The sequence below is a fragment of the Campylobacter sp. 110 genome, assembly GCF_002383965.1.
GTDB classification, from domain to species: domain Bacteria; phylum Campylobacterota; class Campylobacteria; order Campylobacterales; family Campylobacteraceae; genus Campylobacter_D; species Campylobacter_D coli.
In genome coordinates this window covers 115344-169587 of the sequence record NZ_NXBD01000052.1, presented here as the reverse complement: position 1 = coordinate 169587, position 54244 = coordinate 115344, and the positions used below count along the sequence as shown (strand labels likewise).

Below are 54244 nucleotides of genomic sequence, written 5' to 3'. Positions count from 1 at the left end.
CTAACCAACTCAAACAAACCAATGAATATAACCTAACTGATTAAATTAAATAAATTAATAAACTAATCAAGCAACGACTGATAAAGTGTTTAACTAAACCAACAAAAGCATAAATCAATTAAACTAATGATTGAATATAAAAATAATAAGTTGTAGATAAGTAAAAGCATTATACAAAGCATTCTAAGCTGATTAAATACAATTAGAACTAAAGCATAAATCAATCCAAGCCAATTAAACATAAACATAAAAGAACAATGAATACAAAAACATATTTAATTAGCATAAAAACAAATTCAATCAATAAAAAAATAATTAATACAATAATAGATTTAATAAACATAAAAAAATAATTAAATATAAAAACAACGATTGACATATAAAAACTAAGATTTTAAATCTATAAGAATAAGATAAAGAAGAATTAACAAGTCCGCAATGAGCTACTTTCCCCCTGCCAGTAAGGCGTAGTATCATCACCCACGATGTGCTTAGCTTCTTGGTTCGGGATGGAGCAAGGCGTTTCCACATCTGTATAATCACGGACATTGTTATTTAAATATTCTTTGAAAGATTTAACTTAAGAATAAAGCTTTTATTTTTTATTCTATTGTTTTATTTTTTTGCTTTTCTTCTATTCTTTTTTATTTTTCTTTTTTTGTTTTTTAATTTTTACTTTTATCTTTTAAATCTTATCTTTCATCTTGTCAATGAATCAAATCTTTACTCTCTTTGATAAGTTTTTATATAGAATACTTAAAAAACAATGTTAAGAGCAAGTTCTAATATAAACCCTACTTGAAAGATTTCTATATCACTTTAAATCAATATTACTATTTAAAGCTTTAGTAAAAACCTTAACAAGGAAGTGATGCTTTATTAAAGATAAGCCAAACGCTCTATTAGTACTGGTCAGCTAAAGGACTTTCATCCATTACACACCCAGCCTATCAAACTAGTAGTCTTCTAGAGAGCTTAGAGAAGATTCATCTTAGAGTTGGCTTCACGCTTAGATGCTTTCAGCGTTTATCCTTTCCAAACTTAGCTACGCTGCGATGCTCTTGGCAGAACAACAGCTACACCAGTGGTTTGTTCAACCCGGTCCTCTCGTACTAGGGTCAAATCTCTTCAATCTTCTTACGCCCACGGCAGATAGGGACCGAACTGTCTCACGACGTTCTGAACCCAGCTCGCGTACCGCTTTAAATGGCGAACAGCCATACCCTTGGGACCTGCTCCAGCCCCAGGATGCGATGAGCCGACATCGAGGTGCCAAACCTCCCCGTCGATGTGAGCTCTTGGGGGAGATCAGCCTGTTATCCCCGGGGTACCTTTTATCCTTTGAGCGATGGCCCTTCCACACAGAACCACCGGATCACTAAGACCGACTTTCGTCTCTGCTTGACTTGTATGTCTTGCAGTTAAGCTGGCTTATACCTTTATACTCTACGAACGATTTCCAACCGTTCTGAGCCAACCTTTGTAAGCCTCCGTTATTATTTGGGAGGCGACCGCCCCAGTCAAACTACCCACCAGACATTGTCCCACTTGAGGATAACTCAAGCTGGTTAGCTACCCAAATAAGAAAGAGTGGTATCTCAACAATGGCTCATATACAACTGGCGTCATATACTCAAAGCCTCCCACCTATCCTGCACATTCTTATCCAAGTAGCAGTGTCAAGCTGTAGTAAAGGTCCACGGGGTCTTTCCGTCTTGCCGCGGGTAGGAGGAATTTTCACCTCCACTACAATTTCACTGGATCCCTCTTTGAGACAGCTCCCATCTCGTTACGCCATTCATGCAGGTCGGTATTTAACCGACAAGGAATTTCGCTACCTTAGGACCGTTATAGTTACGGCCGCCGTTTACTCGGGCTTCGATCAAGAGCTTCGCTAATGCTAACCCCATCAATTAACCTTCGAGCACCGGGCAGGCGTCACACCCTATACATCCTCTTACGAGTTAGCAGAGTGCTGTGTTTTTGGTAAACAGTCGGGAGGGACTCTTTGTTGTAAGTTTCCTTGCTTTCGGAGTAAATCCTAATACAAAGCTAACCACACCTTATACCGAAGATACGGTGCTATTTTGCAGAGTTCCTTAAAGAGAGTTCTTCCACGCGCCTTAGAATACTCATCCCACCCACCTGTGTCGGTTTACGGTACGGGCAACATTAGCTAAACTTAGAAACTTTTCTTGGCTCGACGGCATCAGGGGTTCTTCTATCCATCCGAAGACTTCAAAAAGCCTTTCAGTTCTCGGAGTATTGTTATACGGATTTGCCTGTATAACCTCCTACGACCTTAGACTAGCACTTCCATCCGCTAGCCCCCTTAGCCCTAAGCGTCCTTCCATCGCACACTAATGTTGGTATTGGAATATTAACCAATTTGCCATCGTCTACCCCTTTCGGACTCGACTTAGGACCCGACTAACCCTACGATGACGAGCATCGCGTAGGAAACCTTGGGTTTACGGCGTTAATGATTCTCACATTAATTATCGCTACTCATGCCTGCATGCTCACTTCTATTCGCTCCAGCACTCCTTACCGGTATACCTTCGACGCAAATAGAACGCTCTCCTACCACTTAGTAAACTAAGTCTACAGCTTCGGTACTTACTTTAGCCCCGTTATATTTTCCGCGCAAAATCACTAGACCAGTGAGCTATTACGCTTTCTTTAAAGGATGGCTGCTTCTAAGCCAACCTCCTGGTTGTTTAAGTAACTTCACATCGTTTTCCACTTAAGTAAGATTTAGGGACCTTAGCTGGTAGTCTGGGTTGTTTCCCTCTTGACGACGGATTTTATCACTCGCCGCCTGACTGCTGTGATTACATATAAGGTATTCGGAGTTTGATAGGGTTTGGTACATTGGTGTATGCCCTAGCCCATTCAGTGCTCTACCCCCTTATATTACGACACAACGCTATACCTAAATATATTTCGGAGAGAACCAGCTATCACGAAGTTTGATTGGCCTTTCACCCCTATCCACAAGTCATCCCGGGGCTTTTCAACGCCTATGGGTTCAGTCCTCCACTAGTTCTTACACTAGCTTCAACTTGCTCATGGATAGATCACTTCGTTTCGGGTCTGCAGCATCTGACTAAGCGCCCTATTCAGACTCGCTTTCGCTACGGCTTCGCGTTTGCTTAACCTTGCCAGACACCACAACTCGCAGGCTCATTATGCAAAAGGCAGTCCATCACCCTGTATTGCTACATAGGGCTCTGAATGATTGTAAGCAAATGGTTTCAGGTTCTATTTCACTCTGATCACCTCAGTTCTTTTCACCTTTCCCTCACGGTACTTGTGCACTATCGATCTGGTATTAGTATTTAGGGTTGGATCGTGGTCGACCCAGATTCAGACAGGATTCCTCGTGTCCCGCCCTACTCAGGATACTGCTGGCTAAGGTTTGTTTTTCGCATACGGGACTATCACCCTCTATGGTTATACTTTCCAGAATGTTCTGCTAAACTTACCTCTTGCACATTGCAGTCCTACAACCCCCAGTGCAAGCACTGGGTTTGCCCTCTTGCGCTTTCGCTCGCCGCTACTGACGCAATCTCTATTGATTTCTTTTCCTGAGGGTACTAAGATGTTTCAATTCCCCTCGTTCGCTCCTATATAGGTAATGTATATCTCTATACATTGGGTTGCCCCATTCGGAAATCTACGGATCAAAGCTTCTTGACAGCTCCCCGTAGCTTATCGCAGTCTAGTACGTCCTTCATCGCCTTTACCAGTCAAGGCATCCACCATTCGCTCTTAGTAGCTTACCTTTTTTACCTTCTTTAGCGTCAAGGCAAAGCCTTGACTAAGAAGCAAGCTAAAGGCCTACCCCGCCAACCTAAAAGATATTAGGCTGATAAAGTAAGTTAAAGACTAATAGTCTTTCTTGCTTCTTCTGCTAAGAATATGCATAAAAGTTAGATATAATCTAACTTCTACCTTTTTTATTGATTCTAAAACGCATCACTTCCTTGTTAAAGTTTTTATGATAAGACTTCATTATCTTAAGACGGAAAGCATTCAAACACTTAATATAAAACTAAATGATTTAGTCTCAACTAAGCAGTGAGTTTGAAACTTGTCTTTAATTTATAATCCTTAAATCTAATATTCTCTTTATTATAAAAAATAAAGATAGTTAAAAGATATAAATAAAACCAAAGAAAAGATAATTGAGTTTTATCCTTTAACAAGTCCTGTAAAATTGTTTTTATTAAAACTTGCTTGTGACTCTTAACAATGATAATTATAAAGAACATTTAGGTTTAAAACCTAAAGGAAGTATATATATTAACATAATCATTATAAATATAAATGCATAATGTATATGCTACTTATATCTATTAAAGTATATTCTTTTATAGTTAAAGATAAAAATAAATCTAAGTATAGAGTTTATATTTAATCTATTTTATATACTTGCTTTAGATTTTAAAGCTTCTTTATTCAAATCTTTTTTATGGTGGGCCTAACAAGACTTGAACTTGTGACCTCACCCTTATCAGGGGTGCACTCTAACCAGCTGAGCTATAGGCCCTTAATAAATGGTGGAGAATAGCGGGATCGAACCGCTGACCTCCTGCGTGCAAAGCAGGCGCTCTCCCAGCTGAGCTAATTCCCCATAAATAATTAGCTTTATCATCAATCTTTGAAATCTAAACAAGAATCAATTGAGTTTATATATTGAAGTAATAGTTGTGAGACTTATTACTCTGTACTCTAGAAAGGAGGTGATCCAACCGCAGGTTCTCCTACGGTTACCTTGTTACGACTTCACCCCAGTCGCTGATTCCACTGTGGACGGTAACTAGTTTAGTATTCCGGCTTCGAGTGAAATCAACTCCCATGGTGTGACGGGCGGTGAGTACAAGACCCGGGAACGTATTCACCGTAGCATGGCTGATCTACGATTACTAGCGATTCCGGCTTCATGCTCTCGAGTTGCAGAGAACAATCCGAACTGGGACATATTTTATAGATTTGCTCCACCTCGCGGTATTGCGTCTCATTGTATATGCCATTGTAGCACGTGTGTCGCCCTGGGCATAAGGGCCATGATGACTTGACGTCGTCCACACCTTCCTCCTCCTTACGAAGGCAGTCTATTTAGAGTGCTCGGCCGAACCGTTAGCAACTAAATACGTGGGTTGCGCTCGTTGCGGGACTTAACCCAACATCTCACGACACGAGCTGACGACAGCCGTGCAGCACCTGTCTCTAAGTTCTAGCAAGCTAGCACCCTCTTATCTCTAAAAGGTTCTTAGGATATCAAGCCCAGGTAAGGTTCTTCGCGTATCTTCGAATTAAACCACATGCTCCACCGCTTGTGCGGGTCCCCGTCTATTCCTTTGAGTTTTAATCTTGCGACCGTACTCCCCAGGCGGTACACTTAATGCGTTAGCTGCATTACTGAGATGACTAGCACCCCAACAACTAGTGTACATCGTTTAGGGCGTGGACTACCAGGGTATCTAATCCTGTTTGCTCCCCACGCTTTCGCGCCTTAGCGTCAGTTGAGTTCCAGCAGATCGCCTTCGCAATGGGTATTCTTGGTGATATCTACGGATTTTACCCCTACACCACCAATTCCATCTGCCTCTCCCTCACTCTAGACTATCAGTTTCCCAAGCAGTTTAATGGTTAAGCCATTAGATTTCACAAGAGACTTGATAATCCGCCTACGCGCCCTTTACGCCCAGTGATTCCGAGTAACGCTTGCACCCTCCGTATTACCGCGGCTGCTGGCACGGAGTTAGCCGGTGCTTATTCCTTAGGTACCGTCAGAATTCTTCCCTAAGAAAAGGAGTTTACGCTCCGAAAAGTGTCATCCTCCACGCGGCGTTGCTGCGTCAGGGTTTCCCCCATTGCGCAATATTCCCTACTGCTGCCTCCCGTAGGAGTCTGGACCGTGTCTCAGTTCCAGTGTGACTGATCATCCTCTCAGACCAGTTAAGCGTCATAGCCTTGGTAAGCCATTACCTTACCAACTAGCTGATACTATATAGTCTCATCCTACACCGAAAAACTTTCCCTACTCAACTTGTGTTAAGCAGGAGTATAGAGTATTAGCAGTCGTTTCCAACTGTTGTCCTCTTGTGTAGGGCAGATTAACTATACCTTACTCACCCGTGCGCCACTAATCCACTTCTAGCAAGCTAGAAGCTTCATCGTTCGACTTGCATGTATTAGGCACGCCGCCAGCGTTCACTCTGAGCCAGGATCAAACTCTCCATAAAAATTATAGATAGTTTAATCTTTTTCTTCAAAGAAAAAGTTATGAAAGATTAAAAGAAAAACTTTTAATCTTTTTAATTATTAGATTGAATAGATTTTACATAATTACTTATGCCTAAATCTTTCTGGCTCAATCGATCACTTATTTAGATTTCAAAGATTGACTAATAAGATTTGAATAACAATACTAAGTTAAAAGAACAAAACAAAAAATCATTTATTATATGTAAATAAAGTTTAGTAATAATAAAGTTTTATAAACTTAAATTGCTTTAACTAGGATTAAAGATTAATTTAAAACTAGAAACATAGTGTTTATAAAATCTTAATTTAACTTTAGTTAACTTTAGACTATAATTTAAAGATCTTAAGTCCTTTTCTGAAAAAGGAAATGAAAGTATAACCAATTAAGCTTAAAGGAGGATTAAATAAGGCTAGAAATTTAGCCTTATTTTTGGGTGGTTGGGGGTTATAGGTGCTTAGAGCTTGAAAATAGCTATTTCAGCTTGAAGATTATCCGAAATATTTTTTAGTTCTGTCATTGCATTTTTATTTTCACTAACCGCTTGTTGAGTTTTAGAAGAAATATCTGCCACTGTTATAATTTTTTCTTCAATTTCTTCCATTAATTTTACTTGGGCGGCTACCTCTTGATTTACCTCTTGTGCTTTAAAAAGACTGTCATTAGCTTGTTTGTAGATTAAATCCACGCTATCTCTTACCTCTTCACTTAAACTTTTACCTTGAGAAATCAATGGTATAGACTCTTCTATAACGCCTACTGTTGCTATCGTTTCTTCTTGAATTTGTTTGTTAATTATAGCAATTTGATCTGTTGCCCCGCCTGTTTTTTCAGCCAATTTACGAATTTCATCAGCAACGACAGCAAAACCTCTACCTACATCTCCTGCTCTAGCAGCTTCTATGGCCGCGTTTAGAGCAAGTAAATTAGTTTGATCTGTAATCTCGCTAATAAGTTCTGTACTTGTTCCTATATTCTTAGCATGTTCGCTAAGCAAGGCAATTTGCTGAGAAACTCTAGAAGAATTGCTTGCGATATATTCCATTTGAGAAGCTGTATCCTCGGCATATTTTTTATTATTCTGACAAACTTGAGTGGTATTTTTTGAATTTTCTTCTGTTTCTAGAGCCATTTTGGAAACATTTTGTGTTTTTTGACTGATTTCTCGAATTTTAAGAGCAGATTCTCTAGAAGTTTCACCTTGAAAAATCACTGCCTTTTCAGTTTCACTTATGCGATCTACCACCAAATCAGCTTTGTGGTTTAACTCATTAGAAATAGTAATCATTTTTTGAACTATATTTCGTAATTGATTTTGCATTCTAGCAATAGAATAAAGTATACTTTGTTTATATTCTGTATGAATTGGCTGTGTTAGATTTCCATTAGCAACTTCGGTGATAATTCTATTTACATCTCTTGGTTCACCACCTACAGATTTTTTAATATATCTCACTATCAAATAAGCAATAACTATAGAAATAATTAAAGCAATTATAATGATACTCATCATGATAAATTGAAAGGATTTGCTTTCTAAAAGTGCTATTTGAGTTAATTCTTGATTGGCTGACTCTTCATAATCAATCAATTTATTTGTTTGAGCCAACCATAAAATAAATTCTGGTCTAGCAGAATCTAAAACCATTTTAGTTGCTGATTGAATATCATTTTTCTTCACCACTGTGTCAATAATCTTTTGATAAATTTGCACGGTATTTTTCTTAGTTTTTGCAATATCCTCTATCATAGAGCGCACATTTGAATCACCACCACTCTTAGCTACAATATCATTTAAAATAAGCTCAGCTTCTTCATAGTCTTTTTCTAATTTTTGTATTTGAGCTAAAGTTTTTCTTAAGTCTTCTTGATCTTGCGCTAAAACGACATCACGAATTAAAATCGATCTATCATGAATACTTCCCCTAAAATTAATCGCTTGACGAGAAATCAAAGCGTTTTCCTCTGTTGCTGTTGTAAGTGTTTTATTTAAAAAATTCACTTTAGCTATCGAAAAAATAGCTATAAACAGCATAATAAAAATAATCAAAGAAAAACTTAAATACAATCTTGCTGAAATTCCTAAGCGGTTCATTATTTTGTCCTTTTATTTAATATTTACATTCAAATTATAGCAAATTTATATTAAAAATTAAAGTATTCTAAATTTTAGAACATTGAGTTGCACCGTTTATCATTATCATTTGCTTGTTGAAATCTTGAAATTTAGGTATATAAGCAAAACCACTAAGCGGATTGACTATAATACAAATTTGATTTGCCTGTATTGAGCTTAAGCGTATGATACAGTCTTGATTAGTTTTAGCTAAATTTTTATCATAAACACCTTGAGAAGTTCGCAAAGGAGAATATAATCTTCCTCTTTCATCAAAAACTATCCTTGTAGAACCCCTACACGAACCTTTAAATTCTACTTTTTTTATACCAAATTTTTTAAAAATATTAAATCTTTGAGTAGTCTTACTATCGCTCTTATCAATAACTCCACTTTGTCCTGAATTCATTAATTTTTTGGGGTTTATAATATCTACAGCAATTTCACGATCAATATTGATTTCAGTTTTTCCTAAATTAGCGTTTCCATCACCATTTTTATCTAAAAATATCGTATAAGTTTGCTCATAATTTGTTGCTGCTGAATTGATAAAATATAATTGCCATCTACTTTTATACCACTCTCTTTTTGCCACTGCTAATTCCAAATCCCTAAAACTCTCTTGAGTCATTGCTAAAGTTCTTACATAGCGTATGTCATTAAGAATTTGCTTTGCACCTTGCATGAGTCTATCTTGTTTTAGATTGATTTGTGCTATGGAAATCACAAGGCCTAAGATTAAAACAACTAAAACTAGCTCAAAAAGCGTAAAAGCATCACTAGTATCTTTGGATTTGATAAATTTTTTCAAATTTTCCTAGCTTTATTGTAATATTTTTTTTATTTTTATCAAGCTGGTCTTTATTTTTAATACTTTTTAGATAAAAAGTATTACTATCTTCAATACCATAGAATTTCAATCTTGGCTGCAAAGATGTGCCAACTCTTAATTTAAAAATTTCTTGTTTTTTAAGCTCTTTGCTTAATTCTTTAGCAAAGTGATAGTTATTAGCAAAATTATATTTTGGATCAGAAACAAAATAATATAAAATTTGATTTCCTATGATAACAAAATAACAAAATAGTAAAAAAATGATAGAGCATTCTATAAAAATTTTATATCTTAATCTAAATTGCGGTAAACGCACCCTATAACTTGCCATCAAGGTTTTAATAAGTAGCGGAGTGCAAATCACACAAAATGGCAAAAAATCCTCCAAATAAAGCTTTTGCCTCAAAGAAAGCAAGGAACAAAAAATAAAGGTTACGCTCATTAAAAACCATAGTAAACTTTTTTGCTCTTTAAAAGTTAAACGATAAACTACATAAAAAAAATAAATAAAAACAAGCGGCGAAAAACAAGCGGCGAAAATTCCCAAAGTATCCAAAAAATATCCTCTTGGACGCCCACCTGTATCAAAACCATAAAAGCTTATGCTCAAACCAAAAAGTACAAGGGCCAAAGTCAATAAAAAAGAATTTCTTTTATAAATTCCAAAAAAGAAAAAGGTTAAAAATAAAATATTAAAAGACTTATCTACAAATAAAGCTAAAATCAAAAGCGGATAAAAAATCCATTTTTTTTCATATTCATACACACAAATTATAGCTAGCGTTAAAAAAATCACTATAGAGGCTTCATTTACCAACAAAGCACTTGCAACCGTTCCTGGCAACAATACAAAAAGCAAAAGAGATAAGAAGCTATCAAAATGAGTTTTTGTATATTTTAAAGCCAAAATATAAAGTAAAATACAACTTAAAAAATGAAAAAATAAAATAGGAATTCTTAAACCAAAGTCATTTTGTCCAAAAACAAAAGTTCCAAAATGTGTGAGATAATAAAGCAAACTATGATTAAAAAAAAGAAAACTTCCTTTTTCTTCAAAATAAATTTTAGCCTCATCAACACTAATGCTAAGGGTTGAAATTCCATAAAGCAAAGCAAGTAAATCAAAAGCAAGTAAAAGAATAATAAGCTTATAATTTTTGATTTTTTCCATAAATTTGATTTTACAAAATTAAACTTAAAATATCAACTGATGTAAATTTCAAAAAATAATCCCATGCCTAATGTATAAAATAAAAATATTTTTATAAAAAGCCAATCTTGTAACACCCCATTTTATTTCTTTTATAACTTTTGAATGAATTCATAAATTTTTGACTTGTTTTTGACATTTCTTTCCTTAATTTTTGTAAAATTATAGTATATTTTTAAAAATTTTATTAATACATTATATTTTACCTTATTTAATCATAATACCAAATAAAAAGGCGAAAATGCAAACAATTGATCAAATTTTTCAAGCACAAATTGAAATTAAAAAATCTACTTTTTTATCCTATCTTTGCCCTTTTAAAGATTTTAAAAATTTGCTTGTAAATTTAAAAAAAGAACACCCCAAAGCCGTTCATTTTGTTTATGCTTATCGAACTTTAAATGAATACAATCAAATCATAGAAGATAAAAGTGATGATGGCGAGCCTAAGGGCACTTCAGGCATACCTTCTTTAAATGTTTTAAGAGGGTATGATCTTGTCAACACTGCAGTCATCACTGTAAGATATTTTGGTGGCACCAAACTTGGGACAGGAGGACTTGTAAGAGCTTATAGTGACGCGGCAAATGCAGCGATTAACAATGCCTCCTTGCTAACTTTTGAATTTAAAAAAAATATCAAAATTGCCATAGATTTTAAAAATCTCAATCGCTTCGAACATTTTTTAAGAACTCACTCTTTGGAATTTGAGCGAGACTTTAAAAATGAAAAAGTGATTTTAAGCTTAAATTTAAACGAAGAGGAAGAGCAAAAGTTTGAAATCTTTTGCGCCCAATTTACACCTTTTGAAATAGAGAAATTATAATCTATCTTAAAGCCTCGTTTGAGGCTTTAATTTAAATCGCGTTAAGTAAATCACCTAAAAGACTACTGTCTTTATTTTGTCCATTTGCATTTTGATTTAAAAGATCATTATGCACACTCGCACTTTGAGCTTTTAAAGAAAGTTCGCCCTCGTTTTGCCTAAAACGATAAGCATACATGCTTGACATTTGTGCGTATTGAGAGGAATTAGAATTTGAACTTTGGGTATTGTTTTGTAAATTTTCTTCCGTACTAGAAATACCCGAATTTTCCTCTAATTTACTTAATATATCCATAAAATCAGAATCAGAAGTCGAAGAATAATCTTCTACTTGCTTATCCACCTGCTTATACTGACCACTAATCGCATCATATTCATATGAGCTAATAGTTTTATAACTTACTTGCATAGCTTTCTCCTTTCAAAATATGCAAAAACTATACAAGCAAAAAGTGTTCCTTAATCACCATGAGTTGGTAAATGCTCCACATCAAGTTCATTATCTCTTATAAATTCTTCTTTTGCTCTCTTGCAATTTTCATCGCGTATTTTACGATATTCATTGCGTATGGTGATTTCTTTGTCGCTTAAAGGTCTATCTTCTAAAAAACTGATATGAAAATAAGTATCATCGCTTTTTGAATAAGTATTGTAAAAATCTATATAATCAAAATAATCCTTACCATTGTCAAATTCCACTACTTCTTCTATATAAATAGTAGGTCCAAAGCCTTTATGATTTTGGGTAAAATGTCCAAAGCCTGCGCTATACTGAATTCTAAATTTAGCCATCATTTTCTCCTAAAAATTCTTGGTAAGTTCCACGAAAATCAGTCAGTTCTCCATCTTTTAAGTGCCAAATACGATTAGCAAAAGCAGAAACCAGCTCCCTATCGTGACTTATACAAAGTGCAACACCCTTGAAATTATACAAAGCTTCACCAAGGGCTATGATACTCTCAAGATCCAAATGGTTATCAGGCTCATCCAAAAGTAAAAAATTTGGGCGCTCTAGCATCAAACGCGAAAGCATTAAACGATGTTTTTCCCCTCCGCTTAAGCTCGCTGCCATTTTCTCTTGATCACTACCACTAAAAAGCATTCTACCTAAACACTTTCGAATTTCATCCAAATCTTTGAATTTTTCACTCATAAGCCATTCGTAAAGTTTCAAATTTTCACAAATTAAATTACTTGTATCTTGAGGAAAATATCCAAGTTCTATAGTCGCTCCAAGGTGTATAGAACCGCTATCAGGAGCAATAGCATTGGCAATGATTTTAGCCAAAGTTGACTTACCTACACCATTTGCACCAATTAAAGCAATTTTGTCATTTTTTTCGATTTTTAATTCTAAATTTGAAAACAATTCTTTATCATAAGCCTTACTAATACCCTTAAGCTCTAAAACTTCATTTCCTATTTCACGATTTGTTCTAAAAACTATACTTGGATCCCTGCGACTTGAAATTTTAATCTCTTCAAGCTCCAATTTCTCCAAAGCCTTTGCACGACTTGTAGCTTGTTTTGCCTTAGAAGCATTCGCACTAAAACGGCGGATAAAATTTTCTAATTCTTCTCTTTCTTTTAAAGTTTTATCGCGCTTAAGTTCAGCTTGTTTAGCTAAAAGTGTTGAAGCCATATACCAATCATCATAATTTCCCGCAAAATCACGAATTTGTTTAAAATCTACATCTAAAATTCTTGTACAAATTTTATTTAAAAAATGCCTATCATGAGAAATCACCACCAAGGTTCCCTCATGTCTTAAAAGTTCATTTTCAAGCCAAGAAATTGCCTCTAAATCAAGGTTATTTGTAGGCTCATCTAAAAAAAGTACATCTGCTCCTAAAAACAATACTTGCGCAAGCAAGACTTTAAATTTGTCTGCGCTTTGCAAGGTGCTCATCAAAACATCAAAATCTTTGATTTTTAAAGAGCTTAAAATTTTCTCACAACGCGTTTCACAATCATAATTAGGATCCTCTTCAGCCGTTATTATCTCAAGCTCACCTAAACGCTCATTGATCTCATCAGTAAATTCCTCGCTCATATAAAGCTTTTCTTTTTCTTTTAAGGCCTCATATAAACGCTTATTTGCACACATCACTGCATCTTTGATGGTGTAGTTTTCAAAAGCAAATTGATCCTGTCCTAAAACTGCAATTTTCAAGCCTTCATCAAATACTATTTCACCACTACTTGACTCAATTTCTCCTGAAAGAATTTTTAAAAAAGTCGATTTTCCTGCACCATTAGCTCCTATTAGTCCGTATCTTTGTCCTCGAACAAGCTTTAAATTAACATTTTCAAATAAAAGCTGATTTGCAAAACGCATAGTAAGATTTTTTACTTCAACCATGATTTTCCTTAAATTTTTTACTTATAAAAATTTTTAAGAAATTGTAGCGAAAAAGGCTTGAATTTTTAATTTTAAAATTAAATTTTTTGATAGTTAAAAATAAATTCTATAATTTTATTATAATTTTGTTTTTTAATTTTTTTATAGACTAAAAATAAATCTACTCCCCACCAAATAATGCCCAATAATAGAAAAATTCCAAACAACCCGAAAAAAATTTCAGAAATATCCGAGTTAGAATCATTTTCATAGCTAATTCCTAGTATCAAAAATAACACACAAGGAAATAAAGATAATATTATACGCAATATTCCTAATGCATAGTCTTTTATCATAAATCTATCGATTGCCAACCAACCTAAACTTAAAAAAACCACATATCATACTCATAATTAGAGGTTTTATAGGATCTTGAAGTCTTAAAAATACCAAATTTGATAAAGCTTCTTTTTTATTTTGTAATTGTTCAAACTTAAGCTTTAAATTGAAAAAATCTTCTTGATTTATTTTATCTTGTATATTTAAAAGAAAAACATTATAATCCATATCCAGTCTCCTTAAAATTAACTTTTTAAGGCATTTTTGCCTTAAAAAGTTATCTAGTAATTTCTACATATACCATACCATCATCAGTATATCTAGCAAAATACTCGATCCAAGCATCCCATTTGTAAGGGCGAGAATCAATACTTCCATTTGCTTTTACTTGAGCTTTACAATACTGTGTTTTACTTTCCTTATCGGTTAAATCGCTCATAAAACCACTATAAGTAAATTTCAACTTTTTACGATCAACCTCAGAAAATCTACCAAAATTGTGTTCTAAAATAATCTCAGTTAAAACATTTTGTACATCTTGATCACTACATTTTGGAATACCGTTACTACAAGCACTCAAAAATACTGCCAAAATTCCAACAAACATAAATTTCGCATTAAAACATTTCATTAATTTCCTCCTTTTTTGTTCACCTAAATAATATTTTAGTTTCTATTCATCTGTACCAAGTTCACCATTTTACTTGTAATCTCTAAAAAAACCTGTGCAATATTTGGAGCAACAGACAAAATATTTAAAAGCAATTTTCTTTATTGCTTAAGAATTCTAAATCTCACTTGCCACAAAAACAAAATTTACTAAAAACTTAATAAAAATATTTTGCAAACTTATTTTTGATTGTTTTTCATAAAAACTCGAAATTATTGTATAATATTTGCAATCTTTTCAAAATTTTGTTTTCTTAATTTTTTACCCACTAAAAACATATCTACAATCCACCAAATCCAATTAACAAGCCACAACAAACCATATATTATCCCTAAAGCACTATATGTAATCATTAAAATACCACAAAACATAGCTACAATTGTAATTCCCAAGCGTATAAGCCCTAAAACCCAATCTCCTATCATAAAACGACCCACTCCAAAAGCACCAAATAAAAAAGTCCCTACCCAAAATACTAAAGCGGGACTTTTTAGTTTTATCATTGGAAGCTGTGCTACTACTTCTTTTTGTTTATCCTCATTTAAGCGATCAAATTTCTCTTTTAGCATCACGGTAGATGTTGCATCTTTTGGCAATTTATCGCCAATGCTGAAAAGAACCGAATTGAAATCCATAACTACTCCTTGAAAATTAAAAAATATCTCGAATTATTCCATACTATAACTTAATTAATATTGAAATATTAAATATATTTTATATAAAAGATTGAATATTTCAAGTGTTTTTAATAAAGAAATTTTAATGTAAAATTTTTTAAAGGCTAAATTTTTGAGGTAAAAAATGACAAAAAAGAGCAAGCGTGATATGGCATATGAACTAGACATTGATGTTAGCACTTTATATAATTGGAGAAAATACAAACCCAATTTATATCGTATTGTTATGCTTGGCTTTAAATTTGATGAACTTTTAGAAAATAGCAAAAAAACTCATGAAGAATTGCTTCATATAGAACAAACCATACAAGATGAAATTGCTAAATTTAAATAAAATCCGCTTTTAAGCTTTTTTCTATACAATTATCACTTTTATTAAAATCAAGGATTTGAAATGTTTTTATTAGATTTTTTAATATCATTGAGTTTTATTTTTGAAATTTCAGCTCTTGTGCTATCCTTTTACTTTAAAAATTCAAAAATTTTCTTTTTGACTTTAGTATTACTAGGAGCTAAGTTGCCTTATTTTTATACAAGTTTTTTTCAAGCTAATTTATTTGTGGCTTTGTTTTTACCTATGATTTTTACTCTATTTTGCCTTGGAAAACATCATGTTTTAATTTTAAATAAAAAAAATATCGCCTCAATTACAACCCTTATTTTTATAGGTATTTTAAGCATCATTTTACCTAGAAATACTACTTTCAATAGCGCTGGTTTAGAATTCCATTTTATTACATTAAATTTTTTTAAACCTGTGAGTGAATTAGGATTTTTATTTTTTTTAGTCGGCTTAATACTCATTTTTATCAAAACTTTTAAAACTAAAGAATATTATCTTCTTATCGCATTTTTTGCTGCATATTTTCAGTTTTTATTCCAAGAAGGAACAGGAATAAGATATTTTGAATTTGCAAGTTTGGTTTTTTGTTTTTATCTTTTAAATTACGCTTATAGGTTAGCTTTTTTTGACACCTTAACAAAGCTACCCAATGAAAAAAGCCTTACACGCTTTACAAAAGGAAAAAACAACTATATCATTGCCTTGCTTCATTTTAATGAACTAAAAGATACCAAAGAAAGCTATACCAAACTCATTTTAAAACAAATTGCAAAAATTTTAAAACGCTTTAGAGCAAAAATTTTTATCGTAGAAAATGATTTTATTTTAATTTTTAATGATAAAAATCAAGCTTTAAATCATCTTGCTTTTTTAGAATCCACCTTGAAAAACACGGAATTTAATTTAGAAAATGAAAATTTTAAACCGGATTTTAAATTGATTTGGCAAGAAAGTGAAGAAAATTTGGATAAAAATTTACAAAGTCTAAGAGCAAGACTCTTAGACTAAAAAATTATTTTTCGTTCGCTTCAACTTCGATATTTAAATTAATATCATCACTTAAAGTAATAGTTGAAGTACCTGGCGCAAAGTTAAAATCAGAGCGTTTGATTTTACCATTTAAAGAAAAACCTACTTTTTCTTTTCCATCTTTACCCTTAGCTGTACCGCCGATTTCAGTATCTAAAACCACATCTTTAGAAACGCCTGTTATGGTTAAAGTTCCTGTCATTTTACCCTTTTCGTTATCGATTTTTTCATATTTTTTCATTACAAAAGTCATATTAGGGAATTGTTTTGCTTTGAAAAAATCATTTTGTTGTAAGTGATTATCTCTTGTTTGATTGTCTGTATTTACAGATGCTACTTTAATTGTTGCTTCAAGTTTTTTAAATTCAAAACTTGCAGGATCAAAGTCAATTACCGCATCATAATCTTGAAAATTTCCTTTTACATTGCTAATTTGCAAATGTTTAATTTTAAAACCTACATCAGTGTGAGTTTTATCTAAAGCATATTCTTTAGCAAATAAACCTGCACTCAACAAAGAAGCTGCAACAAGAGAGCTTAATAAAATCTTTTTCATTTTTTTCCTTTTTTTGTATTTTTATGTAAAAAGAATTCTAATAAACAAAAAACAATCAACCATTAATGATAATTTTAGTCCATTTTATTTTTAAGAAAAATCACAAATTCATCAAAACTAGGCAAATTTAAGTCTTTTAATTCTCTTTGCTGCTTGCCCCACATACATTCTGGAAAAAAAGCATCCTCTTTAAATCTCGCCATTATATGAAAATGTACCCTTGGAACATAGTTTGCAAAAGAAGCAATATTGATTTTTTCAGGTTTGTAAAATTCTATCATAGCCTTTTCACATCGCAAAATTTTGTCAAAAATTTCTTTTTGAAGTTCATAGGGGCAATCGCTAAATTCTTTATAAACTTGCTTGGTAAAAATTTTAATCCATGGCACTTGAGCTTCCTCTTTTTCGATATAAATCAAGTCATTCTCATAAATCATTAATCTTCCTTTAAAATTGTATTGATTGTTATTTTACAAAATTTATCAAAATTTTAAGTCAAAATGCGTTAATATTGTCTAAAATATACAAAAAAAATAAAGGAGGAAAAATGCAAATTGGCTTAAATTACAACTATGCTAGCAATTCCTCTTATTATGATAAAACACAAAAAAATAATGCCGAACAAGAAAATACAGAAAATACAAACTCACAAAATAAAGACTCAAAACAAAACAATGAACAAACTCAAATGATAAATGGCGTTGAGCTTACCATACAACAAGCACAACAAGTGCGTGAGCTTCAAAGTATAGACAGAAATGTAAAAGCTCACGAAGCAGCACATCAAGCCGCTGGAGGTGGTTTAGCTGGAGCTGCAAGCTTTAGCTACACAAGAGGACCTGATAATCAAATGTATGCCACAGCAGGTGAAGTTCCTATAAGAATGCAAAAAGGAAGGACACCTGAAGAAACTATCGCCAATGCGCGTCAAGTCGTTGCAGCAGCCATGGCGCCTGCTGATCCTAGTCCGCAAGATTATAAAGTCGCTGCAAATGCTCTAAAAATGGAATTTGAAGCAAGAGCTGAAGCAACAAAACTTAAAGCGCAAGAAGCACAAGAGAAAAAAGAAGAAAACGAAGAAAAGCAAGAAAATCTTGATATAAATAATCAAGATTCTAAAGATAATTTCGAAGAAACACAAGCAAACAAAGACTTTAAAAATTTCATTGGCAAAATTTATCAACAAAATTCACAAAATAATCCAATCAATTTTAGTTTAGTTTCTTAAAATATTTTTGATGACATTTTAATAAATTTCTATATCTTGAGAATTTAGCTTTCTATAAGCAGCACAAGCTTCTTGGTGTTTTTTATCGCAAGCCATACCTAAATATCTCTTAGCCTTTTTCAAATCTTTTTTCTCAAGCTCATAATAACGTCCGATCAAATAACAAGCCTCTGCAAAACCTAAAGTACAAGATTTAGAATAAAAAGCCAAAGCTGATTTAAGATTTTGCCTTACAAGCTCTCCTCTTTCATACAAAAAGCCTAATTTATAGCAAGCTCTAGCGTCTTTTAAATCGCAAGATCTTTTATAAAAATGCGTAGCCATTTGACCATCTTTTTCATCTTCATAAACCAAACCCATATGATTACAACTTGAAGATTCACCTAAATTACAAGCCTTGTTAAATGCCAAAAGGGATTCATTAACATAACCTAGATCTTGTAAGGTTAAGGCCATATTAGAACAAGCCTTAGTCAAACCGAGTTTGCAGGATTTATCATAAAATTTACACGCTTTATCAAAATCTCTTGCAACTCCTTGAGCATTTTCATTCATATAGGCTAAAGAAAAGCAAGCTCTAGCATTGTCTTTTTCGCAAAGTCTTTCAAAAATTTCATATGCTTTTACAAATTTATTTCCCTCATAAAGCCTTAAAGCATTATCTAAATCATTCACAGCAAAAAGAGTGTGAAAAAATAAAGATAAAATGAAAAATATCCTCATAAATTTTCCTTCAATACACTTCTGACTTCTAAAATTTGCTCTTTGCGTTTTTGTAATTCTACTTTTTTTAAGTCTAAAATTTTATTTTTTTCTTGAATTATATTTGTATTTTGTTCTAAAAAATGATTAGATATTTTTACTAAAATCGGTTTATTGATAAGCAAAGCTTCAAATTCATAAGCATTAAGCTCAGTTAAAACCCTTTCATAAATTTCACTCTTTTTAGGATAAAAAAGCGTAAATTCGGAACTATCTAGCTCATAAAGAACTCGACTTTCATTGATTTTTCTACTGAAAAATGCCAAGCTTAATTTTGTAGCGTTTGCATAATTTGCAAAAGCTTTGAGATTTAACTTTTCAAAAAATAAATCCAACTCTAGCAAACTTTTAAATAAAAGCTCTTTAAAGTCTTTTAAAAAGTACTCATCGCTTGCATTGCAAAAAGCCCTAAGTTCGCTAAAATTTTTATCGCTTTGCAAGATATTATCTTTTTGTATATTTGAAAATTCAGCTTTAAAAAGCAAAATGTCTTTTTCTAAATTGTCTATAAAATCTTTCAATTTTTGTTTTATTTTTTCAAATGATTCGTAAATTTCATTTTTGATTTTTTTAAATTCTTTATTCATTATATCGCTGTTGTAAAACATTGCCAAAAAAGCATCATCGCTCGAAATAAAAGGAGCTTTATAATCGTATTTTACATACAAATCTTTTTTCAAAAATCCCTTGGCTTCTTTATAAAAATGAGCCTCTTTTTCTTTAATGCAATTAAAAATTTCACTCGCAATTCTTTCGCCAATGCTTTTAAGCTTATTTAAAATTTGATGATTTAAAATTTGAACTTCTTTTATAAAATCATCAAAAGAAGAATTTAATTTCTCTTGATAAATTTGAAATTGATTTGCAAGCTTATCAAAAATATCCACAAAAAGCCTATTTTCATCCTCTAAAACTTGACATAAATGAAGCATTTTTCTCTTTGTAAATTTTTGTTTTAAGGCTTTCTCATCTAAGTTATCTAAAAAATCTAACAAAAGATTAAAATTAGATTCTTCATATTTTGTTTCATCTTTTGCTTCCTTGCAAGAAATGGCAATTAATTCTTTAAAATATTTAGAAAAAACTGTTTTGGCATAATTTAACACATTTTCTAATTCTTGAGCGCTAAGCTTATCTTTTTGATTTAACACACAAATGCTATTTTCACCCAAAAGCTCCAAATTTGCCTTTATAGCATCTTCTTCGCTCTTTTTTCCTGCATTATCGATCAAACTTAACCAAATTGCCGCGTGGATATTTTGGAGCTCCTTTAGGGTGGTTAAAGTATCATCTTCATTAGCATTAAGCCCTGGAGTGTCCACTAGGGTGATTTTTTTAAGCAAAGGTATGGGTGCAAAAATATGCAAACTTTTTGTTTCTTTTACATTATTTCTTTGATCTGTGTATTTTGCCAACTCCTCTATATGAGTGATTTCATCACTTCCATCTTGAAATTCAACTCTTAAAAAATACTCATCCGCATAACGCAAAAAAGTGGGTTTAAAAGTAACAGGCACTACTCCAGTAGGCAAGCATTCTTTTTTTAGGATTAAATTCAAAAGGGTTGATTTTCCACTTGAAAATTGTCCTATGATAGCAATATTAATATTTTTATCTAAAGAAAAACTCAATTCTTCAAGCTCTTGAATAAGATTATAGCTTGGGTGCATGAAAGGCTCATTTAGTTTTTTACACAACATTTTAATTTGCCCTTCAAAACTTTTATCAAAATCTATATTATAGGCATCTTCATAAGCCTTTATAAAATGATTTAAAATATTAATTTGCATTCATAAGCTCCACTTCAAGCTGTTGTAATTTTGCAATTTTTTCCAAATTTCCCTCATAAGAAAATAAAATGTCAGCATTTTGATTTTTAAGATTATTGATTAAATGTTCAATACTCGCTAACTTTTCTTTTTGCAATACTTCATAATTTTTCATTCTTTCATTCAAGAAAGCAAAAAAGGCGCCATTGATATCCAAATCCTTTAATATAGCACCTATATTAAAACTTTCAAAAGTGCTAAAAATCACTTCTGTTAATTTTGTTTCAAGCTCAAATAAATCGACTTTGGTAGAGATAATTTGCTCGATTTGCAGTCTTAACAATGCAAATTTTTCATCACTAAAAATATTTTCTATCTTTTTAGAAATTTCATCTTTAAAGCCTTCAAATCCATTGTCAAAATCATCTTTTAAGAAATCATATTTTAAAGCCAAACTTGTTTTTAATTCCTCTATTTTTTTAATATTTTCAAATTTAACTTCTCTTAAAATATCATTAATACCATCTTTAACCGTGATATCTATCATATTTAAAATACGATTAATGTTAATTTTTTGGGCTTTATCTTTTAGATATTTAATCTCATCAATCAAACGCTCTTTGAGCTTTTTAGCCAATAATAAAACAAGATTATCCACCCCATTTTCAAAATTTTCAAGATTTAAAATCGAATTTGAAATCTCTTCTTTTGCCTCCTTAAGCGCTTCTTCTTTAGCCTTAAATTCCAATAAAAGTTTATCATTTTCTTCGCTTAAGCCTTGCCCGTCTTCTTTTATAAGCTTGTTTTGCATTTCATATTCATTTAAAATATTTCTAAGCTCTAAAAGCAATTCTTTTTTATAGGCTTGTAAAATAATTTTACTTTTTTCTCCAGAATAAAGCTCATTAAAAAGATATTCCTCAAATTCTTTCATGCCACTTTTCTTAAAGCTTTCTTCAGAAGATAAACCCTTGTAAAAATCACTTGCCATTTTTGCGCTTACACATAAAAAATCTATCTTTTCTATCAAATGCGTGTCAAAATTTTCAAGTCTAGCCTTAAGACTTTCTTTGGTGTAATTTATCACTTCATCTAAATCTTTTTGGCTTAACAAATCCGCCTTGGTAAGGACAATTAAAAATTTGCTAAGCCGAGAATTCAATAAACAATGGATTAAAAATTCAGCATCTTTTTGTGTTAAAGCTTGAGAAGCATTCATAAGATGGATTAAAAAATCGCTTTCTTTAAGATACTCATTAGTTAGAATTTCTCTTTGCACGACTATATCATCAAGTCCTGGAGTATCCACTATAGAGATATTGTTTTTTAAAAATTCCAAATTGCTTTTGATTTCTATCTTCTTAATAAGAGCAGAAATTTGGTTTTTAGCAGAACTAAACTCTTTAAGCTCCTTTAGATTGATTTTTTGTGTTAAAGCCTTATCTTGAACATATTCTTTAATATCGATTTTTAAAGCAAGCTCATCGATGAATTCTTTAAGCTCCTTGCTAAATTTGGAACTTTTTAATATATTATCCCATTCTTGAGTATCCCAAAAATAAATCACGGCCTCTTGAGTATTGCCATAGCTTAATAAAGTCAAATTTGCGGTTTCAGGGATATTAGAAACCCCCAAAAAATCCTCTTTTAAAAGCGCATTAAGCAAGCTTGATTTTCCTGAATTCATAACACCTGTTATAGCTATATTAAATTCTAATTTTTGAAATTTCTCTAAAGTCTTTTGAAGTCTTATTTTGCTATTTTCATCAAAACTCAATTGACTAAGTTCCATATTGATATGATTAAGCTCATTAAAACCACTTTGAAACAAAGCTTTTTTATCGATACTTTGAACTTGAATATTTTGTATATATTCTAAAATTTCAGCATTGTTTGAAATTTTTTGCAAAATTCGCAAGGCTTTTAATAAATCTTGTTTAGGTATAAAACCCTCCCTAAACATATTTAAAACACAAATTTGAGCTTTTTGAATGCTAAAAATATCTACTCTTAAATCAATTTTTTTACAAATATTGCTAAATTCTTTTAAGAGAAAATATCTTTCATAATTATCCTTATTAACACTCAATATGATAGCAAGTTCGGAAACATCAAGAATATTTTTATCTTTAAAGCTTGCATTAAAATCTAAAAGCTGGAGTTCATTTTGCCAGAGTTTTTGGAGTAATTCTTTCATAATTTTCCCCTTTTTAAGGGGAAAATATTATTTATTTCTTTGAGCAACAAGTTGTCTTCTCATATAAGCAATTTTGCTTTGTAAAGGTAAATTTTTAGGACAATTATCTTCGCAAGCCAATAAAGACATACATCCAAAAACACCATCATCATCGCCCACTAATTCATAGAAATCTTCAACTGTTCTATGATCGTGCGGATCTTGTAAATATCTAGCTGTTCTTAAAAGCCCTGTTGCTGCGATAAAATTCGGGCGCATAAGCTTAGTTGCACACGAAGCCACACAAATTCCGCACTCAATACAACGATCAAGCTCAAAAGTTTCCTCTGCTACTTCAGGTTCTATGCGTTCTTCAATTTTTGAAATATCGGTTTCTTTTTCATTATGTACCCAACTTTCAACACGCTTACACATATCCTCAAACCACTCGCCTGTATTGACACTCAAATCCTTAATATGTCTAAATGCAGGCATAGGCATAAGCTCGATAACTCCATCAGAATAATCTTTTGTTAAAGTCTTACAAGCAAGCTTTGGCACACCATTAATCATCATTGCACAAGATCCACAAATCCCTGCACGACAAACAAAGTCAAAACTCAAATCCGCATCCATTTTTTCGCGGATTAAAGTCAAGCACACAAAAACTGTCATAAAAGGAGTTTCTTCAAGCTCGTAAGTTACAAAATGAGGTTTTGAAATTTTGCTTAAAGGATTATATTTAAACGCCTTTATCGTTAATTTTCTACTCATAATCCACTCCTATTCTTTGATTTAGCGCTTTATATTTTGGTTGTAATTCATAAGGCATTAAAGCGTGCTGAATTTCGTGACGATTTTTACCTTCAGCTTCCATTTTTTCGCGGATTGCATCAACTTCAGCTTGACGCTTTTCACTTAAAGGATTTTCTATGATATTACCTTTAGCACCATACCCACGGAATGCAGGTGGCATTTCCATTTTCATAATATCAAGTTCATCGTATTCAACACGAGGCAAGCTTTCGCCCTCTACCCAGTAAGTTAAAGTTCTCTTCATCCAGTTCAAATCATCTCTTTTTGGATAATCCTCTCTATAGTGCGCCCCGCGACTTTCAGTTCTTAATAACGCTCCATAAGCTACACAAAGTGCAACTTTAAGCATTCTTGGAACTCTATAAGCTTCTTCTAGCTCAGGGTTTGCACAATCAAGCTCTTTACAATGTACTTTTACATTTTGAGATTCTTTATAAAGTTTTTCAAGCTCATCAACAGCTTCTTTTAAGCCTTCACCTGTTCTAAAGATTGCTACTTTATCCCACATGATTTCTTTCATTCTATTTTTGATTTCAAAAACAGAATATTTACCTTCTTTATCTACTAAAGATTTTAAATATTGGTATTCTTTTGTTAAAAAGTCTTTTACTATATTTGTATCGATAACTTCACCATTATTTTTACAATAATCTGCAAAATAATCCCCTATAATCATACCTGCAACAACGGTTTCAGCACAGCTATTTCCTCCCAAGCGGTTAAATCCGTGCATATCCCAACACGCTGCCTCGCCACAAGCAAAAAGACCATCTAACCATTGACTCTCGCCTGTAGGTTTTGTTCTAATGCCACCCATAGAATAATGCTGCATAGGTAAAACTGGAGCCCAACCTTTTGGACCTTCATCAGCAGGATCAATACCATTGAAAGTTTTGCAAATATCTTGCACATCACGAAGATTTTTTTCTACATGTGCACGGCCAAGTATGGAAATATCAAGCCACAAATGATCGCCATAAGGACTTTTTACACCCTTACCTTTTCTAATATGCTCCATCATTCTACGACTTACCACATCACGGCTTGCAAGTTCTTTTTTCTCTGGCTCATAATCAGGCATGAAACGATATCCATCCACATCACGTAAAATTCCACCATCTCCACGACACCCTTCAGTAAGTAAAATTCCACTTGGGACAATAGGCGTTGGGTGAAATTGCACAGCTTCCATATTTGAAAGTCTACAAAGTCCTGTTTCAAGAGCTATAGCTGCACCTGTTCCTTCGCAGATAACCGCATTTGTGGTTTGCTTATAAATTCTACCATAACCACCCGTTGCTATCATTGTTCCTCTTGCAATATAAGCAATCAGTTGCCCATTAGTTAAATCCCTTGCAATTACACCTAAGCATTTTTTGCCATCATGGATAACTCTAACCGCTTCCATTCTATCGATAATTTTTACCTGATGTTTGATAGCTTCATTAGCTACGCCATAAAGCATACAGTGGCCTGTAGCATCAGCTATATAACAAGTTCTCCATTTTTTAGTTCCACCAAAGTCACGAGCATTGATGAGTCCATGAGCCTCTTCTCTTTCTTCGATTACAGTTTTTTGTGCGTTAATAACAACTGTTCTTGGTCCTTTAGTTACCCTAGTCCAAGGAACCCCCCAAGAAGCAAGTTCGCGAACGGCTTTTGGAGCAGTTTGTGCAAACATTCTTGCTACTTCTTGATCACAACCCCAGTCGCTTCCTTTTACTGTATCTGCAAAGTGTAAATCTTCGTTATCACCTTCACCTTTAGCACCATTTCCTAAAGAAGCTTGCATACCTCCTTGCACCGCAGCAGAGTGCGAACGCTTTACCGGACAAATACTTAAAAGTGTTACACTTTGACCACTTTTTGCCACCTCTATTGCAGCTCTAAGGCCTGCCAAACCTCCGCCTATTACTAAAGCATCACTATATTGAATATTCATAATTTGCTCCATTATAAGTTTTTACCATTGCAGTTGTTTGACTTTGATAGTTTTCAAATCCAATTTTCGCAAATGCTGCAAGACTTAAAACTCCTAAAACCAAGAAGAAAATGCTGATTATCCATTTTGCCATCTTGAGTTTTTTACGACTTTTGCGAATATCTTTAACATCTTTTGCTTCAAACCAGCCCCATTTTACACAAAGTCTATAAAGCCCTATACTACCATGCAATTCCACACAGATTAAAAGTGCGATATAAAAAAGCCACATAAAATGATTGATCACCCTATCACCTGACATATCAGCAGAAATTTTATCTCCATTTGTGATAACAAAAATCAAGTGCGCAGAGCCTAAGAAAAACATTACAAAACCTGTAAATGCTTGAACAAGCCATAATGAAGTATCACCATGATTCATTTTTTTAGCATGAGTTCTAAGAATTTGGTATTGGCGAAAATTAATAGGAAATTTTCTCATAGCCAATAAAGCATGCACAAAAAACACCACCAAAACACAGGCAGCTAAAAACGAGGTAATATAACTCATCATTGGATCGTTATAAATGAATTTTAATTCCAAAAAATGGACAACGGAATTAAAAAAATCCTTACTCACCAAGATAGTAGATACAAAAACCATATGTACCCACATGAAAAGACCTAGAAAAAGCCCAGAAGCACTTTGGATAAAATCTAACTTTGCAGGCATTTTACTTTTTTTGCCATCAATGCTCTTACCCAAATACCCTTCGATAAGCTCACTCATCTTCACTCCTTTATAGAAAGAAATTTAAAAAATCTCTTCATTATAGTACAATAGCCTTTAATACACATTAAATATTTACTTTTTTAAACTTTATGCAAATATAAAATAACAAGGCTGCTACAAACATAAGCAAACTCAAAATTTGTCCCATGCTCATACCCCAAAAAATAAAGCCTAAACCAAAATCTGGTTCACGATAAAATTCACATACAAAACGCGCCAAAGAATAAACACAAGCATAAACAAGAATAAGTTCACCTTGAAATTTTTGTTTCATTTTTACCAGATAAATAACAATAAAAACCACAACTCCCTCTAAAAAGGCTTCATAAAGTTGTGATGGATGTCTTAAAACTCCCTCCACATAAATACCCCAAGATACATCGGTAATGCGTCCAAAAAGCTCTTGGTTTAAAAAATTTCCTATACGACCAAAAACATAAGCTAAAGGTACACTCAAAGCCACCAAATCAAGAAATTTCCAAGGATTTTCTTTGTATTTTTTACAAAATAAAAAAGTAGCTATCAAAAATCCTATAATCGCACCATGATAACTCATACCACGAATGCCTACAAATTCACCATTTGCATAAGGATTGAAAATTTGCCAAGGATGAGTAATATAATACATAGTGTGTGCATCATAAATTAAAATATATCCAAGTCTTGCTCCTAAAATCACGCCAATTTCCACCCAAATAAAATAACTATCTAAGCGTTTTTCATCGATATCTAGCTTAAATTTTCTTACAAAAAATTTCGCTAAAAGTAAGGCTAAAAGTAAGGCTAAAACATACATAATTCCATACCAATGTACTTTAAACCCTAAAACACTAAAAGCCACAACATCAAAATTTGAATAAATATTTTGCCAAAATTCCATACTTTTTCCATTATTTATTTTGTAAAAATATAGCAAAAAAACTTTAACTTGCTATAATTAAACATAATTTCTTATCTTAAAGGTTAAAAAATGAAAAAATATTTCTTATTTATTATTGCTTTATTTTTAGCTGCTTGCAGTGGTGCTAGCAATAATTTTGTGCATGTTTCAATGCCTAATTTCAAACCTCAAACTCCTACAAAAGTAGAGCCTATAGATTCTGGGGTTTCAATCATGCTAGAACCTATAAATATAGAACAAAATAATAATTATTCAGATTATTTTGAAAACTCTGTACTTAAAATTCGCATTGACAAGGAAGTGGCTCTTTTAAAAGAAAATTTAGAAGAACAATTTAAAACCATAGCACAGCTTAAGGGCTATAAAATAGTAACTTCAAATCCTGATTACACTCTTAAAAGTTTGATAAATGTTCTTATAGAAGAAAAAAATATACAAAAATCGAATAATTTTATGAGTGGAGAGTCTGTTAAATCTAATTTAGGAATTAAATTTCAAGGAAAAATTGATTTTATTGATCAGCACAACCCTCAAAATTCGACCAATCTAACAAGCCATACCAAACTTGACTCCTTGGTGGATTTAAATTACCCTATTAAAACCAAAGATGGAATAAATATGTTTAAAACTACTATTTCAACAGTACCCACACAACTCAATAAAGGTCTAGAAAAGCCAGCTTTTGAAATAGATAAAAGTTTTTTACATTTTTATAAAAATACTTTAAATACACTCTATAATAATCTTCCAAAAGCCACAGATATAGGAAAAACTGTACCAAATAGCAATACTGATTCTAGCGGCTTTAATCATTTTGATACCAACACAATATTTGAAGAAAATTTACCTCAAGAACAAAATTTGGATAATAGCTCGCAAGATATTTCTTTTCAAGAGCAAACATCTTCAAATTCAAATATACAATATGAAAATAACACAAACAAAAATCAAGATGGGGTTATCATTTTTGAATGATTAGCCTAAATAGTAAATAATACTTTGATTTCTCTTATTATATTTGATATTTTCTAAGAGAAATCAAAAAAATCAAAACTCTAACTTCAGAGCTTCTTGCATGGCATTTTTAATCTTTTCTCTTTTATCTTTGACATCAAAAAAAAGCTCAAAGGCAAAAACAGCTTGCCATAAAAGCATATCAAACCCATCTTTTACTTTTAAGTTATGCTCTTTGCATAATTTTAAAAAAGAGGTTTCTTTGCCATAAATGACATCAAAGGCAAATTTTGCTCTGCTTAAAATTTTATCTAAAAGTATTTTATCGCAAGGTAGATCATCATCTTTTAAGCCTGCCGAAGTTGAATTAACCACCAAATCAAAATCAAAATCATCCAAGGCATTATAAAGACTGGTTTTATATAAAGTAAAATCCTTAAATCTTTTTTCGCTACGATTTGCCACACAAACCTCTACTCCTTTTTGCTTTAAAGCAAATGCTAGAGCAAGCGCAGTCCCTCCAGCTCCTAAAATCAAAGCTTTATTAATACTTTCAAATTCTTTAATAGCTTCTAAAAAACCTAAGGCATCAGTATTGTAAGCATAAATTTTTCCATCTTTTAAACATAAGGTATTTGCAGAGCCAATATTACTAGCAAGCTCATCTTTAACATCAGCCATTTCCAAAGCTGCTTCTTTAAATGGCAAAGTGATATTTGCTCCTTGAAGTTTTAATTTAAAAAAATCCTGTCTTAATTGATGATAATCTTGTAGATGATAGCGTGTATAAATACCATCAAGCTTGAGAACTTGAATGGCATTGTTATGAATTCTAGGCGACTTAGAATGCGAAATGGGATCGCCGATCACAGCTAAAAATTTCATTTTAAAGTGAAAGAAAATGCGTCTTTAGCTACTTCTTTTCTAATTTTAGCTAATTCTGCTGCAACATTTGCTTTCTCAAAAGGTCCTATTAAAACCTTAGTGATTTCTTTTCCACCTACTGTAGTTTTATAAAGCTTATATTCATAGCCTTTTTGTTTTACAGCTGCTAGCTCTCTTGATTTTTGATCTAAATTGCTCACTGAAAATATCTGAACATAAATCCCAGAAGCTAGACCATTTGGATGAACAGGTTTAGCATCTACATTTTTAAACAAATCATTAGCATTGGCTTTTGGCTCTTGTTTAGGTGTTTGTTTTGCAGGTTCTTTTTTTACGACAGTCTGTTTTGCTTCTTCTTTTGGCTTACTTTCTTGTTTTACTTCCTGCTTAGGAGGTGTAGTATTTAAAGGTGCCACTTTTTCAGAATTTGTCGTATTTGGCTCAGCAGGCACTTCTTGATCAGGCATAGTTAAATTGATATTATCATTTGCATTAGGAGCTGGTGCTAAAGAATTATCATTTTGCTCCCCTTGAATCTGTCTTCTTAAAGCTTCAAATTGATCTTCAGCTGAAGTATTTTCAGTAATTGGCATACTCTCAAAAGAATCAGTATTATTATCTTGCGTTATATTTAAGGGTTCACTTGGTAAAATACTTTGATTTTCAGTATTTTCTTCACCACTATTAATGAGTTTCATAACTATCATAATCACTAGAAATAAAATTATCAAAGCAATGACGCGTAAGAGAATTTTTTTCATTTTTTCACTTTTATTACTTTTTTCCAAAATAATATCATCAAATTCATTTTTATTATTTTCCATAATATTCCTTTCTTACATATGTTTAGACCAAGAACTGCCTCGTTCTTTTTGATAGACTTCATAGGGTAGTATTAATATATTAAACTCTCTAGGAATATCCATACTTGGAAACACCTTCCATTCAACTGGCATTTTACTTGCAAACATCATTGAAAGTTTAGACGCTAAAGAATAACCTTCGTTTAACGCAGTGTGACCTTTGTGAATATAAAGATGTAAATGACCTGGAGTCTTTGTTTTGTAAGCTGTAAAATTTATAAAACCTTCTTCACGCAAAATAAGCTGCGCACGATGATAAAATCTTTCAGCATTAAAACCATTATAATCAAAAACAATATTTTCTACTTTATTGTCTTTGGTGATCAAATCATGAGCAACAACGATTTTCTTCGCTGCATGTTCTCTCATGATATTTAAATTTAAAGGAGCATCAATCCTTTCAAATTTATCAAAAAATAAACGACCTCGATGTGTTATTTTTTTCATAATCTTATCGCGTCGTATATAATAATGGTCGCTAATTATTTTAATCAGCGACAGATCCATAGGTGAAATCAAAACATTGCCTTTTCATAGATTATAAAATTACTTGCAAGGGTTTTGAGTTTTTCCTTAATTTCTTTTTGCAAATGAGTATTTTGAATATCATCTAAAATATCAGCTATATAGTTAGCAACTATTTGAATTTCATTTTCTTTAAAACCTCTAGCCGTAAGGGCAGGCGTTCCTAATCTTAATCCACTTGTTACAAATGGGCTTCTAGTTTCGCCAGGCACGGTATTTTTATTTGCTGTAATTCCTGCATTACCCAAAGCCAAATCCGCATCTTTTCCGCTAAATTCACGCTCTAAAAAGCTCATCAATACAAGATGATTATCTGTTCCATCACTTACAAGCTTATACTTTCTATCCATTAAAACTTTAGCTAAAGCTTGCGCATTGCTTCTTACTTGCTTAGCATAAATTTTCCATTCTTCACTAAGATTAAATTTAAATCCCACGGCTTTAGCTGCAATAACATGCATCAATGGTCCACCTTGGATACCTGGAAAAATAGCTGAATTAATTTTTTTAGCAAGCTCTTCATCATTAGTCATGATGATACCGCCTCTTGGACCACGTAAGGTTTTGTGGGTTGTAGAGCTTACTACATGAGCATGAGGAAATGGACTTGGATGCTCACCTGCTACAACAAGTCCAGCAATGTGTGCAATGTCTGCAAAAAGATAAGCTCCAACTTCATCCGCAATCTCTCTAAATTTTGAAAAGTCAATAATACGAGCATAAGCACTCGCACCGCACACGATAAGCTTTGGTTTTACAATATGAGCAATTTCCCTAACTTTTTCATAGTTTATCCTTCCATCAAGCTCTACACCATAAAAAAAGCTCTCATACATTTTTCCCGATGAGCTTACTTTTGCACCATGTGTTAAATGTCCACCATGACTTAAATCCATTCCTAAAATTTTATCACCTAGATTTAAAAGTGCAGCATAAACGCCTTGATTAGCTTGAGAACCTGAATTAGGTTGCACATTTGCAAAACTACAATTAAAAAGTTTTTTACATCTTTCTATAGCTAAATTTTCGATTTCATCTACAAATTCACAGCCTCCATAATATCTCTTACCTGGATAACCTTCTGCATATTTGTTAGTTAGAACACTTCCCATTACTTCCATTACTTCAGGCAAAGTGAAATTCTCACTTGCTATCATTTCAAGACCTTCGCACTGGCGCACTAACTCTTGGTTAGTTAAATCAAAAATTTCCTTATCAAACTGCTCTAAACTCATTCTTTATCCTCCTTTAATTCTGATTTCAATGGCCTCATAGCTGGAAACAATATCACATCTCGAATAGATTTTTTATTTGTTAAAAGCATCACCAATCTATCTATTCCTATACCTTGTCCTGCTGTTGGTGGCATACCATATCCTAGAGCATTTACAAAATCTTCATCCATTTCACACGCTTCTTCATCACCTGCATTTTTAGCCTCAATTTGTTTTAAAAATCTTTCATATTGATCTAAAGGATCATTTAATTCGTTAAAACCATTGGCTAATTCTCTACCACACACAAAAAGCTCAAAGCGCTCTGCTATCTCAGAATTTTTGTCACTACGACGAGAAAGTGGGCTAATAGATATTGGAAAATCTGTGATAAAAGTAGGATCAATAAGTTTACTTTCTACATAATTATCGAAAAGCTCGGCTTGCAAATGCCCTAAGTCAAGCTTATCATTTGCTTCAAAGCCATCTTTTTTTAATTTCTCTAAAATCTTATCTTTATTTTCAATAATTTCATCGCTTAAAGCACCATACTTTTTAAGCGCATCTTTATAAGTAATTCTCTCAAAAGGTTTGGAAAAATCGATTTTTTGTCCATCAAATTCTATGATTTTTCCTAATTGCAATTTTTCTAAAAGCAAGGCAAAAAGTTCTTCAGTAAGATCCATTAAATCTTTATAATTATGATAAGCCCAATAAAACTCAATTGTAGTAAATTCAGGGTTATGAGTAAGATCCATTCCTTCATTTCTAAAACAACGATTGATTTCAAAAACTGCCTCAAAACCACCCACTACAAGTCTTTTTAAATAAAGCTCAGGTGCAATTCTTAAAAATCTCTCAACCCCTAAAGAATTATGAAAAGTTACAAAAGGTTTAGCATTTGCACCACCTGCAATGGGGTGCATCATAGGAGTTTCAACCTCTAAAAAGCCTTTTTCTTCAAAAAAATGACGAATCAAACTTACAACTTTAGAACGAGTCAGAAAATCTTTTCTAACCTCTGCATTCATAATCATATCTACATAACGCTTACGATATCTTTGTTCTATATCTGTAAGTCCATGGTATTTTTCAGGCAAAGGTACTATTGATTTAGTTGCTAAAGTGATCTCACTTGCGTGCAAGCTAAACTCTCCCGTTTTAGTAACAAAAGGGAAGCCTTTTGCAAGGATGATATCACCCACTTCAAGATTTTTTTTGAATAAATTAAATTTTTCCTCACCTAAAGAATCTTTACTAAAATAAATTTGCAAATTCTCATTCTCATCTTCTATATTAGCAAATATAGATTTACCAGCAATTCTAAGAAGCTTTAAGCGTCCAGAAATGACAGAAGAGATACTTTCATCGCGTTTATTTTCAGTATCAAAAATATAGCTAAATTTCTTTTTAAAATCTGCTAGAGAAAGTTCTTTAACTAAAAAATGTGGATAAGGATTTACTCCTGCGTTTTTAAGCTCATTAGCCTTTTGAATTCTTTGTTGTTCTAAAATATTGTCAAACATTAAATTTTTACCTTAGCTTTTTGATTACAATTATTACACACACCATAAAGTTGCATTAAATGTCCCGTAAGTTTAAATCCATGCTCTTTAGCAATCAAGGCTTGCTGTCTTTCAATGATAGGATTTTCAAATTCTATAATTTTTCCACAATTTTTACAAATCATATGATCATGGTGTGGTTTATTGGCAAGCTCGTATTTTTTTCCAGCCGAACCAAATGATATAGAAGTAACCATTTCTGCTTCTTCAAGCAAATTTAAAGTCCTATAAACCGTAGCAATACCTACATTCAAATCCGGTTCTGCTTGTTTAATCTCCATATATAAACTTTCAGGAGTATAATGTGTATCACTATGATATAAGGTTTTGAGTAAGATTTCTCTTTGTTTGGTATATTTAAGACCACCTTGTCGTAAAATTTTCTTAAATCTTTCTAGTAATACATCGTATTCTACATTCTCAATCAACATATTTTATTCTCCTTGAGTAGTACTTAAATCATCTCTAATATCTTGCAAATTTTGATCAATTTGACCCAAACTACTTGTTGTTAGAGACTGATTCATTATAAATGATCCTATATTTTTAAGAGGAGTTAAAGTAAAACTATTTTGGGCAAATTGATTTAATTTATCATTTAAAAAATCAATACGCGCCACACAAAAAACTAAAATTGCAAAAATTAAAAATACTTTTGCACCTCCAAAAATAAACCCTCCCAAACGATCTAAAAATCCCAAACCGCTTAATTTAACCAATTTAGAAATAAAATTGCCAAGCACGAGACAAATTATCCAAAAAATAATTAAAATTGCTAAAAATCCTGCAAAATTAGCCAAACTTTGATTTTCTATCTTATAGAAAGTATTTTGAATAAATTCTGCAGCTTGCGAAGCGTATTTTGAAGCAATAAAAACACCACCGATAATCCCGAGCAAACCAAATACTTCTTTAATCAAACCACTTACAATACCCTTAAGACCTAAAAGTAGAGTAAAACCTAAAATAAAAGCATCAAACCAGTAAAATTCCATATTTTAATTCACCTTACCAAAGCATTTAAAAATCACTTAAAATTATAAATTATACAAACAAGAACCAAACACTAGATTGATCACTCAATGATTTTAGGAACAATGAAAAAATGATCATTGCTTTTTGGGGCATGATTTAAAACCGTTTCTACTACATTGCTACTATTAACACTATCACTTCTAAAAGGTGCTCCACCTTTAATGGTGCTGATTGTAACTTCTGAAGAACTTAAATCTAATTCATTTAACTTCTCAACAAAATTCACAATCTCACTAAGTTCGCAAATCACTTCACTTCTTTTTTCTTCTTCAATTTGTAAAGCACTTAGTTTTTCAAGCTTGCTAAGCAATTTTTCATCTATTTGCATCTTAAACCTTACTAAAATAAAGTCAATTTTTAAAATTATATCATAAAAAGCTTTAAATTGTTTAGGATATTTTGTAATTTATATGATACAATACTGCAGTTTTTTAAAATTAAAAATTACAAGGATAAATTTTGGGATTAAAAGATAATTTAAAAGCCGTAAAAGCAGAAATCAATACCGAAGAACAATTCATTGAAAATTTTATCAAAGGTGAGAGATTTATAAAAAAATATAAATTATATATATTTGCACTTATAGCAATTTTGATTATTTGGTTTTCTATAAGCTTTATCAGTGGTAAAATCGAACAATACAATATCGAAGAAAGCAATAAAATTTACACAAGTTTATTAAACAACCCAAACGATCAAGCACTTCTTGAACAACTTAAAAATAAAAATGCTAATCTTTATGCAATTTTTCTAATGAAAGAATTAGCAAAAGATATCAACAATACCGAGATTAAAAGTCAGTTGCAAAGCTTAAGTAGCAATTCCGATGCAAATCATTTGCTTAAAAATATTATTTCTCTTCCTCTAGGAAAAAAATCGATATTTTTAAAAAATTACGATAAAATTTTACAAGCTTATAGACTTTTAGGAGAGGGAAAAATCGAACAAGCTAATATTTTACTTTCTCAAATTAAAGATGACTCAGCCCTAAGCCAGATTGCTAAAAATCTAAAACACTATCAAGGCATTTCCCGATGAGACAGCTTTTTTTAATCTCATTTTGTCTTATTTTTCTTTGCGCTTGTGGAACTAAAAGACAATACTTTGAACCTTCACAAACCGATGGAAAGCTAAGTTCTAACGATAGCTTAAAATCTAGTATTGTGGATTGGAATACAATTTCGGCAAAACTCAAAAACAATCAAGTAATTTTAAAAAATGATGCAATAATTGAAGATTTTAAACTAGATAAGGGCTATATACTTTTAGCATATCAAGAGGGTGAATTTATCGAAGCAGATGATAATGGAAATTTAAAAATTTACAATAGTTCTCATGATGAAGTTTATTCTTACAAATTTGATGCTGCAGTTCTTGGAGTAGCTTTACATGGAGATGATTTAGCACTTGTTTTAGCAAACAATAGCATTGTTTTAGCCAATCGCTCCCTAGGTATAAAATTCAGCCAAAACCTAACACCTGCACCCGCACAAGATAGTCGCGTTGCAAATCCTATCTTTTTAGACAATATCATTATTTATCCAACTTTAGATGGGAAAATTACAATCGTATCAAAAAATACTTTTGAAGTTGTCAAAGATGTTGTGATTTCAGCAGAAAGTTTTTTTAACAATGTCATTCACCTTGATATAAATGATGATAAAATGATAGCTGCAACAGCTAAAAAAGTTATAGTAGTAAGCCCTGCTAGAACTCTTTACTTGGATGCTGATATTAAAGATATTGCACTAGATAGCAATGCGCTATTTATATTAGAAAAAAATGGTAACATCATAAAAACAGACTATAATCTAAGAAAAATCACAGAGAAAAAATTTGATTTTGCTATCTTTACAAAAGTTAGCATACACAATGACCATCTTTACGCTTTTGAGAAAACAGGCTATTTAATCAAATGTGATCTCAATCTTGAAAATATTCAAATCTTTGAACTTCCAAACGCAGTTGAAAAAATATCTTTTATGGGCAATGGAAAGTTTTATTATGGAGATAAAATTTTAGATTTATTATGAATATTTTAAATGAAGCAATGAAGGTTTTAAAGCTGAATTTAAAACCTTTTGATTTAACAAATTTAACAAAAAAGAAAACTTATCTTTGTGCTTTGAATGATGAAAATTTACTTTTAATATACACAGGAAAAGCAAGATTTATCAACAAAGATGCTATATTTATAAACAACTTAGCCAATGATTTTGATCTAAAATACAAATATTTTTTTACTAAAAGCCCTCTGTGCTCAAAGGCAAAATATTACCTTGAAGAAAAAGGATTTCATATTCATGCTATTTTGTGATATTGGCAATTCCAATGCTAGTTTTTTAGATGATAATAAATTTTTTACCCTTAATATAGAACAATTTTTAGAATTTAAAAGTGAACAAAAAATTTTTTATATCAATGTTAATGAGCATATCAAAGAACATTTAAAAGCACGCAAAAACTTTATAAATCTTGAGCCTTATTTTGTATTTGATACCATTTATCAAGGCTTGGGCGTAGATCGAATCGCAGCTTGTTACACTATAGAAGATGGAGTTGTGGTAGATGCTGGCAGTGCAATTACGGTAGATATAGTATCAAATTCCATACATTTAGGAGGTTTCATCTTACCGGGTATTGCTAATTATAGAAAAATTTATGCTCATATTTCTCCTAGATTAAAACATGAGTTTAATACCCAAATCAGTCTTGATGCCTTCCCGCAAAAAACAAGCGATGCTCTAAGTTATGGAGTGTTTAAAAGTATTTATTTGCTTATAAAAGATGCTGCGCAAAATAAAAAACTTTATTTTACAGGTGGAGATGGGCAGTTTTTAGCAAATTATTTTGATTATGCTATTTACGATAAACTTCTCATTTTTAGAGGAATGAAGAAGATTATACAAGAAAATCCGAATCTACTTTTTTAATTTGTAATGTTACAAAAATTCTCATTCTGTATATTCTTCAATCAAATTTAACTTTTTATAAAATAAATTGGATTACACTTTTATTTAGAAAAATTAACTTTACTAGAAGCAAAAAAAGGAAAAAAAATGACTCAACAAGAATTCGATGTAATTGTCATCGGAGCAGGAATTTCTGGAGCAGCTCTATTTTACGAGCTTGCAAGATATACTGATATTAAAAATATTGCTTTAATAGAAAAATATCATGCTCCTGCAACATTAAATTCTAAAGGAACAAGCAATTCTCAAACTATTCATTGTGGAGATATCGAAACAAACTATACTCTAGAAAAAGCTAAAAAAGTTAAAAGAACTGCTGATATGATAGTAAAATACGGGCTTTTGCAAAATGCTCAAAATCAATTTATGTTTTCTCATCAAAAAATGGCCTTGGCTGTTGGTGATTCAGAATGCGAATATATGAAAAAACGCCATGAAGAATTTGGCGAACTTTATCCTTATATGAAATTTTTTAATAAAGATAAAATTAAACAAATTGAGCCTAAAGTAGCTCTTGGAGAAAATGGCAGAGATGATAGACCTGAAAATATCTGTGCTATGGGAGTCGAAGCTGGAGAAGTTTTTACTACAGTAGATTTTGGAAAAATGAGTGCAAGTTTGGTTGAACAAGGACAAAAACAAGGTAAAAATACCTTTGTAGCTTTCAATCAAGAAATTGTTCATATAGAGAAAAAAGATGATATTTTTATCTTGAAAACAAACACTTATCAAGAATACCGTTCTAAGGCTGTAGTTGTAAATGCTGGTGCACATTCTTTGTATCTAGCACATAAAATGAATTTGGGTATGGATAAATCTTGTTGGCCTGTAGCGGGAAGCTTTTATTTAACCAAACAAAAACTACTCAATGGTAAAGTCTATATGGTGCAAAATCCAAAACTACCTTTTGCAGCTCTTCATGGAGATCCTGACTTGCTTGCGGATATGAATACTCGTTTTGGCCCTACTGCCCTAGTTATTCCAAAACTTGAACGCTACCATGGTTTAAAATCTATCCCTGAATTCTTTGAAGCCTTAAAACTTGACAAAATCGTCTTAAAGGTTACTTTTAGTATGTTTAAAGATCCAACGATTAGAAATTATATACTTTATAACTATCTTTTTGAATTACCTTTTATTGATAAAAGCTTATTTGTAAAAGATGCCAAAAAAATAGTCCCTAGCTTAAAAACAAGTGATATTTATTATGCAAAAGGCTTTGGGGGAGTGCGTCCTCAAGTCATTGATAAAACTAGAGGAGAATTAATGCTAGGTGAAGCAAGCATTACCGAAACTCCCGGAATTATTTTTAATATGACTCCAAGTCCTGGAGCAACAAGCTGTTTAGGCAATGCTGAAAGAGATGCTAAGCTTATGTGCGAGTATTTAGGAGCTAAATTTGATGAGGATAAATTTGCTTCAGAATTATTGTAGTCTTTTTGTTTCCAAAGTTTGATTATAATTAAACAAAAAAAGGAGAACAGCGTGCTAAAAAAAACTAAAATTGTAGCTACAGTTGGGCCAGCAAGCGAAAAGGAAGATGTTTTACGCCAGATGATAATCAATGGCGTAAATGTTTTTCGTTTAAATTTCTCTCATGGAACGCATAAATACCACAAAAACAATCTTGAAACCATACGCAAAGTTTCAAGAGAACTTAACACTCGCGTAGGAATTTTACAAGATATAAGCGGGCCAAAAATTCGCACAGGAGAGCTGAAAACTCCTTTTGAGCTTAAAAAAGGTGATAGACTTGATTTTTATTATGAAAAAATCATAGGCGAACAAATTGCTCCAAATCATTATAAACTTAGCATCAATCAAAGCGAAATTTTAAATATGCTAAAATTAGACGAATATGTCTATTTATATGATGGTTCAATCAGGGCAAAAGTGACTGCTAAAGATAGTGAAAAAATTGAAACTCTCATAGAAAATGATGGTTTTTTAAATTCAAACAAGGGTATTAATTTTCCAAATACTAAAATCAATATTGATGTTATCACACAAAAAGATAAAAAAGACTTACTTTGGGGTATAGAAAATGAAGTAGATTTCCTAGCTATTTCTTTTGTTCAAAATGCTCATGATATTGATGAAGTTCGTGAAATTTTAGCTCAAAATAATGCTAAAATTTCTATATTTGCAAAAATAGAAAAATTTGACGCAGTTGAAAATATAGATGAAATTATAGCATCTAGTGATGGTATAATGGTCGCGCGTGGAGATCTTGGTATAGAAGTTCCTTACTATAAAGTACCTAATATACAAAAAGCAATTATTCACAAAGCCAATAATGCTTCAAAACCTGTTATAACAGCTACACAAATGCTTTTTTCTCTTGCAAAAAGCAAAACTGCTACAAGAGCCGAAATTTCAGATGTTGCTAATGCTGTTTTAGATGGGACAGATGCTGTAATGCTTAGCGAAGAAAGTGCAGTAGGTATAGATCCAGCCAATGCAGTTGATATCATGTGTCAAACCATCATAGAAACTGAAAAGCGCTATCCTTATAACAAATTTAATGAATTTGAAAATCTTGACAATACAGATAAAATCATGCGCTCTTCAGCCCATCTTGCAACAGATCTTAATGCTGATGCTATTTTTTCCTTGACTAGTAGTGGAAAATCCGCTATTAAAATTTCAAGATATCGTCCAGATATGGAGATTATAGCAGTGGCTCACTCTGAAAAAACATTGAATTCTTTAAGTATAGTTTGGGGTGTCAATCCTGCCATTTTGGTTAATAAAAGCGAGGATTTAACGGATTTACTTAGAGATTCTGTAAAATCTAGCGTTGAAAAAGGTTTTATGAATAAAGAGAAGTGCTATTTGCTCACTGCAGGCTTTCCAACTGGAGTAGAAGGCACAAGCAATCTTATACGCATACTTGCAAAAGAGCAAATTACTTACTATCTTAAATAGACTTAAATTTTTAAGTCTATTTAAATCCACTTCTAAAATTTAATTAAAAATAGTCGATATACAATTAGCCTCATTACAAAAAGGAGCAGAAATGCAAATCAATACTTTTTCAAATGTCGCTAGTATGGCACAAGCTCAAGTTAGCAATAAGAAGGCAGATGGTAACGCTACAGAGAATACAAAAGACACAAATGTTCAAAGTGCCAATTCAAATCAAGATATCCTAGACAAACTCAATGCACTTGGCGGTAAGGGTATTAGTCAAATTTATCTTGTGCAATTTCAGCAACAAACCATGAGTACTGTTTTAAACACAAGTAATGCTCAAGCTGGAATTAATGATCTTTTGGGAGGCAATGATTTAAATTCTGTAAAGTCTATGCTTTCAGATATTGACTTTGCGTCTTTAGGTTATAATGGAAAAAATCCACTTACAATGAATACTGATGAACTCAATCAGCTCATCAGTGAAGAGGGATTTTTTGGTATTGACAATACAGCAAATCGCATTGCTGATTTTGTCATCAAAGGTGCTGGAAACGATGTTGAAAAGCTTAAAAAGGGGCTAGAAGGTATAAAACAAGGGTTTGAGCAAGCAGAAAAAATTTGGGGCGGAGAGCTTCCTCAAATCAGCCAAGATACAATCGAAGCTACAATAAAAAAAGTTAGCGATCGTATCGATGAACTTGGTGGAAAAACTTTAGACCTTAAAGCATGACAAAGGTGTTTGGACTATACCAAGCACCTTATTGATTTTTAATATCAAAAGTAAAAAATTCACTCTTAAAATCATTAGGCAAAGTTCTATACTGCGTCATTGCCGCTTCGTAATTACCCACTTCTTGATAAAGCAAACCTAAAGCTACCTTACTTTCTTTATTATTCTTATCTGTGAGTTTTGAAAGTTGCAAAAGAGCAATGGCTGAGTTTGGATTATTCGCACCCACAGCAGCTACAGAGGCTAAAAACAAAGTCCTAGAATCCTTTGCTCCATATTCATCGATTAGAGTATTATACAAAGCATAAGATTCCTCATACTGCTGCGCAAAAATATCCAAATAAGCTAAAGTTTGTATCATACCCTCATCTTTAACCTTAGAGGTATTAATCAAGGTTTTAAATTTTTGTCTTTCTAAATTTAACAATCCTGCAATATGCATTAAATTAACATACAATTCCCTAGCAATATTTGAACCTCCAAAAACACTGCGGTAATCAACTTGTAAATTCTTAAAATGAATTTGGGCATTTTGAGCATATTCTTTAATATTCAAATTCGAATTTAAAGAATTAAAATACAAAATATTTGCCACAATATCTTGCGGAAGTTCTGATCTTAATTTGGCGATTCTTACATCTACTTGATTGTTAAGATTATTATTTTTTGCAATAATAGTTTCAAAAATAAGATTTAAGGGTGTTTTTTGTCCATTCTCATGCAAATAAGGCAACATAGAAATATAATCACCATTAGCTAAAAATAGCATATTTTTTTGCATATTGGCTTTAAAATTTGAATCTGCTGCAATATTATCAAGAATTTCATGATAAAGTTTGGTTGTATCATTATCACTTAATTTTCCGCAAAACATCGCAAAAGCACCGGATAAATAATTTTTAGGATTTAAATGATAAGAGCTAGAAAAATGCTTATAAGCAAGTTCATAATTTTGCATTTGTGCATAAGTTAAAGCAAGATTGTATTGTAAAATACTATGTTCAGGATAATCCTCCAATAAAGCTTGGAATTCTTTATTTGCAAGTCTTAATTTTTGATTTAATGCATCATTGATAATGTTAGAAATTTTTACATTAGTTGAAGATAAGGCTTGACTCCTAGCCAAATAGCTTTGACCATCTGAACTATCATCTACAAAATTTGTAATATTGGCTTTTTTTATATAAAGTGATGCTTGTTTTGAGTCAAAAACTTGATAAGGCGCAAAATAAAAAAGTAAATCAAACTGATCTTTTTGTTTTTTTAGGATGTCATTGGAAAAATTTCTCTGCGCTATGGCTATATTGAAGAGTTCTTTATTTAAACGAACTTTGATCTTATATCTATCTAAAATTTTATACTTATCTTCATCATTTCTATATGTATCCTGCAAACGCAATAACATATCTTGAAAATCTCCTGTTTTAATATCAACTAAAGTTAAAGCTGAAAGACTTTGATTGAAATCTCTTTCGATCTTCATTGCTGTATTTAAGGCTATTTTAGCCTTATCGTATTCTCCCATTCTTGCATATAAAAGTCCCAAAGAAAGACTAGGTTCAAAACTTCCTTGAGTATTTAATTGTTGAACAGATTTTGCATCAAAATCCATCTTTGCATAAATTTTAGCGGATAAATATTTAGCTACATCTGTGTAAGGTTCCGAATTTACGCGTTGAAGCATTTGCAAAGCTTCGGGATAATAACCCTTATAATAATTAATTAAAGCCAAATAATAATCATACAATTTAGATTTTCCTTCTTTAGGAAGATAAACTTGCGCTAAATCTATATAATATTTAAATTTTTCCTTATCATTAAGCTTTAAAGCGCAAACAGCAGCATTAATAGCTGCCACACTTTGATTTTCTCCATTAGCTATTGCCTTTTTAAAACTATCAAAGGCTTCATCAAATTTACCCTCATTCATTTGAGAAACCCCTAAGTTATAATTAGATAAAGACTCATTATAAACGGCAATTTGCTCATAAACTTTCAAAGCTTGCTCCACTTCACCCTTTAAATAAAGCGCATTTGCCTTTTGTATCATCCCATCAACCCTTGTCATATCATTATAATTATAGGATTCATCAGGCATAACCACAGGCTGTTCAATAGGCTTTGATGCGATAATATCGGGCTTAACCTTCCCTTCATTAAAAGTTAAATAAAATAAAGTAAATACCAAAATACAAATGATTCCCAAAGACAAGCCCACAAGAGACATAAATTTACGATCTTTATACCACGGAGTAGACTCATCTTCTTTTACCTCTTCAAAAGTCGATACTTCTTCTGGTGCACTTTCTCTTGTGAATTTAAAACCGCTATCACTATTTTCCCTAGGCAATTCCTCTGGTAAAGATGCAAATTCTTCATCCTCAGGAGCCTGACCTTCCTGCCCTTTAAATTCACCCAAACTTTCATCAAGTCTTGGTTCATTTAAAGTATCTTCGGGTTTTTCAAGAACTATATCTTCTTTATCTGCCATTTACACTCTTTAAAAATATTTTTTCAATACATCAGGAATTTGAATTTTACCTTCTTTATCTTGATAATTTTCCATAATAGCAACCAAAGTTCTACCTACTGCCAAAGAAGAACCATTTAAAGTATGCACTAATTCATTTTTTCCTTTTTCATTTTTATAGCGAATTTTTGCACGCCTTGCTTGAAAATCACGACAATTGGAAACAGAACTGATTTCACGATATTTATTTTGTGATGGTATCCAAACTTCAAGATCTATGGTTTTTGCTGCGCTAAAGCCTAAATCTCCAGTGCAAAGCATCAAATGTCTATGCGCTAAACCTAAAGAACTAAGCAAATCACTTGCACATTCTACCATCTCATTAAAAACACTATCGCTTTGTTCAGGTTTGGCAATGCTCACAAGCTCCACTTTTTCAAATTGATGCTGACGGATAATACCCCTTGTATCACGCCCTGCACTTCCTGCTTCTTTTCTAAAACAAGCACTATAGCAAGTCATTTTAATAGGTAAACTTTCACTTGTTAAAATTTCTCCACTATAAAGATTTGTCACAGGAATTTCAGAAGTTGAGATTAAATACAAATCCTCATCCTCTATCTTATACATATCATCTTTAAATTTAGGAAGCTGTCCTGTACCAAACATCGTAGCACTATTTACCAAAAAAGGCACATTTACAAATTCAAATCCACGGCTTCGGTTAAAATCTATCATATAATTTACCAAAGCACGACTTAATAAGGCTCCTTCGTTTTTAAGCACACAGAAACGACTTTGTGAAATTTTTACTCCTCGCACAAAATCAAGCCAATTTAAACTTTCTCCTAAATCATGGTGTTCTTTTGGAATAAAATCAAATTGAGGGGGCGTTAAAACTTTTTTTATTTCAACATTTTCTTCCTCATCTTCACCCACGGGAACGCATTCATCAGGGATATTTGGAATGGCATGAGCAATGGTTTCTAACTCATTTTCTAAAGCATTTACTCTTGCATTTTGCTCGTTGATTTTAATTTTATTTTCACTGAGTTTTGCCTTCAAGCTTTCCTTATCTTCTGCAGTGGCTAGTTCTTTACTGAATTTATTCTGAAAAGCTTGAAATTCTTCTAAAGTTGTTTTTTCTTTTTTTAAACTTGCAAAAAGTTCAGCAAGTTTTTTTAAGATATTTTCATCAACTTTTTTATTTTTTAACTTTTTAGCCACCTCATCGAAATTATTTTGTAAATTTTTCAAATCAAGCATTTTTACTCCTTAAAGTCCTATTTTTTCATAAATTTTTTGCATTTTTTCTTGAGCAATTCTCCTAGCCTTGCTTGCACCCAATTCTAAAATTTCTTTTAAATGCGAAGGTTTTTCTAACAACTCATCGTATTTCATTCTTGCTTCTTTGAAGTATTCATTGACAAGATCATTTAAATACATTTTAAAATGTCCATAACCCTCACCACCTTTTTCATAGCGTATTTGTAATTCTTTTTGCCCTGATTCATCTAAAAAAAGCTTTGCGATTTTAAAAATATTGCAGTTTTCATGATCTTTTGGATCTTCTAAAGCGGTACTATCTGTAACTATGGAAGAAATTTGTTTTTTTAAGATTTTTTCACTGCTAAAAATATCTATAGTATTTTGATAAGATTTACTCATTTTTGCCCCATCAGTGCCTACAACTACAGCTACTTCTTCATTAACTTTAGCCTCTGGAAGGGTAAAAATTTCACCCCATTCATTATTAACTTTTAAAGCAATATCGCGTGCGATTTCAACATGCTGGATTTGATCTTTTCCTACAGGGACAATTTGTGTATCAAAAAGTAAAATATCAGCTGCCATTAAAACAGGATAAGAAAAAAGCCCATGTGAAGCACTAAGTCCCTTAGCAACTTTATCCTTGTAACTATGCGCACGCTCTAATAAACCCATAGGAGTAAATTGCGATAAAATCCAATAAAGCTCCATAACTTCCTTAACATCACTTTGCAACCAAAAAACGCTCTTTTGCGGATCTATACCAAGGCTTAAAAAAGCCGCAGCGGCTTTGAGTGAATTTTGCTCTAATTTCTTTCCATCTTGACTTGAAGTCATAGCATGATAATTTGCTATAAACATAAACATTTCACTTTTTTCTTGAGCCTCCACCATTTGCCTTATAGCACCAAAATAATTGCCTATATGCAAATCTCCACTTGGCTGAAGTCCTGTTAATACTCTCATTTTATCACCTTTTTTATTTCTATCACAAGCTCATCAATGCTTTTATTTTCAACATCTAAAATCAAATTCGCTTTTTGCTCGTATTTATTTAGACGCTCATTATATAATCTTTTTGCTTGAACTTCATCATAAAATAAAGGTCTTTTAGCAATTTCATTCTCGCTTAAACGCTTCTTTAAATATTCAAAACTTGCTTTTAAATAAACACAAAAACCTACTTTTTCTAAATTTGAAACATTAACAAACCCTCCACCCGTAGCAATACAAGCTTTCTCACAAGAACTAAAAAAATCAGACATTTTTTGCTCTTGTTCTCTAAAAAAATTCTCCCCTTTTTGTGCAAAAATTTCACTAACTTTTTGATTAAATTTTTGTTCTATTAAAAAATCACTATCTAAAAAAACAAGATCTAAATCCTTAGCTAAAGCTCTTGCTAAAGTGCTTTTTCCAGAACCCATAAATCCTATAAAAACGATATTTTTAACTTTCATCATTTTCCTTGCTTCCTTTTTTGCGCGAAGCAATGACTAAAGGAACACCTTCAAAGTTAAATTCTTTTCTGATTTGATTTTGCAAATAACGCTTATAGCTAAAATGCAAGGCCTTGGGACGATTCATGATAAGCGCAATTTTAGGAGGTGCTAAATCATACTGCACTGCATAATAAATTTTTACCAATTTTCCATAATCATGCGGTAAAGGATGAGCCTTAGTCGCACTTGCGATTAAATCATTGAGTTTTGAGGTTGGAATTTTTTGTGTAAAATTAGCAAAGACTTCTAAAATTTTTTCTAATAAAACATGTACTCTTTTTCCACTCAAAGCAGAAACACTGACAATGGGCGCATAAGCTAAAAATTTAAAGCGATCAAGTTTTAATTCCTTTACCACTTTATCAAATTCAAATTCAGTTTTATCCCATTTATTTAATACAATAATCACGCCCAAATAATGCTTTGCTGCAAGTCCAGCTATCCTTTCATCAAGCTCGTTAAAACCTTCATTGGCATCTAAAACCAAAAGTGCGATTTGAGAATTAGATAAAATCTTTTCTGTGCGGTTTAATGCAAAACGCTCAAGCCCTTGAATTTTACCTCGCTTTCTAATACCTGCAGTATCAACAAATTCTATCACTTTATCCTTATAAACTATGCTTTCATTAACAGGATCAATTGTCGTTCCCGCAATAGAACTTACAACACTGCGCTCCTGTTTTACCAAGGCATTTAAAAGGCTTGATTTTCCAACATTAACACGCCCTACTATACCCACTCTGATATGATTTTGATCGACTTCTTTAAACTGAAATTCTTTTCCCTCTTCATAATGTTCTAAAAAATCTTCTAAATTTTCTTCCTCATCAGGGATTAAAAATTGTTCATCTAAAAAGTTTTCAAGCCAATTATAAAGCTCATCAAGCCCTATATTGTGAGTAACTGAAAGATTAAAAACCTCTTTTACACCAAAATTAGCAAATTCCCACGATCTTTCTTCATCTTTTTTATTATCCACTTTGTTGATTACTAGAGCAATAGGCTTTCCTAATTTTTTTAAAGAATGAAAAAATTGCCTATCTTCATCATCAGGACTTAGTTTTCCATCAACCAAATAAAGGATAATATCACTTTCTTTTGCAATTTTTAGGGTATTTTTTTTAACATTTTTAAAAAGCTCATTGCTTTCATCAAGACCACCACTATCAATCAATAGGGCTTTTTTAGAATTTATAAAAACTTCTGTTTTATTGGTATCTCTTGTAGTACCTGAAATTTCACTTGTAATAGCTATTCTTTGCCTTGCCATTCTGTTAAATAAACTTGATTTTCCAACATTTGGCTTACCTATAAGTATGATGCTTTGCATTTGTTTACCTAATAAAAATTTTTAATGTATATTTTTTTAAAAAATTATATAAAATTTGCCTTAATATTAAGCAAAAAAAGACTAGAATTAACCATAATTTAATCAAGGAAAAAAAGATGCTAAAAGTCATCAAACATAATTTAGGAATTTATTTTATAATTTTAGCGTGCTTAGATTTTGCACTTATGGGAGCTTGTGCGAAAATTCTTAGCAAAGAAATGAGTTCGATTGAAATTATGTTTTTTAGAAATATCATCGGCGTATTTTTTATAGTTTATCTACTCAAGCGTTCAAAAGTTCACAAAGAAGGAGGACATTTTTGGCTTTTAGTCTTTCGCGGGGTAACAGGAACACTTTCGCTTTATATGTTTTTTTATAATGTTTCAAATATTACTCTAGGGGGTGCTTTTGCTTTTCAAAAAACTGCTCCAATTTTCATCACTTTAATAGCTTTTATTATTTTTAAAGAAAATATCGGAGCCAAGGGATGGCTGGGGATTTTAATCGCATTTAGCGGGGTGCTTTTAATTGCGCAACCTTGGGCGGATAGTTCAACTCATTCGGGTTTTGATTTAAAAAATTCTATCCTAGGTGTTATGAGTGGATTTTTAGCAGCCTTAGCTCTTACAAGTGTAAGAGAGCTTAGAAAATTTTACACTACAGAACAAATTGCATTTTCTTTTATCCTTTTGGGGGCTTTAATGCCTTTAATTTCTATGATCAGTGCTGAATTTTTTGAACCACAGCATCTTGATTCTTTACATTTGGATTTTATTTTAGCACCTTTTGTGATGCCGAGTCTTACAGCTTGGCTTATCATTGCCATTATGGGAACTTTAGGCACCATTTATCAAATTCATGTCACTAAAGCTTATGGTATCGCTAAACAAGCAGGAGTAGTTGCTGGAGTTAGTTATCTTGATGTAGTATTTAGTATGATAGTTGGGATAATTTTGGGAGATAATTTACCAAGTACTATGGTTTTTTTAGGTATAATAGGCATTATTTTTGGTGGATTAATTTTAGTTAAGAACAAAGGAAAAAAATGAAAAAAATGATACTCATTGCTGGTCCTTGCGTGATAGAAAGCAAAGATTTGATTTTTAAAGTTGCTGAACAGTTAAAAAATTTTAATGAAAATCCAAATATAGAATTTTATTTCAAATCAAGTTTTGATAAGGCCAATCGCACAAGTATTAATTCTTTTCGAGGTCCTGGTCTTGAAGAAGGATTAAAAATTTTACAAAGCGTAAAAGATGAATTTGGTATGAAAATCTTAACCGATATACACGAAAGCAATCAAGCAAACCCTGTAAGTGAAGTAGCTGATGTCTTGCAAATTCCTGCTTTTTTATGTCGTCAAACCGATTTACTTGTAGCCGCAGCAAAAACTAAGGCAAAAATTAATATCAAAAAAGGACAATTTTTAAACCCAAGCGATATCAAATACAGCGTTAAAAAAGTTCTACAAACCCGTGGTATAGAAGATGAAGGCTATGAAGCTGCTCAAAGAAATGGTGTTTTTGTAGCCGAAAGAGGGGCTAGCTTTGGCTATGGAAATTTAGTAGTAGATATGCGTTCTTTAGTTATCATGCGTGAATTTGCTCCAGTTATTTTTGATGCTACCCATAGTGTACAAATGCCAGGGGCTGCAGGTGGAAGTAGCGGAGGGAAAAGCGAATTTGTAGAACCTTTAGCAAGAGCGGCAGCAGCCGTAGGCATAGATGGCTTTTTCTTTGAAACACATATTAATCCTTGCGAGGCTTTATGCGATGGACCTAATATGCTTAATCTTACACGCCTTAAAAATTGCGTTAATACATTACTAGAAATACAAAATATCATAAAGGAAAACAAATGAATATTATTGAAGGAAAATTAAATTTAGACTCAAATACAAAAATTGCTATCATTAATGCAAGATTTAATCATATCATCACAGATCGCCTTGTAGAAGGAGCAAAAGATGCTTTTTTAAGACACGGGGGCAAAGAGGAAAATCTAAGCCTTATACTTGTTCCTGGTGCTTTTGAGCTTCCGTATGCGTTAAAAAAAGCTATAGAAAGCAAAAAATTTGATGCAATTTGTTGCGTAGGTGCAGTAATTCGTGGCTCAACTCCGCATTTTGACTATGTTTCAGCAGAAACCACCAAAGGCATAGCCAATGTGAGTTTAAACCACAATATCCCTGTAAGCTTTGGAGTTTTAACAACTGATACTATAGAACAAGCCATAGAAAGAGCTGGAAGCAAAGCAGGCAATAAAGGCTTTGAAGCTATGACAACTGTAATCGAGATGTTAAATTTAAGCAAGGAGCTTTAATGGCAACGCGTCATCAAGTTCGCCAAAGCGTCATCTCCTTACTTTATGCTTTTGAATTAAATTCTCAAAACAACGTTTTTGTAGATGAAATTTTAGATGAAAAAAAAATACGCAATGAACAAAAAAATTTTACTTTAAATTTATATAATGGAATTTTAGATAATTTAAACAATATTGATGAAACCTTAAATTCATTTCTAAATGATAATCAAATTACAGCTTTAGGACATGTAGAAAGAGCTATACTAAGACTTGGAGCTTATGAGTTACTTTTTACCGATACTCCTAGCGCCATTGTCATCAATGAGGCTATAGAACTTGCTAAAGAACTTGCTAATGACAATTCTCCAAAATTTATAAATGGAGTTTTAGATGCCTTAATAAAGGCTAAAAAATGAAGCTTTGTGTCGCACTTGATCTTTCTACAAAAGAAGAATGCTTACAACTTGCCAAAGAATTAAAAAATTTAGACATATGGTTAAAAGTAGGTTTAAGAGCATATTTAAGAGATGGTTTTAAATTCATAGAAGAACTTAAAAAAGTTGATGATTTTAAAATATTTCTTGATCTTAAATTTCATGATATTCCCAACACTATGGCAGATGCTTGCGAAGAAGTATCAAAACTTGGTGTTGATATGATCAATATCCACGCAAGTGCTGGAAAAATAGCCATACAAGAAGTTATGACACGGCTTAGCAAATTTTCAAAAAGACCTTTAGTTTTAGCAGTTTCTGCTCTTACGAGTTTTGATGAAGAAAATTTCTTTAGTATTTATAGACAAAAAATTGAAGAAGCTGTAATTAATTTTTCAAAAATATCCTATGAAAATGGACTTGATGGTATGGTATGCTCTGTTTTTGAAAGCAAAAAAATTAAAGAGCACACAAGTTCAAATTTCTTAACCCTTACTCCTGGAATTCGTCCTTTTGGAGAAACAAGTGATGATCAAAAACGTGTTGCTAATCTTGCAATGGCTAGAGAAAATTTGAGTGATTATATCGTTGTGGGAAGGCCTATATATAAAAATGAAAATCCTAGGGCTGTATGTGAAAAAATTTTAAACAAAATACACAGAAAAAATATAAGCGAAAACGATATAGAGCAAAATTATGAAGCAATTCAGCAAAAAGAATGGGATATGTGTAATCACTTTGAAGAATGGATTAAAACTCAGCCTGATAAAGAACATGCTTTAAAAGAATTTTATGCTAAGTGTGGGATAAAATATTGAATTATCAACAATTAGAATGCGATTACTTTAATCTTTACAATCAGTTTCTTAGCGTGGATTTTCAAATTTCATTATTTGAAAAAGATCATAAAGGTTTAATTAAAGATTTTATATTTTTTTATTATCAAATTTTAAAACAAAAAGACTTGAGCTACTTGCTTGAGGTAAGAAATAAAATTTCCCTGAAAGTTTATAATTATATGCAAGAGCACTCCACTTCTCCAAAAGATTTAAGTCTTATTTGTCTAAGAGAAAATAAACATATTGAATTTTTTCAAATATTTTACAAGGCTCTCGCTTATTTTGTAGCCTTTAGAAAAAAACTTGATGGAGAACAAAAAATTAAAAATTTGATTTCAAATATCAATGACTGTTTTGGCTATCATTTCTTGAATTCTGACTTTAACAATCTTCAAAATTTTCAAAAAAGCGATTTGTTCACCTTACCTGAAAAACATCTTAAATATTTTCACTTCGCCATGATTCATCTTTGTTTCATGGTTTTAAATCCTTTAAATTTTAAAGACTCTAATCGGCATCTTGATAAAGCGATTAATTATCTTGTCGATGGAACTTTTGAAATTTATGAGCTCATCTTTAAAGAATATTTTTTATTGTTTTCAAAAGATAAAGAGCTCAAGGATGAACTTAGAAAATTAAAAAAATTAGAATTTAAAATTCTAATGCAAGAAACTTCAAAAATTAAACTACTTAATCACTATAAAGAATTTTGCGAAGAAATATTCTACAATATAGAACTTGAAAAAATCACACAAAATTAATCCTGTATTAACATTGTTATAGTTTAATAATAAAAATTTTTAACAAGGAAAAATTATGATTATAACTCCTGAGAATTTATATAAAAAAAGAAGAGATTTTTTAAAACTTGGAGCGGGTGCTTTAATAAGTTCAAGCGTGCTTGCTTCTAAACTATCTGCTTTAAATTTCACAAGCGATACTAATCCAAACAAACTTGAAATCAGCGATGAAGAACTGGCTACAAATTATGTCAATTTTTATGAATTTTCAACAGATAAAAGAAAGGCTGTATCATTGGCACAAAATTTCAATACTCAAAATTGGAAAATCGATATCAGTGGAGAAATAGAAAAACCTTTAACTTTAAGCATGGAAGATATTTTAAAATTTCCACTAGAAGAAAGAATTTATCGTTTTCGCTGTGTTGAAACTTGGTCTATGGTGGTACCTTGGGTAGGCTTTGAATTGCGTCGTTTGATTGAAATGGCAAAACCTACAAGCGAGGCAAAATTTGTTAAATTCACCACTCTTTTAGATAAGAGTCAATTTCCCGATCAAGACGCTTTATTTCCAACTATAGACTATCCTTATGTAGAAGGACTTCGCATGGATGAAGCTATGCATCCTCTTACCTTGCTTGCAGTAGGAATGTATAAAAAAGCCTTAAAGCCTCAAAATGGTGCTCCAATACGCCTTGTTGTTCCTTGGAAATACGGCTTTAAAAGTATTAAATCTATAGTTAAAATAGAATTTACTAAAGAACAGCCTAAATCCACTTGGGAAAGTTACGCTCCAAGTGAATATGGTTTTTATGCCAATGTCAATCCTAATGTTTCTCATCCTAGATGGTCTCAAGCTAACGAAAGGGCTTTAGGAGACTTCTTTACCAAGCCTACTTTAATGTTTAATGGTTATGAAAAAGAAGTGGCAAGTCTTTATGCGGGCATGGATTTAAAGGCAAATTATTAATGCGCGCCAAATACTTTAAATTTCTTGCCTATTTTGCTTTTTTAGCAAGCTTGATTTATGGCTTTTATCATATATTAAAAGCCTTTGATTTTGTCAAAGAGGCTTATATTTATACAGGAGTCTTTGCTTTATTTTTTTTAAATTTAAGCCTTTTGTTTTCTTTATGCAAATTTAAAAAAACCAAAAGCTATCCTAAGCTACTAGGAATATTTGCTGCATTTTGGGCATTTTTACATTTTTTAAATTATTTTATCTTTGATAGAAATGCAAATTTTTTAAGACTTTTTGATGATATCTCTCATCGTTTATTAGAAGCGAGTGGTTTTTTTGCTTTTATTATCATCTTTTTTATGTTTTTAAGCTCTTTTAGATTTTTTAAAAGAATTGAAAAGATAAGAAAGTTAGGTATTGAAAAGATAAGAAAGTTAGGTTATGTATGCTTAGTTTTAGCAAGTTATCATTATTTTTTAACCCCAAAAATTCCTATGTTTTGGGAATGGAGTGCTTTGATACTTAGCCTTGTTTATTTTATGATACGCTATTTAAAATTTTTCAAATTTAAAAAAGCTTAAAAACCGACAATTTTGCTTCTATCAAAACTAGAATTTAATTCTTTTTGTATACTCTCTATAAAATCTTGCATTTTAAATACTCCATCTTCAGTCACAGCTACCTTCAAAGCAGTATTTTTAACAACCATTAAAATTTGCGCTCCACTTAATTCGTAATTTGCTAAAAGATTAACATCAAATGCTTTTTCAAAGGATGCTTTTCTAGGCAAAAATTTCTCCCACATTTTAAGCCTATCTTTAAAATCAGGCTTTTTAAATTCGATCTTATAATCAAATCTTCTCGAAAAAGCACTGTCTAAACTTTCTAAAAAGTTAGTTGTAGCAATGATAACACCATTAAAGCGCTCAATTTGCTCTAAAAAAATATTTTGCATTTGATTATGCATCTTATCACTTCCGCTACTGCTTTCAACCCTTGTGCTTAAAAACTGATCAGCTTCATTTAAAAGCAATATAGGACTTTGTTTGCAAGTTTGAACTATGTTTTTGTAAGTATCAAAAATTTTCCTTACATTTTGTTCACTCTCACCCACCCATTTACTTAAAATTTTAGAACAATCAAAGCTAAGCACTGTTTTT

Annotated in this window: 53 protein-coding genes, 2 tRNA genes and 3 rRNA genes (1 of these 58 running past the window's edge); 20 read left to right on the top strand and 38 right to left on the bottom strand. The window is 32.0% G+C overall.

Annotated elements, in window-relative coordinates; translation table 11 throughout:
- Positions 1-430: 430 nt before the first annotated feature.
- From rrf to BGS43_RS09060, 8 genes are all read right to left on the bottom strand, one after another.
- Positions 431-547 (bottom strand): 5S ribosomal RNA (gene rrf, locus BGS43_RS09100).
- Positions 548-881: 334 nt separating this feature from the next.
- Positions 882-3788, bottom strand: a 23S ribosomal RNA gene (locus BGS43_RS09095).
- A gap of 690 nt (positions 3789-4478) precedes the next feature.
- A tRNA-Ile gene (locus BGS43_RS09085) sits at positions 4479-4555 on the bottom strand.
- Between the two features lie 8 nt (positions 4556-4563).
- Positions 4564-4639, bottom strand: a tRNA-Ala gene (locus tag BGS43_RS09080).
- A gap of 102 nt (positions 4640-4741) precedes the next feature.
- Positions 4742-6254 (bottom strand): 16S ribosomal RNA (locus BGS43_RS09075).
- Together the 16S, 23S and 5S rRNA genes with 2 tRNA genes alongside form the textbook arrangement of a ribosomal RNA operon.
- Before the next feature lie 477 nt (positions 6255-6731).
- Positions 6732-8369 carry a methyl-accepting chemotaxis protein gene (locus BGS43_RS09070; RefSeq protein WP_002824828.1) on the bottom strand — a complete coding sequence of 546 codons (1638 nt, stop codon included), beginning with the start codon at positions 8367-8369 and terminating at the stop codon, positions 6732-6734.
- Between the two features lie 67 nt (positions 8370-8436).
- The gene (locus BGS43_RS09065; protein WP_002824827.1) at positions 8437-9201 is read right to left on the bottom strand and encodes a hypothetical protein; all 765 of its coding nucleotides are present in this window, start codon (positions 9199-9201) and stop codon (positions 8437-8439) included.
- A complete protein-coding gene (locus BGS43_RS09060; protein WP_096569480.1) occupies positions 9170-10393 on the bottom strand; it encodes a hypothetical protein in 1224 nt (407 codons plus the stop codon). Before BGS43_RS09060 ends, BGS43_RS09065 begins: the two co-directional genes overlap by 32 nt.
- A 280-nt stretch (positions 10394-10673) precedes the next feature.
- Between BGS43_RS09060 and BGS43_RS09055 the strand changes: the two genes are divergently transcribed.
- A complete protein-coding gene (locus tag BGS43_RS09055; RefSeq protein ID WP_002778421.1) occupies positions 10674-11258 on the top strand; it encodes an IMPACT family protein in 585 nt (194 codons plus the stop codon).
- 31 nt (positions 11259-11289) lie between these two features.
- On the opposite strand, the gene BGS43_RS09050 is transcribed toward BGS43_RS09055, so the two are convergent.
- From BGS43_RS09050 to BGS43_RS09020, 7 genes are all read right to left on the bottom strand, one after another.
- Positions 11290-11667, bottom strand: coding sequence for a hypothetical protein (locus BGS43_RS09050; protein ID WP_002778419.1), 378 nt, complete (start codon positions 11665-11667; stop codon positions 11290-11292).
- A gap of 50 nt (positions 11668-11717) precedes the next feature.
- Entirely contained in the window at positions 11718-12053 is a 336-nt protein-coding gene (locus tag BGS43_RS09045) for a hypothetical protein (RefSeq protein ID WP_004284883.1), read from the bottom strand.
- Positions 12043-13620, bottom strand: a complete 1578-nt coding sequence (locus BGS43_RS09040) for an ABC-F family ATP-binding cassette domain-containing protein (protein WP_002778415.1) — start codon at positions 13618-13620, stop codon at positions 12043-12045. The genes BGS43_RS09045 and BGS43_RS09040 overlap by 11 nt, the downstream gene beginning before the upstream one ends.
- 77 nt (positions 13621-13697) lie before the next feature.
- Entirely contained in the window at positions 13698-13955 is a 258-nt protein-coding gene (locus BGS43_RS10270) for a hypothetical protein (protein WP_002783102.1), read from the bottom strand.
- Positions 13956-13959: 4 nt separating this feature from the next.
- The gene (locus tag BGS43_RS09030; RefSeq protein WP_002778410.1) at positions 13960-14166 is read right to left on the bottom strand and encodes a hypothetical protein; all 207 of its coding nucleotides are present in this window, start codon (positions 14164-14166) and stop codon (positions 13960-13962) included.
- Between the two features lie 49 nt (positions 14167-14215).
- The gene (locus BGS43_RS09025; RefSeq protein WP_002778409.1) at positions 14216-14569 is read right to left on the bottom strand and encodes a hypothetical protein; all 354 of its coding nucleotides are present in this window, start codon (positions 14567-14569) and stop codon (positions 14216-14218) included.
- 251 nt (positions 14570-14820) lie between these two features.
- On the bottom strand, positions 14821-15243 hold the full coding sequence (locus BGS43_RS09020; protein ID WP_002778403.1) for a hypothetical protein: 423 nt from the start codon (positions 15241-15243) through the stop codon (positions 14821-14823).
- 166 nt (positions 15244-15409) lie between these two features.
- On the opposite strand from BGS43_RS09020, the gene BGS43_RS09015 reads away from it, so the two are divergent.
- Positions 15410-15619, top strand: a complete 210-nt coding sequence (locus BGS43_RS09015) for a transcriptional regulator (RefSeq protein WP_002778401.1) — start codon at positions 15410-15412, stop codon at positions 15617-15619.
- Positions 15620-15679: 60 nt separating this feature from the next.
- Complete coding sequence (locus BGS43_RS09010; RefSeq protein ID WP_002778400.1) at positions 15680-16636, top strand: membrane protein; 957 nt, start codon at positions 15680-15682, stop codon at positions 16634-16636.
- A gap of 4 nt (positions 16637-16640) precedes the next feature.
- Here the strand turns inward: BGS43_RS09010 and BGS43_RS09005 are convergent, their stop codons facing one another.
- Together BGS43_RS09005 and BGS43_RS09000 are read right to left on the bottom strand one after the other, a co-directional pair.
- Positions 16641-17213, bottom strand: coding sequence for a YceI family protein (locus tag BGS43_RS09005; protein ID WP_002778399.1), 573 nt, complete (start codon positions 17211-17213; stop codon positions 16641-16643).
- Positions 17214-17287: 74 nt separating this feature from the next.
- Complete coding sequence (locus BGS43_RS09000) at positions 17288-17650, bottom strand: HIT family protein (RefSeq protein ID WP_002778398.1); 363 nt, start codon at positions 17648-17650, stop codon at positions 17288-17290.
- Between the two features lie 110 nt (positions 17651-17760).
- On the opposite strand from BGS43_RS09000, the gene BGS43_RS08995 reads away from it, so the two are divergent.
- Positions 17761-18441 carry a putative metalloprotease CJM1_0395 family protein gene (locus BGS43_RS08995; RefSeq protein WP_002778397.1) on the top strand — a complete coding sequence of 227 codons (681 nt, stop codon included), beginning with the start codon at positions 17761-17763 and terminating at the stop codon, positions 18439-18441.
- Between the two features lie 18 nt (positions 18442-18459).
- Here the strand turns inward: BGS43_RS08995 and BGS43_RS08990 are convergent, their stop codons facing one another.
- The 7 genes from BGS43_RS08990 to lgt form a co-directional block, all read right to left on the bottom strand.
- Positions 18460-19164 (bottom strand): tetratricopeptide repeat protein, encoded by a 705-nt coding sequence (locus BGS43_RS08990; RefSeq protein WP_002778396.1) that lies wholly within the window; start codon positions 19162-19164, stop codon positions 18460-18462.
- Positions 19161-20993, bottom strand: coding sequence for a dynamin family protein (locus BGS43_RS08985; protein ID WP_002783117.1), 1833 nt, complete (start codon positions 20991-20993; stop codon positions 19161-19163). The genes BGS43_RS08990 and BGS43_RS08985 overlap by 4 nt, the downstream gene beginning before the upstream one ends.
- On the bottom strand, positions 20983-23169 hold the full coding sequence (locus BGS43_RS08980) for a dynamin family protein (protein WP_002778389.1): 2187 nt from the start codon (positions 23167-23169) through the stop codon (positions 20983-20985). Before BGS43_RS08980 ends, BGS43_RS08985 begins: the two co-directional genes overlap by 11 nt.
- Positions 23170-23196: 27 nt before the next feature.
- Entirely contained in the window at positions 23197-23922 is a 726-nt protein-coding gene (locus tag BGS43_RS08975; protein WP_002778387.1) for a fumarate reductase iron-sulfur subunit, read from the bottom strand.
- A complete protein-coding gene (locus tag BGS43_RS08970; RefSeq protein WP_002783123.1) occupies positions 23915-25906 on the bottom strand; it encodes a fumarate reductase flavoprotein subunit in 1992 nt (663 codons plus the stop codon). The genes BGS43_RS08975 and BGS43_RS08970 overlap by 8 nt, the downstream gene beginning before the upstream one ends.
- Positions 25890-26675 carry a fumarate reductase cytochrome b subunit gene (locus tag BGS43_RS08965; RefSeq protein ID WP_002778384.1) on the bottom strand — a complete coding sequence of 262 codons (786 nt, stop codon included), beginning with the start codon at positions 26673-26675 and terminating at the stop codon, positions 25890-25892. Before BGS43_RS08965 ends, BGS43_RS08970 begins: the two co-directional genes overlap by 17 nt.
- Positions 26676-26742: 67 nt before the next feature.
- Positions 26743-27558, bottom strand: a complete 816-nt coding sequence (gene lgt / locus BGS43_RS08960) for a prolipoprotein diacylglyceryl transferase (protein ID WP_002778382.1) — start codon at positions 27556-27558, stop codon at positions 26743-26745.
- A 90-nt stretch (positions 27559-27648) separates the two neighbouring features.
- On the opposite strand from lgt, the gene BGS43_RS08955 reads away from it, so the two are divergent.
- On the top strand, positions 27649-28554 hold the full coding sequence (locus BGS43_RS08955; protein ID WP_002778381.1) for a hypothetical protein: 906 nt from the start codon (positions 27649-27651) through the stop codon (positions 28552-28554).
- Positions 28555-28626: 72 nt separating this feature from the next.
- On the opposite strand, the gene BGS43_RS08950 is transcribed toward BGS43_RS08955, so the two are convergent.
- The 8 genes from BGS43_RS08950 to gatC form a co-directional block, all read right to left on the bottom strand.
- Positions 28627-29418, bottom strand: coding sequence for a shikimate dehydrogenase (locus tag BGS43_RS08950; protein WP_002780722.1), 792 nt, complete (start codon positions 29416-29418; stop codon positions 28627-28629).
- The gene (locus BGS43_RS08945) at positions 29415-30242 is read right to left on the bottom strand and encodes an SPOR domain-containing protein (protein ID WP_002778371.1); all 828 of its coding nucleotides are present in this window, start codon (positions 30240-30242) and stop codon (positions 29415-29417) included. Before BGS43_RS08945 ends, BGS43_RS08950 begins: the two co-directional genes overlap by 4 nt.
- A gap of 12 nt (positions 30243-30254) precedes the next feature.
- Complete coding sequence (locus BGS43_RS08940) at positions 30255-30800, bottom strand: DUF1882 domain-containing protein (RefSeq protein ID WP_002778362.1); 546 nt, start codon at positions 30798-30800, stop codon at positions 30255-30257.
- Complete coding sequence (locus BGS43_RS08935) at positions 30797-32041, bottom strand: serine hydroxymethyltransferase (RefSeq protein WP_096569477.1); 1245 nt, start codon at positions 32039-32041, stop codon at positions 30797-30799. The genes BGS43_RS08940 and BGS43_RS08935 overlap by 4 nt, the downstream gene beginning before the upstream one ends.
- On the bottom strand, positions 32038-33546 hold the full coding sequence (gene lysS / locus BGS43_RS08930) for a lysine--tRNA ligase (protein WP_002778358.1): 1509 nt from the start codon (positions 33544-33546) through the stop codon (positions 32038-32040). Before lysS ends, BGS43_RS08935 begins: the two co-directional genes overlap by 4 nt.
- On the bottom strand, positions 33546-34016 hold the full coding sequence (locus BGS43_RS08925; protein WP_002778353.1) for a Fur family transcriptional regulator: 471 nt from the start codon (positions 34014-34016) through the stop codon (positions 33546-33548). The genes lysS and BGS43_RS08925 overlap by 1 nt, the downstream gene beginning before the upstream one ends.
- A 3-nt stretch (positions 34017-34019) precedes the next feature.
- A complete protein-coding gene (locus tag BGS43_RS08920) occupies positions 34020-34580 on the bottom strand; it encodes a CvpA family protein (RefSeq protein WP_002778351.1) in 561 nt (186 codons plus the stop codon).
- Between the two features lie 80 nt (positions 34581-34660).
- Complete coding sequence (gene gatC / locus BGS43_RS08915; protein ID WP_002778349.1) at positions 34661-34948, bottom strand: Asp-tRNA(Asn)/Glu-tRNA(Gln) amidotransferase subunit GatC; 288 nt, start codon at positions 34946-34948, stop codon at positions 34661-34663.
- A gap of 131 nt (positions 34949-35079) precedes the next feature.
- On the opposite strand from gatC, the gene BGS43_RS08910 reads away from it, so the two are divergent.
- The 7 genes from BGS43_RS08910 to BGS43_RS08880 all read left to right on the top strand — a co-directional run bounded on the left by BGS43_RS08910 (position 35080) and on the right by BGS43_RS08880 (position 41238).
- On the top strand, positions 35080-35658 hold the full coding sequence (locus BGS43_RS08910) for a hypothetical protein (RefSeq protein ID WP_057980916.1): 579 nt from the start codon (positions 35080-35082) through the stop codon (positions 35656-35658).
- Entirely contained in the window at positions 35655-36653 is a 999-nt protein-coding gene (locus BGS43_RS08905) for a hypothetical protein (protein WP_002824790.1), read from the top strand. The genes BGS43_RS08910 and BGS43_RS08905 overlap by 4 nt, the downstream gene beginning before the upstream one ends.
- Positions 36650-36937, top strand: coding sequence for a tram-like protein (locus tag BGS43_RS08900; protein WP_079756073.1), 288 nt, complete (start codon positions 36650-36652; stop codon positions 36935-36937). The genes BGS43_RS08905 and BGS43_RS08900 overlap by 4 nt, the downstream gene beginning before the upstream one ends.
- Positions 36924-37553, top strand: a complete 630-nt coding sequence (locus BGS43_RS08895; RefSeq protein ID WP_002778333.1) for a type III pantothenate kinase — start codon at positions 36924-36926, stop codon at positions 37551-37553. The genes BGS43_RS08900 and BGS43_RS08895 overlap by 14 nt, the downstream gene beginning before the upstream one ends.
- A gap of 126 nt (positions 37554-37679) precedes the next feature.
- Positions 37680-39026, top strand: a complete 1347-nt coding sequence (locus BGS43_RS08890) for an FAD-dependent oxidoreductase (protein WP_096569474.1) — start codon at positions 37680-37682, stop codon at positions 39024-39026.
- A 51-nt stretch (positions 39027-39077) separates the two neighbouring features.
- Positions 39078-40520, top strand: coding sequence for a pyruvate kinase (pyk, locus tag BGS43_RS08885; protein ID WP_057032980.1), 1443 nt, complete (start codon positions 39078-39080; stop codon positions 40518-40520).
- Between the two features lie 91 nt (positions 40521-40611).
- Positions 40612-41238: a hypothetical protein gene (locus BGS43_RS08880; RefSeq protein ID WP_002780711.1), complete on the top strand. Its 627-nt coding sequence runs from the start codon at positions 40612-40614 to the stop codon at positions 41236-41238.
- A gap of 28 nt (positions 41239-41266) precedes the next feature.
- On the opposite strand, the gene pflB is transcribed toward BGS43_RS08880, so the two are convergent.
- Genes pflB through der form a run of 5 tightly spaced genes read right to left on the bottom strand, consistent with a single transcriptional unit; the run spans position 41267 to position 47806 of the window.
- Complete coding sequence (gene pflB, locus BGS43_RS08875; RefSeq protein WP_096569471.1) at positions 41267-43729, bottom strand: motility protein PflB; 2463 nt, start codon at positions 43727-43729, stop codon at positions 41267-41269.
- Between the two features lie 9 nt (positions 43730-43738).
- On the bottom strand, positions 43739-44974 hold the full coding sequence (serS, locus tag BGS43_RS08870; protein ID WP_002824782.1) for a serine--tRNA ligase: 1236 nt from the start codon (positions 44972-44974) through the stop codon (positions 43739-43741).
- 9 nt (positions 44975-44983) lie between these two features.
- Positions 44984-45943 (bottom strand): tryptophan--tRNA ligase, encoded by a 960-nt coding sequence (gene trpS / locus BGS43_RS08865; RefSeq protein ID WP_057032977.1) that lies wholly within the window; start codon positions 45941-45943, stop codon positions 44984-44986.
- A complete protein-coding gene (locus BGS43_RS08860) occupies positions 45940-46437 on the bottom strand; it encodes a shikimate kinase (protein ID WP_072219714.1) in 498 nt (165 codons plus the stop codon). Before BGS43_RS08860 ends, trpS begins: the two co-directional genes overlap by 4 nt.
- Positions 46424-47806, bottom strand: coding sequence for a ribosome biogenesis GTPase Der (der, locus tag BGS43_RS08855; RefSeq protein ID WP_025398724.1), 1383 nt, complete (start codon positions 47804-47806; stop codon positions 46424-46426). The genes BGS43_RS08860 and der overlap by 14 nt, the downstream gene beginning before the upstream one ends.
- Positions 47807-47922: 116 nt before the next feature.
- Here der and BGS43_RS08850 point away from each other — a divergent pair, with 116 nt between their 5' ends.
- From BGS43_RS08850 to BGS43_RS08815, 8 genes are read left to right on the top strand one after another with little or no spacing between them, the layout of a single operon-like run.
- Positions 47923-48855, top strand: coding sequence for a DMT family transporter (locus BGS43_RS08850; RefSeq protein WP_096569468.1), 933 nt, complete (start codon positions 47923-47925; stop codon positions 48853-48855).
- Positions 48852-49667 carry a 3-deoxy-8-phosphooctulonate synthase gene (gene kdsA / locus BGS43_RS08845; RefSeq protein ID WP_002858652.1) on the top strand — a complete coding sequence of 272 codons (816 nt, stop codon included), beginning with the start codon at positions 48852-48854 and terminating at the stop codon, positions 49665-49667. Before BGS43_RS08850 ends, kdsA begins: the two co-directional genes overlap by 4 nt.
- Positions 49664-50128, top strand: coding sequence for a 6,7-dimethyl-8-ribityllumazine synthase (gene ribH / locus BGS43_RS08840; protein ID WP_002854278.1), 465 nt, complete (start codon positions 49664-49666; stop codon positions 50126-50128). The genes kdsA and ribH overlap by 4 nt, the downstream gene beginning before the upstream one ends.
- A complete protein-coding gene (gene nusB, locus BGS43_RS08835; RefSeq protein ID WP_002824771.1) occupies positions 50128-50526 on the top strand; it encodes a transcription antitermination factor NusB in 399 nt (132 codons plus the stop codon). Before ribH ends, nusB begins: the two co-directional genes overlap by 1 nt.
- Entirely contained in the window at positions 50523-51362 is an 840-nt protein-coding gene (pyrF, locus tag BGS43_RS08830) for an orotidine-5'-phosphate decarboxylase (protein WP_052802168.1), read from the top strand. Before nusB ends, pyrF begins: the two co-directional genes overlap by 4 nt.
- Positions 51359-52144 (top strand): hypothetical protein, encoded by a 786-nt coding sequence (locus tag BGS43_RS08825; protein ID WP_002824766.1) that lies wholly within the window; start codon positions 51359-51361, stop codon positions 52142-52144. Before pyrF ends, BGS43_RS08825 begins: the two co-directional genes overlap by 4 nt.
- A gap of 55 nt (positions 52145-52199) precedes the next feature.
- Positions 52200-53093, top strand: a complete 894-nt coding sequence (gene msrP / locus BGS43_RS08820; RefSeq protein ID WP_052774188.1) for a protein-methionine-sulfoxide reductase catalytic subunit MsrP — start codon at positions 52200-52202, stop codon at positions 53091-53093.
- Positions 53093-53665 carry a ferric reductase-like transmembrane domain-containing protein gene (locus tag BGS43_RS08815; protein ID WP_096569465.1) on the top strand — a complete coding sequence of 191 codons (573 nt, stop codon included), beginning with the start codon at positions 53093-53095 and terminating at the stop codon, positions 53663-53665. Before msrP ends, BGS43_RS08815 begins: the two co-directional genes overlap by 1 nt.
- Here BGS43_RS08815 and BGS43_RS08810 read toward each other — a convergent pair.
- On the bottom strand, positions 53662-54244 hold the 3' end of the coding sequence (locus BGS43_RS08810) for an ATP-binding protein (RefSeq protein WP_096569461.1). It continues 1130 nt past the right edge of the window; 583 of the gene's 1713 nt are visible here — the last part of the coding sequence; the start codon falls outside the window, past its right edge; the stop codon is at positions 53662-53664. The genes BGS43_RS08815 and BGS43_RS08810 overlap by 4 nt on opposite strands.

Excerpts from the sequence above, each read along its gene's own strand:
- BGS43_RS09070 (WP_002824828.1), bottom strand. The coding sequence starts at position 8,369 with ATGAACCGCTTAGGAATTTCAGCAAGATTGTATTTAAGTTTTTCTTTG.
- BGS43_RS09060 (WP_096569480.1), bottom strand. The coding sequence starts at position 10,393 with ATGGAAAAAATCAAAAATTATAAGCTTATTATTCTTTTACTTGCTTTT.
- BGS43_RS09055 (WP_002778421.1), top strand. The coding sequence starts at position 10,674 with ATGCAAACAATTGATCAAATTTTTCAAGCACAAATTGAAATTAAAAAA.
- BGS43_RS09050 (WP_002778419.1), bottom strand. The coding sequence starts at position 11,667 with ATGCAAGTAAGTTATAAAACTATTAGCTCATATGAATATGATGCGATT.
- BGS43_RS09045 (WP_004284883.1), bottom strand. The coding sequence starts at position 12,053 with ATGATGGCTAAATTTAGAATTCAGTATAGCGCAGGCTTTGGACATTTT.
- BGS43_RS09040 (WP_002778415.1), bottom strand. The coding sequence starts at position 13,620 with ATGGTTGAAGTAAAAAATCTTACTATGCGTTTTGCAAATCAGCTTTTA.
- BGS43_RS10270 (WP_002783102.1), bottom strand. The coding sequence starts at position 13,955 with ATGATAAAAGACTATGCATTAGGAATATTGCGTATAATATTATCTTTA.
- BGS43_RS09030 (WP_002778410.1), bottom strand. The coding sequence starts at position 14,166 with ATGGATTATAATGTTTTTCTTTTAAATATACAAGATAAAATAAATCAA.
- BGS43_RS09025 (WP_002778409.1), bottom strand. The coding sequence starts at position 14,569 with ATGAAATGTTTTAATGCGAAATTTATGTTTGTTGGAATTTTGGCAGTA.
- BGS43_RS09020 (WP_002778403.1), bottom strand. The coding sequence starts at position 15,243 with ATGGATTTCAATTCGGTTCTTTTCAGCATTGGCGATAAATTGCCAAAA.
- BGS43_RS09015 (WP_002778401.1), top strand. The coding sequence starts at position 15,410 with ATGACAAAAAAGAGCAAGCGTGATATGGCATATGAACTAGACATTGAT.
- BGS43_RS09010 (WP_002778400.1), top strand. The coding sequence starts at position 15,680 with ATGTTTTTATTAGATTTTTTAATATCATTGAGTTTTATTTTTGAAATT.
- BGS43_RS09005 (WP_002778399.1), bottom strand. The coding sequence starts at position 17,213 with ATGAAAAAGATTTTATTAAGCTCTCTTGTTGCAGCTTCTTTGTTGAGT.
- BGS43_RS09000 (WP_002778398.1), bottom strand. The coding sequence starts at position 17,650 with ATGATTTATGAGAATGACTTGATTTATATCGAAAAAGAGGAAGCTCAA.
- BGS43_RS08995 (WP_002778397.1), top strand. The coding sequence starts at position 17,761 with ATGCAAATTGGCTTAAATTACAACTATGCTAGCAATTCCTCTTATTAT.
- BGS43_RS08990 (WP_002778396.1), bottom strand. The coding sequence starts at position 19,164 with ATGAGGATATTTTTCATTTTATCTTTATTTTTTCACACTCTTTTTGCT.
- BGS43_RS08985 (WP_002783117.1), bottom strand. The coding sequence starts at position 20,993 with ATGCAAATTAATATTTTAAATCATTTTATAAAGGCTTATGAAGATGCC.
- BGS43_RS08980 (WP_002778389.1), bottom strand. The coding sequence starts at position 23,169 with ATGAAAGAATTACTCCAAAAACTCTGGCAAAATGAACTCCAGCTTTTA.
- BGS43_RS08975 (WP_002778387.1), bottom strand. The coding sequence starts at position 23,922 with ATGAGTAGAAAATTAACGATAAAGGCGTTTAAATATAATCCTTTAAGC.
- BGS43_RS08970 (WP_002783123.1), bottom strand. The coding sequence starts at position 25,906 with ATGAATATTCAATATAGTGATGCTTTAGTAATAGGCGGAGGTTTGGCA.
- BGS43_RS08965 (WP_002778384.1), bottom strand. The coding sequence starts at position 26,675 with ATGAGTGAGCTTATCGAAGGGTATTTGGGTAAGAGCATTGATGGCAAA.
- lgt (WP_002778382.1), bottom strand. The coding sequence starts at position 27,558 with ATGGAATTTTGGCAAAATATTTATTCAAATTTTGATGTTGTGGCTTTT.
- BGS43_RS08955 (WP_002778381.1), top strand. The coding sequence starts at position 27,649 with ATGAAAAAATATTTCTTATTTATTATTGCTTTATTTTTAGCTGCTTGC.
- BGS43_RS08950 (WP_002780722.1), bottom strand. The coding sequence starts at position 29,418 with ATGAAATTTTTAGCTGTGATCGGCGATCCCATTTCGCATTCTAAGTCG.
- BGS43_RS08945 (WP_002778371.1), bottom strand. The coding sequence starts at position 30,242 with ATGGAAAATAATAAAAATGAATTTGATGATATTATTTTGGAAAAAAGT.
- BGS43_RS08935 (WP_096569477.1), bottom strand. The coding sequence starts at position 32,041 with ATGAGTTTAGAGCAGTTTGATAAGGAAATTTTTGATTTAACTAACCAA.
- lysS (WP_002778358.1), bottom strand. The coding sequence starts at position 33,546 with ATGTTTGACAATATTTTAGAACAACAAAGAATTCAAAAGGCTAATGAG.
- BGS43_RS08925 (WP_002778353.1), bottom strand. The coding sequence starts at position 34,016 with ATGTTGATTGAGAATGTAGAATACGATGTATTACTAGAAAGATTTAAG.
- BGS43_RS08920 (WP_002778351.1), bottom strand. The coding sequence starts at position 34,580 with ATGGAATTTTACTGGTTTGATGCTTTTATTTTAGGTTTTACTCTACTT.
- gatC (WP_002778349.1), bottom strand. The coding sequence starts at position 34,948 with ATGCAAATAGATGAAAAATTGCTTAGCAAGCTTGAAAAACTAAGTGCT.
- BGS43_RS08905 (WP_002824790.1), top strand. The coding sequence starts at position 35,655 with ATGAGACAGCTTTTTTTAATCTCATTTTGTCTTATTTTTCTTTGCGCT.
- BGS43_RS08900 (WP_079756073.1), top strand. The coding sequence starts at position 36,650 with ATGAATATTTTAAATGAAGCAATGAAGGTTTTAAAGCTGAATTTAAAA.
- BGS43_RS08895 (WP_002778333.1), top strand. The coding sequence starts at position 36,924 with ATGCTATTTTGTGATATTGGCAATTCCAATGCTAGTTTTTTAGATGAT.
- BGS43_RS08890 (WP_096569474.1), top strand. The coding sequence starts at position 37,680 with ATGACTCAACAAGAATTCGATGTAATTGTCATCGGAGCAGGAATTTCT.
- BGS43_RS08880 (WP_002780711.1), top strand. The coding sequence starts at position 40,612 with ATGCAAATCAATACTTTTTCAAATGTCGCTAGTATGGCACAAGCTCAA.
- pflB (WP_096569471.1), bottom strand. The coding sequence starts at position 43,729 with ATGGCAGATAAAGAAGATATAGTTCTTGAAAAACCCGAAGATACTTTA.
- serS (WP_002824782.1), bottom strand. The coding sequence starts at position 44,974 with ATGCTTGATTTGAAAAATTTACAAAATAATTTCGATGAGGTGGCTAAA.
- trpS (WP_057032977.1), bottom strand. The coding sequence starts at position 45,943 with ATGAGAGTATTAACAGGACTTCAGCCAAGTGGAGATTTGCATATAGGC.
- BGS43_RS08860 (WP_072219714.1), bottom strand. The coding sequence starts at position 46,437 with ATGATGAAAGTTAAAAATATCGTTTTTATAGGATTTATGGGTTCTGGA.
- der (WP_025398724.1), bottom strand. The coding sequence starts at position 47,806 with ATGCAAAGCATCATACTTATAGGTAAGCCAAATGTTGGAAAATCAAGT.
- BGS43_RS08850 (WP_096569468.1), top strand. The coding sequence starts at position 47,923 with ATGCTAAAAGTCATCAAACATAATTTAGGAATTTATTTTATAATTTTA.
- kdsA (WP_002858652.1), top strand. The coding sequence starts at position 48,852 with ATGAAAAAAATGATACTCATTGCTGGTCCTTGCGTGATAGAAAGCAAA.
- ribH (WP_002854278.1), top strand. The coding sequence starts at position 49,664 with ATGAATATTATTGAAGGAAAATTAAATTTAGACTCAAATACAAAAATT.
- nusB (WP_002824771.1), top strand. The coding sequence starts at position 50,128 with ATGGCAACGCGTCATCAAGTTCGCCAAAGCGTCATCTCCTTACTTTAT.
- pyrF (WP_052802168.1), top strand. The coding sequence starts at position 50,523 with ATGAAGCTTTGTGTCGCACTTGATCTTTCTACAAAAGAAGAATGCTTA.
- msrP (WP_052774188.1), top strand. The coding sequence starts at position 52,200 with ATGATTATAACTCCTGAGAATTTATATAAAAAAAGAAGAGATTTTTTA.
- BGS43_RS08815 (WP_096569465.1), top strand. The coding sequence starts at position 53,093 with ATGCGCGCCAAATACTTTAAATTTCTTGCCTATTTTGCTTTTTTAGCA.